Origin of the sequence: Collinsella sp. HCP3S3_D1, from assembly GCF_052064015.1 — a bacterium.
Taxonomy (GTDB): domain Bacteria; phylum Actinomycetota; class Coriobacteriia; order Coriobacteriales; family Coriobacteriaceae; genus Collinsella.
In genome coordinates, this window is the sequence record NZ_JBQHWK010000006.1 from 1 (window position 1) to 56,384 (window position 56,384).

53 protein-coding genes and 1 tRNA gene are annotated in these 56,384 nt (G+C 59.7%); 9 read left to right on the forward strand and 45 right to left on the reverse strand.

Annotated features, from left to right (window positions below):
- Positions 1-301: 301 nt before the first annotated feature.
- From ACTNDJ_RS02810 to ACTNDJ_RS02840, 7 genes are all read right to left on the reverse strand, one after another.
- On the reverse strand, positions 302-1,237 hold the full coding sequence (locus ACTNDJ_RS02810) for a hexose kinase (protein ID WP_441083271.1): 936 nt from the start codon (positions 1,235-1,237) through the stop codon (positions 302-304).
- A 56-nt stretch (positions 1,238-1,293) separates the two neighbouring features.
- Positions 1,294-2,175 (reverse strand): aldose 1-epimerase family protein, encoded by an 882-nt coding sequence (locus tag ACTNDJ_RS02815; protein WP_441083272.1) that lies wholly within the window; start codon positions 2,173-2,175, stop codon positions 1,294-1,296.
- Positions 2,176-2,553: 378 nt separating this feature from the next.
- Positions 2,554-3,078, reverse strand: a complete 525-nt coding sequence (lacB, locus tag ACTNDJ_RS02820; RefSeq protein WP_441083273.1) for a galactose-6-phosphate isomerase subunit LacB — start codon at positions 3,076-3,078, stop codon at positions 2,554-2,556.
- A 63-nt stretch (positions 3,079-3,141) separates the two neighbouring features.
- Positions 3,142-3,570 (reverse strand): galactose-6-phosphate isomerase subunit LacA, encoded by a 429-nt coding sequence (gene lacA, locus ACTNDJ_RS02825; RefSeq protein WP_006234830.1) that lies wholly within the window; start codon positions 3,568-3,570, stop codon positions 3,142-3,144.
- 310 nt (positions 3,571-3,880) lie between these two features.
- Complete coding sequence (locus ACTNDJ_RS02830; protein ID WP_427728581.1) at positions 3,881-4,891, reverse strand: hypothetical protein; 1,011 nt, start codon at positions 4,889-4,891, stop codon at positions 3,881-3,883.
- A gap of 416 nt (positions 4,892-5,307) precedes the next feature.
- Positions 5,308-5,646, reverse strand: coding sequence for a PTS lactose/cellobiose transporter subunit IIA (locus ACTNDJ_RS02835; RefSeq protein ID WP_055252615.1), 339 nt, complete (start codon positions 5,644-5,646; stop codon positions 5,308-5,310).
- Positions 5,647-5,860: 214 nt separating this feature from the next.
- Positions 5,861-6,865, reverse strand: a complete 1,005-nt coding sequence (locus tag ACTNDJ_RS02840) for a LacI family DNA-binding transcriptional regulator (protein WP_427718989.1) — start codon at positions 6,863-6,865, stop codon at positions 5,861-5,863.
- A 357-nt stretch (positions 6,866-7,222) separates the two neighbouring features.
- Here ACTNDJ_RS02840 and ACTNDJ_RS02845 point away from each other — a divergent pair, with 357 nt between their 5' ends.
- Together ACTNDJ_RS02845 and lacG (ACTNDJ_RS02850) are read left to right on the forward strand one after the other, a co-directional pair.
- Positions 7,223-8,998, forward strand: coding sequence for a PTS lactose transporter subunit IIBC (locus ACTNDJ_RS02845; protein WP_427718986.1), 1,776 nt, complete (start codon positions 7,223-7,225; stop codon positions 8,996-8,998).
- Positions 8,999-9,064: 66 nt separating this feature from the next.
- Positions 9,065-10,504, forward strand: coding sequence for a 6-phospho-beta-galactosidase (gene lacG / locus ACTNDJ_RS02850; protein WP_154514977.1), 1,440 nt, complete (start codon positions 9,065-9,067; stop codon positions 10,502-10,504).
- A 359-nt stretch (positions 10,505-10,863) separates the two neighbouring features.
- Here lacG (ACTNDJ_RS02850) and ACTNDJ_RS02855 read toward each other — a convergent pair whose 3' ends face one another.
- A complete protein-coding gene (locus tag ACTNDJ_RS02855; protein ID WP_441083274.1) occupies positions 10,864-11,865 on the reverse strand; it encodes a LacI family DNA-binding transcriptional regulator in 1,002 nt (333 codons plus the stop codon).
- Between the two features lie 285 nt (positions 11,866-12,150).
- Here ACTNDJ_RS02855 and ACTNDJ_RS02860 point away from each other — a divergent pair, with 285 nt between their 5' ends.
- Together ACTNDJ_RS02860 and lacG (ACTNDJ_RS02865) are read left to right on the forward strand one after the other, a co-directional pair.
- Positions 12,151-13,929: a PTS lactose transporter subunit IIBC gene (locus ACTNDJ_RS02860; RefSeq protein WP_441083275.1), complete on the forward strand. Its 1,779-nt coding sequence runs from the start codon at positions 12,151-12,153 to the stop codon at positions 13,927-13,929.
- Between the two features lie 75 nt (positions 13,930-14,004).
- Positions 14,005-15,426: a 6-phospho-beta-galactosidase gene (lacG, locus tag ACTNDJ_RS02865; RefSeq protein ID WP_349115184.1), complete on the forward strand. Its 1,422-nt coding sequence runs from the start codon at positions 14,005-14,007 to the stop codon at positions 15,424-15,426.
- 512 nt (positions 15,427-15,938) lie between these two features.
- Here lacG (ACTNDJ_RS02865) and ACTNDJ_RS02870 read toward each other — a convergent pair.
- Complete coding sequence (locus tag ACTNDJ_RS02870; protein ID WP_441083276.1) at positions 15,939-16,703, reverse strand: DeoR/GlpR family DNA-binding transcription regulator; 765 nt, start codon at positions 16,701-16,703, stop codon at positions 15,939-15,941.
- Positions 16,704-16,909: 206 nt separating this feature from the next.
- Here ACTNDJ_RS02870 and ACTNDJ_RS02875 point away from each other — a divergent pair, with 206 nt between their 5' ends.
- Positions 16,910-17,962, forward strand: a complete 1,053-nt coding sequence (locus tag ACTNDJ_RS02875; RefSeq protein WP_441083277.1) for an aldose epimerase family protein — start codon at positions 16,910-16,912, stop codon at positions 17,960-17,962.
- Positions 17,963-18,168: 206 nt separating this feature from the next.
- Positions 18,169-18,244, forward strand: a tRNA-Thr gene (locus ACTNDJ_RS02880).
- A 192-nt stretch (positions 18,245-18,436) separates the two neighbouring features.
- Here the strand turns inward: ACTNDJ_RS02880 and ACTNDJ_RS02885 are convergent.
- The 6 genes from ACTNDJ_RS02885 to ACTNDJ_RS02910 form a co-directional block, all read right to left on the reverse strand.
- The gene (locus ACTNDJ_RS02885) at positions 18,437-18,802 is read right to left on the reverse strand and encodes a hypothetical protein (RefSeq protein ID WP_441083278.1); all 366 of its coding nucleotides are present in this window, start codon (positions 18,800-18,802) and stop codon (positions 18,437-18,439) included.
- 44 nt (positions 18,803-18,846) lie between these two features.
- Positions 18,847-19,503: a hypothetical protein gene (locus ACTNDJ_RS02890; protein WP_441083279.1), complete on the reverse strand. Its 657-nt coding sequence runs from the start codon at positions 19,501-19,503 to the stop codon at positions 18,847-18,849.
- 167 nt (positions 19,504-19,670) lie between these two features.
- Positions 19,671-20,246 carry a DUF5067 domain-containing protein gene (locus ACTNDJ_RS02895; protein ID WP_441083280.1) on the reverse strand — a complete coding sequence of 192 codons (576 nt, stop codon included), beginning with the start codon at positions 20,244-20,246 and terminating at the stop codon, positions 19,671-19,673.
- Between the two features lie 247 nt (positions 20,247-20,493).
- Positions 20,494-20,967 (reverse strand): YhcH/YjgK/YiaL family protein, encoded by a 474-nt coding sequence (locus ACTNDJ_RS02900; RefSeq protein WP_117778978.1) that lies wholly within the window; start codon positions 20,965-20,967, stop codon positions 20,494-20,496.
- Positions 20,968-21,171: 204 nt separating this feature from the next.
- Positions 21,172-22,107 (reverse strand): hexose kinase, encoded by a 936-nt coding sequence (locus ACTNDJ_RS02905; protein ID WP_368131738.1) that lies wholly within the window; start codon positions 22,105-22,107, stop codon positions 21,172-21,174.
- A 57-nt stretch (positions 22,108-22,164) separates the two neighbouring features.
- The gene (locus ACTNDJ_RS02910; protein WP_441083281.1) at positions 22,165-23,046 is read right to left on the reverse strand and encodes an aldose 1-epimerase family protein; all 882 of its coding nucleotides are present in this window, start codon (positions 23,044-23,046) and stop codon (positions 22,165-22,167) included.
- A gap of 156 nt (positions 23,047-23,202) precedes the next feature.
- On the opposite strand from ACTNDJ_RS02910, the gene ACTNDJ_RS02915 reads away from it, so the two are divergent.
- Entirely contained in the window at positions 23,203-23,787 is a 585-nt protein-coding gene (locus ACTNDJ_RS02915) for a flavodoxin domain-containing protein (RefSeq protein ID WP_229770598.1), read from the forward strand.
- Positions 23,788-23,862: 75 nt separating this feature from the next.
- On the opposite strand, the gene nagA is transcribed toward ACTNDJ_RS02915, so the two are convergent.
- The 20 genes from nagA to tmk form a co-directional block, all read right to left on the reverse strand.
- The gene (gene nagA / locus ACTNDJ_RS02920) at positions 23,863-25,032 is read right to left on the reverse strand and encodes an N-acetylglucosamine-6-phosphate deacetylase (protein WP_154514990.1); all 1,170 of its coding nucleotides are present in this window, start codon (positions 25,030-25,032) and stop codon (positions 23,863-23,865) included.
- Positions 25,033-25,149: 117 nt separating this feature from the next.
- Positions 25,150-26,316, reverse strand: a complete 1,167-nt coding sequence (gene agaS, locus ACTNDJ_RS02925; RefSeq protein WP_441048695.1) for an SIS domain-containing protein — start codon at positions 26,314-26,316, stop codon at positions 25,150-25,152.
- 114 nt (positions 26,317-26,430) lie between these two features.
- Positions 26,431-27,162 carry a GntR family transcriptional regulator gene (locus tag ACTNDJ_RS02930; protein WP_154514994.1) on the reverse strand — a complete coding sequence of 244 codons (732 nt, stop codon included), beginning with the start codon at positions 27,160-27,162 and terminating at the stop codon, positions 26,431-26,433.
- A 184-nt stretch (positions 27,163-27,346) separates the two neighbouring features.
- Positions 27,347-28,429 carry a PTS system mannose/fructose/sorbose family transporter subunit IID gene (locus tag ACTNDJ_RS02935; RefSeq protein ID WP_138374505.1) on the reverse strand — a complete coding sequence of 361 codons (1,083 nt, stop codon included), beginning with the start codon at positions 28,427-28,429 and terminating at the stop codon, positions 27,347-27,349.
- Positions 28,419-29,219 (reverse strand): PTS mannose/fructose/sorbose/N-acetylgalactosamine transporter subunit IIC, encoded by an 801-nt coding sequence (locus tag ACTNDJ_RS02940; protein WP_154514996.1) that lies wholly within the window; start codon positions 29,217-29,219, stop codon positions 28,419-28,421. Before ACTNDJ_RS02940 ends, ACTNDJ_RS02935 begins: the two co-directional genes overlap by 11 nt.
- Before the next feature lie 90 nt (positions 29,220-29,309).
- Positions 29,310-29,792, reverse strand: coding sequence for a PTS N-acetylgalactosamine transporter subunit IIB (agaV, locus tag ACTNDJ_RS02945; RefSeq protein ID WP_154514998.1), 483 nt, complete (start codon positions 29,790-29,792; stop codon positions 29,310-29,312).
- A 36-nt stretch (positions 29,793-29,828) separates the two neighbouring features.
- On the reverse strand, positions 29,829-30,110 hold the full coding sequence (gene yajC, locus ACTNDJ_RS02950) for a preprotein translocase subunit YajC (protein WP_022094612.1): 282 nt from the start codon (positions 30,108-30,110) through the stop codon (positions 29,829-29,831).
- Positions 30,110-30,553: a PTS fructose transporter subunit IIA gene (locus tag ACTNDJ_RS02955; RefSeq protein WP_117743271.1), complete on the reverse strand. Its 444-nt coding sequence runs from the start codon at positions 30,551-30,553 to the stop codon at positions 30,110-30,112. Before ACTNDJ_RS02955 ends, yajC begins: the two co-directional genes overlap by 1 nt.
- Before the next feature lie 646 nt (positions 30,554-31,199).
- Positions 31,200-32,285, reverse strand: a complete 1,086-nt coding sequence (locus ACTNDJ_RS02960; protein ID WP_441083282.1) for a hypothetical protein — start codon at positions 32,283-32,285, stop codon at positions 31,200-31,202.
- Between the two features lie 126 nt (positions 32,286-32,411).
- A complete protein-coding gene (locus ACTNDJ_RS02965) occupies positions 32,412-33,497 on the reverse strand; it encodes an isocitrate/isopropylmalate dehydrogenase family protein (RefSeq protein WP_441048697.1) in 1,086 nt (361 codons plus the stop codon).
- Between the two features lie 6 nt (positions 33,498-33,503).
- Positions 33,504-34,202, reverse strand: coding sequence for a hypothetical protein (locus tag ACTNDJ_RS02970; protein WP_427718960.1), 699 nt, complete (start codon positions 34,200-34,202; stop codon positions 33,504-33,506).
- A gap of 15 nt (positions 34,203-34,217) precedes the next feature.
- Positions 34,218-34,646 (reverse strand): hypothetical protein, encoded by a 429-nt coding sequence (locus ACTNDJ_RS02975; protein ID WP_427728604.1) that lies wholly within the window; start codon positions 34,644-34,646, stop codon positions 34,218-34,220.
- A 5-nt stretch (positions 34,647-34,651) separates the two neighbouring features.
- Positions 34,652-35,731, reverse strand: coding sequence for an NAD(P)-binding domain-containing protein (locus tag ACTNDJ_RS02980; RefSeq protein ID WP_441083283.1), 1,080 nt, complete (start codon positions 35,729-35,731; stop codon positions 34,652-34,654).
- A 98-nt stretch (positions 35,732-35,829) separates the two neighbouring features.
- Positions 35,830-36,783 carry a DegV family protein gene (locus ACTNDJ_RS02985; protein ID WP_427718953.1) on the reverse strand — a complete coding sequence of 318 codons (954 nt, stop codon included), beginning with the start codon at positions 36,781-36,783 and terminating at the stop codon, positions 35,830-35,832.
- Between the two features lie 80 nt (positions 36,784-36,863).
- The gene (gene hpf, locus ACTNDJ_RS02990) at positions 36,864-37,448 is read right to left on the reverse strand and encodes a ribosome hibernation-promoting factor, HPF/YfiA family (protein WP_055285508.1); all 585 of its coding nucleotides are present in this window, start codon (positions 37,446-37,448) and stop codon (positions 36,864-36,866) included.
- Positions 37,449-37,765: 317 nt separating this feature from the next.
- Positions 37,766-38,758, reverse strand: coding sequence for a substrate-binding periplasmic protein (locus ACTNDJ_RS02995; RefSeq protein ID WP_441083320.1), 993 nt, complete (start codon positions 38,756-38,758; stop codon positions 37,766-37,768).
- A gap of 604 nt (positions 38,759-39,362) precedes the next feature.
- On the reverse strand, positions 39,363-40,121 hold the full coding sequence (locus ACTNDJ_RS03000) for a ComF family protein (protein WP_441083284.1): 759 nt from the start codon (positions 40,119-40,121) through the stop codon (positions 39,363-39,365).
- Positions 40,122-40,271: 150 nt separating this feature from the next.
- On the reverse strand, positions 40,272-41,966 hold the full coding sequence (locus ACTNDJ_RS03005) for a PSP1 domain-containing protein (RefSeq protein WP_441083285.1): 1,695 nt from the start codon (positions 41,964-41,966) through the stop codon (positions 40,272-40,274).
- A complete protein-coding gene (locus ACTNDJ_RS03010; protein WP_427794013.1) occupies positions 41,957-43,084 on the reverse strand; it encodes an ATP-binding protein in 1,128 nt (375 codons plus the stop codon). The genes ACTNDJ_RS03005 and ACTNDJ_RS03010 overlap by 10 nt, the downstream gene beginning before the upstream one ends.
- Position 43,085: 1 nt before the next feature.
- Positions 43,086-43,769 (reverse strand): dTMP kinase, encoded by a 684-nt coding sequence (gene tmk / locus ACTNDJ_RS03015; protein WP_441083286.1) that lies wholly within the window; start codon positions 43,767-43,769, stop codon positions 43,086-43,088.
- A gap of 296 nt (positions 43,770-44,065) precedes the next feature.
- On the opposite strand from tmk, the gene ACTNDJ_RS03020 reads away from it, so the two are divergent.
- The gene (locus ACTNDJ_RS03020; protein WP_427794015.1) at positions 44,066-45,052 is read left to right on the forward strand and encodes a zinc-ribbon domain-containing protein; all 987 of its coding nucleotides are present in this window, start codon (positions 44,066-44,068) and stop codon (positions 45,050-45,052) included.
- Between the two features lie 144 nt (positions 45,053-45,196).
- Here ACTNDJ_RS03020 and ACTNDJ_RS03025 read toward each other — a convergent pair whose 3' ends face one another.
- From ACTNDJ_RS03025 to ACTNDJ_RS03055, 7 genes are all read right to left on the reverse strand, one after another.
- The gene (locus ACTNDJ_RS03025; RefSeq protein ID WP_441083287.1) at positions 45,197-47,770 is read right to left on the reverse strand and encodes a DNA topoisomerase I; all 2,574 of its coding nucleotides are present in this window, start codon (positions 47,768-47,770) and stop codon (positions 45,197-45,199) included.
- Positions 47,771-47,824: 54 nt separating this feature from the next.
- Entirely contained in the window at positions 47,825-48,508 is a 684-nt protein-coding gene (gene hypB, locus ACTNDJ_RS03030) for a hydrogenase nickel incorporation protein HypB (protein WP_441083288.1), read from the reverse strand.
- Positions 48,509-48,562: 54 nt separating this feature from the next.
- Entirely contained in the window at positions 48,563-48,919 is a 357-nt protein-coding gene (hypA, locus tag ACTNDJ_RS03035; RefSeq protein WP_152068469.1) for a hydrogenase maturation nickel metallochaperone HypA, read from the reverse strand.
- A 6-nt stretch (positions 48,920-48,925) separates the two neighbouring features.
- Entirely contained in the window at positions 48,926-49,720 is a 795-nt protein-coding gene (gene tatC, locus ACTNDJ_RS03040) for a twin-arginine translocase subunit TatC (RefSeq protein ID WP_193221504.1), read from the reverse strand.
- Complete coding sequence (locus tag ACTNDJ_RS03045; protein WP_427718929.1) at positions 49,720-50,292, reverse strand: twin-arginine translocase TatA/TatE family subunit; 573 nt, start codon at positions 50,290-50,292, stop codon at positions 49,720-49,722. The genes tatC and ACTNDJ_RS03045 overlap by 1 nt, the downstream gene beginning before the upstream one ends.
- Before the next feature lie 153 nt (positions 50,293-50,445).
- The gene (locus tag ACTNDJ_RS03050) at positions 50,446-50,760 is read right to left on the reverse strand and encodes an STAS domain-containing protein (protein ID WP_152068467.1); all 315 of its coding nucleotides are present in this window, start codon (positions 50,758-50,760) and stop codon (positions 50,446-50,448) included.
- Positions 50,761-50,826: 66 nt separating this feature from the next.
- Positions 50,827-52,131 (reverse strand): aminotransferase class I/II-fold pyridoxal phosphate-dependent enzyme, encoded by a 1,305-nt coding sequence (locus tag ACTNDJ_RS03055; RefSeq protein ID WP_441083289.1) that lies wholly within the window; start codon positions 52,129-52,131, stop codon positions 50,827-50,829.
- 158 nt (positions 52,132-52,289) lie between these two features.
- Here ACTNDJ_RS03055 and ACTNDJ_RS03060 point away from each other — a divergent pair, with 158 nt between their 5' ends.
- Positions 52,290-52,544, forward strand: a complete 255-nt coding sequence (locus ACTNDJ_RS03060) for a hypothetical protein (RefSeq protein ID WP_154515036.1) — start codon at positions 52,290-52,292, stop codon at positions 52,542-52,544.
- Between the two features lie 100 nt (positions 52,545-52,644).
- Here ACTNDJ_RS03060 and nhaA read toward each other — a convergent pair whose 3' ends face one another.
- The 3 genes from nhaA to ACTNDJ_RS03075 all read right to left on the reverse strand — a co-directional run bounded on the left by nhaA (position 52,645) and on the right by ACTNDJ_RS03075 (position 56,310).
- Entirely contained in the window at positions 52,645-54,003 is a 1,359-nt protein-coding gene (gene nhaA / locus ACTNDJ_RS03065; protein ID WP_154515038.1) for a Na+/H+ antiporter NhaA, read from the reverse strand.
- A gap of 263 nt (positions 54,004-54,266) precedes the next feature.
- The gene (locus tag ACTNDJ_RS03070) at positions 54,267-55,190 is read right to left on the reverse strand and encodes a manganese-dependent inorganic pyrophosphatase (protein ID WP_441031330.1); all 924 of its coding nucleotides are present in this window, start codon (positions 55,188-55,190) and stop codon (positions 54,267-54,269) included.
- Positions 55,191-55,356: 166 nt separating this feature from the next.
- The gene (locus ACTNDJ_RS03075) at positions 55,357-56,310 is read right to left on the reverse strand and encodes an ROK family protein (protein ID WP_441083290.1); all 954 of its coding nucleotides are present in this window, start codon (positions 56,308-56,310) and stop codon (positions 55,357-55,359) included.
- Positions 56,311-56,384 lie beyond the last annotated feature (74 nt).

The following is a 56,384-nucleotide window of genomic DNA, read 5'->3' on the forward strand; positions in this document are numbered from 1 at the left end:
CCCCCCAGCCGGTTTTAATTGAGTGGTTTTATTCAGCGGTGGGGTCGGTCGTAAACCGTATATTTTGGTTTACAACCAACGGCCCCCCGCGGCAACCAGCGCGGGGGGGCGCCGTTTTTGGTGCAAGGGCAGCTAATTTGGGACGGGGCTATTTTGACTACTTTGCATCTAGAAGTAGTCAAAATAGCCCCGTCCCAAATTAGCTGCCTCTCATGAGAGTGGAAAATCTCCCACTCTAAGCCCGCTTGCGAGCCCAAAATGGGAGATTATCCACTCTCGTTTTGTTCGGTACGCCGTAACTCTAAAGTTCGGTTACCTCTACGCTGTTGTAGACCTCGTCCCAGCGGTCCATGACCAGGTGGCCGGTCTTGGGATCCATGGCGTTGAGCTTGCCGCAGGTATTGGCGGTCTTGAGCACCGTGACGTCGTCGGCACCAGCAGCAATGGCATGCGCAAAACCGGCGATGGTCGAGTCACCGGAACCCGTCGCGTTTACAGCCGCAATCGCGGGCGTCTTGGCGCGGAACGCGCGGCCCTCATGGAAGCCCACCGAACCGGCAGCGCCCATCGAAACGACGACCCAGGGGATACCGGCAAAACGGTCATCGGCGGCAAGCGCCTCGCGCAGGGCATCGACATCATCGGTCGTAAAGGACGTACCCAGCAGGCCGTTAATCTCGGTCAGGTTGGGCTTTACGAGCTCGGGCTTAGCGTCGGACTCCAGCGCGGCCTCCAGCGATGCACCCGAGGTGTCGAGTAGCACCTTGGCGCCCGCCTCTTCGGCGATCTTGACGAGCTCGGCATAGTAGCCGGCATCGATGCCGCGCGGCAGCGAGCCCGAAAGCGTCACAACGTCCGCCTTCGCTGCAAGCTCGGCGAACTTGGCCGTAAAGGCCTCGAGCTCGGCCGGGGCGATCTGCGGGCCGCTCTCCAAAAGCTCGGTCTGATTACCCTCGTGCAGAATATTCAGGCAAATGCGCGTCTCGCCGGCAATGGGTACAAAGTCGTTCTTGACACCGTCGGCATCCATAAGCTCGGCCATATAGGCACCCATGTGACCGCCAAGCAGGCCAGTCGCGAGCACGTCGTCGCCCAGCTGCAGCAGCACGCGGCTCACGTTGAGTCCCTTGCCGCCAGCGGTCTTTTCGGGCGTCACGCGGTTAACATCGTCGATGACCAGCTTATCGAGCTGATAGCGCGTATCAATCGACGGGTTCATGGTAACAGTCAGAATCATATTGAACTCCTGTTTCCGGGGCACGACACGCGCGACCCCAAACATACGATAGCTCGTTAAAGGATCTCGATCTCAAAGCCGCGGGTGACGGTCTCCCCCGGCTTGGCCACCAGGCAGCCGCGCTTGTGCTCCAGAATATCGTCCTCGTCGGAGCAGGTGGACAGGCCGCCCCACGGTTCCACGGCCACAAAGTCACCCTCGGGCTTGCTCCACACAATCAGGTACGGCATATCGGGGAACGTCAGGCGCACGCCCTTGTCCTCGGTCTTCTTGGTCAGCGTAACCACGCGGCTCTCGAGCACGTCAAAGATGGTCTCTGCGAAGTCAAAGAGTTCGTGGGTCAGCGGCAGGTCATGGCCAACCATCGGGTTCTTGCTGCGATGCTCAACATCAATCAGGCCCGTCGAGGGAACGGCAGTACAGAGCTCGGTGGCCTCGCGCTGCTCAAAACGGAGCTCGTAGTCGTCATAGGACTCGCCCTCGTCAAGCGGGCACTTAAAGCCAGGGTGACCGCCCACAAAGAACGGCATGTCCTCGGTGCCCTCATTGGTCACCTCGTACGACACGGCCACCTTCTCCGCATCGATCGTGTAACGAGCAACAATCTTAAACGGATACGGGTACTGCTCGAGCAACTCGGCATGGTCGGCAGAGCTTAGGCTCAGCGCGACCATGTTGTCGCCCTGCTCCTCGAGCTTCCACTCCTGTTTGCGAGCAAAGCCGTGACGGGCAAGCTTGACCTCGCGGCCGCCCATGGTCATTGCGCGACCGTCACGAAGGCCACCGCAGATCGGGAAGCAAATGGGGGCCTGGCCCGACCAGACTGCCGGATCACCCTGCCACAGGTACTCACGGCCGTTGGCCGCAATAGAAGTGAACGACCCGCCCGCCGTGCTCAGTGCCACGCGGATAGAACCGTTATCAAGAACAAACTCCATAGGAGCCTTCCCTTTCTTACGACAGCCCACCAAGTCAATAGGACTGATAGAAAACCGGCCCGCGCCCCCTCACAGAAACGCGAGCCGTCAATTGAAAAGCTGCAGAATGCCGGGTACCGCCAAGAGCGAAGCACTCAAGCCAAGCAAGCAAACGTGTTATCGGAGCAGCTTACTGAACCAGAAAGCTTCGCAACAACAGCGGTAACCCCACAGGTGCCCCCAACGTCAGCGAGCGGCGATCAGGTGCCCCAGGTCGCCGCGAAAGAGGAGCGACGCGTACTTCATGTACGCGAGCGACGGTTTGAGTGGCGAGATGGGGTGCCTGGGCGTCGCGCAGCGTCGACCCGTTACGCGGTTTGGCAAAACCGCGTAACCCCACTAGTCGTGGTATTCGCCGCGGTCCCACTTCTCAAGGAACTCATCAAAGAAGTGCGGGTTAGTCTGAGCCTCGGCGTCGGCCTTATTGCAAGCATCGATCTTGGCGATCAGGGCATCGTGCTCGGGGGTCTTCTCGTAGGGCTCCTCCAGGAAGGCAAGCATGATATCGGCCATCAGGAACTCACCGGTGATCTTGCCACCAAAGCCCACGATGTTGGCGTTGAGCTCGCGACGGGCATACAGGGCAGAGGTCATGTCGCGAACCAGGGCGCAGCGGGCGCCGGGAACCTTGTTGACGGCGTTGGTGATGCCGATGCCGGTGCCGCACAGGGCCACGCCAAAGTCGGCCTTGCCGCTGGCAACAGCCTCGCCCACGGCCTTGCCGTAGATGGGATAGTGCGTACGGGTGTGGCTGTAGGTGCCGCAGTCGAGCACCTTGTAGCCAGCCTGCTCCAGGCGGTCGGCCAGATAGATCTTCTCGTCCGTAACGATATGGTCGCAACCGATTGCGATGGTCTTCTTCATCAGAACGTCCTTTCGTCTGAATTCACAAGTTGAGGTAGAAGTTCGAGTTCTCGGTGGCTCTCGTTAGGCCATCTTGTTGAGCATGTCGACACGGATCTGGTGACGGCCGCCGGCGTACTGTGCACGCAGGAACTCGCGGGCGATCTTCTTGGCGACCTCGGTGCCCACAACGCCCGGGCCCATGGTGACCATGCGCGAGCCGTTGTGCTCGCGGGTCATGTAGGCGGAACGCTCGTCGGAAATGTTAGCGACGACCATGCCCTTGATCTTGACGGCGGCCATATAGGAGCCGACACCGTACTTATCGAATGCGAAGCCCTGGGAATCCTTGTGCTCCAGCAGGTCCTTGGCAACGGCGGTAGCGGAATCGACAAAGTCCGCGGCAGGGGTCTCGGAATAGTCGACGACCTCGTGACCATCGGCGATGAGCATCTCCTTGATGGACTCCTTCATCGACATGCCGTCGGCATCGGAAGCGATTACAACCCTCATGACATCCTCCTTGAGAGATACGCAGGTGCGTTGTTTCTGTTTGGAAGTGTTGAATCTCGTTCAGGTCCGGGCATCTGAATGTGCGATTCTTCACTGTTCATGTTTATTTGAACACATTCGAACAGTAACTGCAACAACTATTTGTTTATCTTTGTTCTTTTTTGAACAAATACCGTTCACGGATGATTGCTGACCGTTTGGACCGGGCGCGGGCGTAGCGACCATGTGTTCAACAAACAAAAGGGCGGCCGAGAACGTGTCTCGGCCGCCCTTCGGCGGTATTCCCCGGTATATACAGCTGTTTTAGCTACTAGGACTGCCCGCCCTTCTTGGCATGCTTGGACGGAGTGCCCAGAAAGCGGCCCGTCAAATAATTCGTCGGCCCGGAAATATCAATCCCCAGCAGTGTGTGCCCCAGCCACAAAAACGCCGCGAGCACCAGCAATGGGATAACGCACGAGGTCACTATCATCACAATGACGCCTTCGATCAGATCGGTCACCTGCTGCACAATCTCATCGGTCATCTGCTTGGCGCCGCTGGTCACCGTCGTGACGAGACCCGAGGCACCGTCGGCAAGCTGTTCAAGCACGTTCTTGGACTCTGCGGACTCAGTCTTTTTCTTGTTTGCTTTGGAGCTATCGCTATCTGCCGCACTCGCAGCGTCAGTCGCCTTTTGCTCGGCCGCCTCGATGCTCACTCGATACGTTTCATCGACCTTCTGCGACACCCATACGCTCGCGGGCACCAACACCATGCTAATGATGGCGACCACCAGCACACGCGTTGCCACGCGACGAATGACCGTGCTCGTGCTCCAGCGTCCGTGAATGCCAAGCGACGCTGCAAAGAGCACCAGCGCAAACGGGATCAGGATGCCCAGGCCAACCGACCACAAAATCGTGAGTAAATATTTCTCTAGGTATAGCACGGCAAGCACGATACCAAGATTACCCGAAAGCTGTGCGAGCTGCTCGGCAACCGGCGTTCCCGTATCGCCCGGCAGCGCAGTGATACCCGCAGATAGGGCGACGCACGAGGTCGTGAGCGCCAATACATTGCCCTTCTTTTGATCGATGACCTCGATGGTAGAGTCCCAAGTCTTGGTATCGGCAAAATGCGGACGAGCCACAAACCCCGACAGCAGCGCCAGTACCACGAGCGCAACGATGAGGCCAATCTGCAGTTTTTTGTTTGCGCACACGACATCGGATAGGCTGGGCTGCAGCTCGGTCACCGTTGTTTGCTCGGTTATCTGGACAGGACGCCCATGAGCCATCTCGCTCGCGTCTCTCTTTTGAATCGATCCGTTGTCCGGCATTTGGATACCTCCTCATTCCGGCCTGTATTGCGGATGGAAGTATACCCACCCAGCGAAAAACCGAACGGCAAGAGGCGCAACAGACTGCTGCATGACCTGCCCGCCATGAAATGGGCCCATCTACTACGTTTAACTGCCCATCCCCGACCATGCCCCGTGGCGTAAAAACAAAACCACAGGTAGAACGCCTGCAGTTTTTCATGAAACGCAGGTGTGTTCGGGGGTATCGGGTTAAACGTAGTAGATGGTCCAGTTTCGTGGCGAGTACTGCTAACTGATCCTCCGGGGACGGGAAAAGCGGGTCATTTTGGTCTATCGACCCCTTTTTCGCCGCAACCGAGATAGATGGGATACAGAAAAGCCCTGCCGCGGATAGCGGCAGGGCTTTTGGAAGGGGACTTGGTTGTGCGGGCTCGTTAGGCGAGCTTGGCCTCGAGCTCGGCAATGCGCTTGTAGGCATCGATGGTAAAGCGGGCCTGCTTCTCCAGGATCATAGTGGTCATGAGAGTGTCCTGAGCGTGAGCCATGATGAAGGTCATCTCCATCTCGCCGCCGCCGGCCTCCTGCGAAAGCAGCTTGGTCTGCGTGTCGTGGGCGCCGATAAGCGCATCGCTGGCATCCTTGTGCAGCTGTTCGGCCTTCTCAAAATCACCCTCGCGAGCAGCATCGAGCGCTGCAAGCAGATCAGTCTGGGCGTCACCCGCGTATGCGACAATCTCGAATCCAACCATCGAGATTTCTTCTTTGGTTGCCATATTGCGTTCCTTTCACATATGAACCAACGGAGAGCACCGCGTCCGGGCATACGCGCTGCGTTGTGTATGACAGAAACAATAACATTCAAACAAAAAAGAACAGCGCAAAACGTAATTTCAAGCTATGAACGGTCAATTTTTGCCCGTGAACGGTTTCCAAACCATTTCGAACAATATCAAACATGATTAACGGAAACCCAAACAGGACCGCGCCCTAACGCAAATCGTGCACCGTATCGCCCTCTACGAGCACGCCGGGGATCAGCATGTGCTCCACGCCAGACGCAACTCCCTCGGCGCCGGCGATCTTGTCGACTGCCCACATGCCGACACGCTTGTTGTCAAAGCGCACGGTGGTCAGGCGACGATCGGGCACGATGTCGCCCAGACTATCATCAACCCCCACCACGCTCACGTCCTCGGGCACACGCCTTCCGCGCGACTCGAGTCCGCGAATGCAGCCGTAGGCCATGGCGTCATTGGAGGCATAGATGGCAGTACAGGTCGGATCGTCCGCCAGAGCCTGGCCTGCGGCATATCCACTCCGCGCCGTCCAGTCGCCACGGATGAGTCGCGGCAGCTCAATACCATGCGCACGCAATGTCTCGCGCCAGCCCTCCTCGCGCTGCATGCCCGAAAGCGAGCGTTCGGGACACGAGATAAAGTGCACGGTCTTGTGCCCCTGCCCCAGCAAGTACTCGACAACCTGGCGCGAACAATCGAACTGATCGTTATCGACCGTCGAGCACAGCGGGTGCTCCAGCATGGTAACGAGCACCGTCTGCATACCAGGCAGCGGCTCAAAGGTGCCAAAGTCCGCCGGCATGCGATTCATGATCACAACCATGCCATCCACCGGCAGTGCGCTCATGCGCGACGATGCGCTCTCGAGAGTATAGGGATGTCCATCTACTTTAGTGAGGGTAATGGCGTAGCCGTGCTTATCGGCGGCGGCGGCAAAGCCCTCCATACGGTCGAGGTTGCCGGTACCGGTAATGTTGAACATGGCGACGCCGACGGTCTTAAACTTGCCGCGGCGCAGCGATCGACCGGCAAAATTGGGGCGATACCCCAGCTCGCGCATGGCGGCACGCACGCGCTCCTTGGTCTCGGGGCGCACGCTGGGTGAATCGTGGACGGTGCGCGAGACCGTCTGTTCTGAGACGCCCGCGAGGAGCGCCACATCCTTAACGGAAACCGATTTTTTAACAGCGGCCATAGGTCGATCTTTCTATGTCAACGATGCCATTGGTGGCACCCTACGCAGTCAAATGAAACATCTTCAAGTATATCTAACGCCTCCCCCACCATACGCTCACCACCCAAAACCTACCGTTCACCGACATTTTTGCTTCCCCGAACGGCTTTTATCGCCCAAATGTTAACGTTGCCATTGTGCAAACACAGAGCCACCGGGCGGCTCAAACGTTTACGCGCAAGAAATCGACGGTCCGCAGGCACAGGGGCCATCGGTTCGCATCTTATTTTGTGTCACAAAATGGCAACGTCAGCATTTTGGCAACCAAACGTCAAAAGCTACCATCGTTGCTAACCCACCGACTCTTAGGAGCTTTGCATGGAGCAACTCATCGCCACCATCGAAAAGGGCCAGCCCTTTTTCAACGCGATCGCCCGCAACAAGTACCTCAAGGCGATCCGCGACGGTTTTATCTCCGTCATCCCCATCATCATCTTCTCGTCCATCTTCTGCCTGGTAGCCTCGGTCCCCAACATCTGGGGTTTCTACTGGCCCGATGACATCAACAACGCCCTGTGGAAGTGCTACAACTACTCCATGGGCATCCTGGCCATCGCCTGCGCCGCTACCACGGCCAAGCATTTCGCCGACGCCCAGAACCGCGATCTGCCCAAGAATAACCAGATCAACTTTATCTCGTGCATGTGCGCGGCCATCATCGGCTTCTTGCTCCTTTCGAGCGACACCATCGCCACGGATGCCGCCAGTGGCTTCAACACCACCTACCTTGGTTCCAAGGGCCTACTGACCGCCTTCATCGCTGCGTTTGTGACCGGCATCATCTACAAGTTCTTTATCAAGCGCAACATCACCGTCAAGATGCCCGAGCAGGTTCCGCCCAACATCTCGCAGACCTTTAAGGACATCATCCCCTTCTCCGTCTGCATCACCGTCTTTTGGGTCTTTGACATCGTCTTCCGCGCTGCCTTTGGCTTCTGCTTTGCCCAGGGCGTCATCCAGGTGTTCCAGCCCCTGTTCACCGCTGCCGACGGCTACATCGGCCTTGCTGTGATTTACGGCGCCATGAGCCTGTTCTGGTTCGTGGGCGTCCACGGCCCCTCGATCGTCGAGCCCGCCATCGCCGCCGCCCTCGTTTCCAACATGACCGACAACCTGGCTGCGTTCCAGGCCGGCCAGCACGCTTCCGCTGTCCTGACCCAGGGTGCCCAGTACTTCGTCGTCTGCATGGGCGGCACCGGCGCCACGCTCGTCCTGGTCTTTATGTTCTGCTTCCTGGCCAAGTCCCAGGAGATGCGCGCTGTCGGTAAGGCCGCCATCGTCCCCGTGTGCTTTGCCGTCAACGAGCCGCTGCTGTTCGCCGCGCCTATCGTGCTCAACCCCGTCTTCTTTGTCCCGTTTGTCTTTGCCCCGATCGCCAACATCTGGATCCTCAAGATCTTTATCGACTTCTTGGGCATGAACGGCTTTATGTACACCCTGCCTTGGACCGTCCCCGGCCCCATCGGCACCATCATGGGCCTGGGCTTCCAGCCGCTCGCCTTTGTGATGCTCGCCCTTATCCTGGTCGTCGACTTCGTTCTGTACTATCCGTTCTTCCGTGCCTATGACGCCCAGAAGTGCGCCGAGGAGGCCGAGATTTCCCAGGAGGAGCTCGCCGCCAAGAACGCCGAGAAGGCCGCCAAGCTCAACGATGCCTTCCAGGGCAAGGCCGACGCCAAGAGCGTTGCCGCCGGCGCTGCTGCCGAGGCCGTGGAAGCCGGCGCTCCCGCCGCTTCCGCAGCACCCGCTGCCGAGGCAACGGCCACCAGCGACCTCAACGGCAAACGCGTGCTCGTGCTCTGCCAGGGTGGCGGTACCTCGGGCCTGCTCGCCAACGCGCTGGCCAAGGCCGCCAAGGAGCGCGGCATCAATCTTGAAACCGCTGCCGAGGCCTATGGCAACCACGTGGACATGCTCCCCGACTTCGATCTGGTCGTCCTGGCCCCGCAAGCCGCAAGCTACCTGGCCGACCTGCAGAAGGACTGCGAGCGCGTGGGCAACAAGTGCGTCGCCTGCCGCGGTAAGCAGTACATTGAGCTTTCCCAGAACGGCGATAAGTCTCTCGCCTTCGTAAGCGAGCAACTCTCGAAGTAAGTAACGCACAGGGCCAGCCGACCATCCAAGACCGGCTGGCCCTTCGATTTAGACGATTGGATCATCATGTCCGTTAACCCAGCTAGCGTCACCAACCCGCCTGCGCAGTTTCCCGAGGACTTTGTCTTTGGCGGCGCCACTGCTGCCTACCAGGTAGAGGGCGAGACCCGCACCCACGGTAAAGGCAAGGTTGCCTGGGACGACTTCCTGGAGGCCCAGGGGCGCTTTTCCCCCGATCCCGCTTCGGACTTCTACAACCAGTACCCCGTCGATCTGGAGCTGTGCGAGGAGTTCGGCATCAACGGCATTCGCCTCTCCATTGCCTGGAGCCGCATCTTCCCCAACGGCACCGGCGAGATCAACCCCGAGGGCGTGCAGTTCTACCACGATCTCTTCGCCGAGTGCCACAAGCACCACGTTGAGCCGTTTGTCACGCTGCATCACTTCGACACGCCGCTTGCCCTCTTTGAGAAGGGCGACTTCCTCAACCGCGAGACCATCGATGCCTTTGTGGACTTTGCCACCTTCTGCTTTAAGGAGTACGCCGACCAGGTGACCTACTGGTTCACCTTTAACGAGATTTGGGCCGATGCCTCCAACACCTACATCGAGGGCACCTTCCCCGGCGGCGTCAAGGCGCATCTGGCCGAGGCTTTCCAGTGCGAGCACAACATGATGCTCGCCCACGCCAAGGCCGTACTGGCCTTCCACAACGGCGGTTTTAAGGGCAAGATCGGCGTCATTCAGTCGTTGGAGTTTAAGTATCCGCTCAACGAGAACGACCCCGCCGACATCAAAGCCGCCAACAACGAGCACGTGTTGCAGAACCAGTTCTTGCTCGACGCCACCTTCCGAGGCGACTACGCGCCCGACACCCTCGAGTGCGCCAACCGTCTGGCTGCCGTCTCGGGCGGCACCATCGAGATTCTGGATGAGGACCTCGAGATTATGCGCGAGGCCGCGCTCTACAACGACTATCTGGGCGTCAACAACTACCAGTGCCGCTTCTTGAAGGCTTACGACGGCGAGAACGACCTGCACCACAACGGTACGGGCGAGAAGGGCACCGGCCGCTGGCGCGTTAAGGGTATTGGCGAGCACGTGAACAAGCCTGGCATCCCCACCACCGACTGGGACTGGATCATCTATCCCGAGGGCCTGTTCGATCTACTCGTCTACATTAAGCAGCGCTACCCCAACTACAAGCAGATCTTCATTACAGAAAACGGCATGGGCTACAAGGACCCCTACAAGGACGGTTTTGTGGACGATCAGCCGCGCATCGACTACATCGAGCAGCACTTGCGCTGGCTGCTCAAGGCCATGGAGGTGGGCGTCAACGTGGGCGGCTACTTCCTGTGGAGTCTGCAGGATCAGTTCTCCTGGACCAATGGTTACAACAAGCGCTATGGCTTCTTCTACGTTGACTTTGAAACCCAGAAGCGCACGCCCAAGGCAAGCGCCTACTGGTACAAGCACGTGGCGCAGACCCGTCGTCTGGACTAGCGGCTGGCGACCAGCGGAATTGCCCCGCTCACATAACCTGTCCCCATTTCTCAGCCGGGGGTGGCACGTCACACGGCGCGCCGCCCCCGGCCTTTTGTTTTTGTTCGGCTGGGGGGGGCCGTTTGTCTCGATCTGTAACATCTAGCCGAGTTTTTGGTCCCTAGCTGTTACAAATCAAGACAAACCGGGAAGACGGGGCCGAATTGTCTAAATCTGTAACACTAAAACCGGTTTTGGACGTCTGGTTGTTACAGATTGAGATAAACGCACAGGACAATCCTCTCAATCTCGATCTGTAACAACTAGCTGAGATTTTCGGCTCTACCTGTTACAGATTGAGATGAACGAGCCGAGCACGTCTACGCCCGCAGGTCTTTCACGCTGGAACGCTCGATCAGCACGCCCGAGACGAGCGTACGGCTTCTGGAGCTCGGAGCCTCAAGACCTGCGACGACCTCGTTAAGTGCACGGATGCCCAGCTCGCGGTGGCGAAACTTCACCGACGTCAGAATCGAGTTGGGAATCGTCTTGTAGAGCTCATCGTCGAAGCCGATCACGGACACGTCGTCGGGCACACTGAGCCCTTTGTCACGTAGAGCCATCATCACGCCGTTTGCCATGCAGTCGTTAGCAGCGAGGACCGCCGTGCAATCGGGTTTATCGGCAAGCACAAGGCCCGCGGCATAGCCACTATCCGCATTCCAATCACCTTGCAGAGGCTCGGGCGGCTCAATGCCACGCGTCTCGAGTGCTGCACGCCAACCTTTCATACGGCACTGGCTCGACAGCGACTCTTTTTTACCAGAAACGAAATACACGTTCTTGTGCCCGCGATTTAAGAAGTACTCGCACGCCATGCGCGCACTACCCTCTTGATCGTCACTGACGGTAGAGCAGGCAGGATGCTCCATCGGCGTGATAATCACCGTCTTGAGGTCCTTCGGCGCCTCAAAGGTATCAAAGTCATCGACCATCTGGCGCAGATTGAAGATCATGCCGTCGACGGGAAGCTGCGACATCCTGCGCGCCGCTTCGGCAAGGGTCATCTTCTCCCCCGCCCGCTTTTTGATCATCGTGAGAGCAAAGCCGCGTTCTTCGGCGGCATCTGCGATACCGTCAATCATGTCCACGGCGCCGCCCGACAAGTGGAACAGCACCACGCCGATGCACCCGTAACGGCCCAGCTTGAGCGAACGCGCGGCGAAGTTGGTTCGAAACCCGAGCGCCTCCATTGCGGAATGGACCTTATCGCGTGTCGACTCTCGTACGCTATCGGGCTCGTTGATCACGCGCGAAACCGTCTTGAGAGAAACGCCCGCGGCAATCGCCACATCGTTCATCGAGACATTCTTCTTGTCCATCGTTGCCACTTCTTCTCCACTCGGTTCTATATCGCTTGTTTTTTTGCGTTCTAGCATACACTACCTGCCCGACTGACAAATCAGCCGTTTATCGGACGATATCGACCGTTCACCTGTAAATCCTTGTTGCTCTTCCAAAAATGTCTTACGTTGTCATTAACGAAATGACAACGTTGTCATTTCGCAATGCCTTCCTTAAGAGGGAAGGTTTCCGGGCAGTCCTGACCATCCATCGACGACCAGTTCCATCCACATGCATCGCGCATCAAGTAACAAAGGAGCTTTATGGACGCCATCGTAAAGATGCTCGAAAAGCATCAACCATTCTTTGAGAAGATCTCGAGGAACATCTACCTCCAGGCCATCAAGGACGGATTCCTTGGGTGCATGCCCATTGTCCTCACCTCTTCGATCTTCCTGTTGATCGCCACCCTTCCTGGCGTAGTTGGCATCACGCTGCCCCAGCCGCTCATCGACTGGTGCAACAAGCTGTACAACTTCACCATGGGCGTTATGGGCATCATGGTTGCCGGCACCACCGCCAAGAACTTCACGGCTTCCATGAACCGTCGCATGCCCGCCGGCAAGGTGCTCAACGACGGCTCCACCATGGTAGCCGCCCAGTGCAGCATGCTGCTGCTCGCTGTTACGCAGTTCACCACCAAGTTCGACGGCTCCGAGCTTTCGGTCTTCGATTGCACCAGCATGGGTACGCGCGGTCTGTTCTCGGCCTATATCGCCGCGTTCATTACCGTGTGGGTCTATAAGTTCTGCGTCTCGCGCGATCTGACCATTAAGCTGCCCAAGGAGGTTCCGGGCGCCATCGCTCAGAACTTCCGCGACATCATCCCCTTTGGCGGCGCCGTCATCATCTGCGGCATCATCGATGTCGTCGTGCGCAACCTCATGGGCGTTCCGTTCTCCGAGCTGCTCATCAAACTGCTCTCCCCGCTCTTTACCGCTGCAGAAACCTATCCTGGCCTTATCCTTATCCAGGCAGCCACCGCGTTCTTCTGGTTCATCGGTGTCCATGGTCCTTCGATTGTCCAGCCGGGCATCGACCCCATCCGTCTTGCCAACCAGGCCGAGAACCTGCAGGTTCTGCTGGCCGGTGGTCACCCCGCCCATTCCCTCACCTTCAACATGTCGCTCGTGGGTGAGTTCGGCGGCACCGGCGCCACGTTCATCGTGCCGCTTCTGCTGATTCTCTTCATGAAGTCCAAGCAGCTCAAAGCCGTCGGTAAGGCTTCGATTGTTCCTGTTGCCTTCGCCGTCAACGAACCGCTGCTCTTTGGCGCGCCGATGATCCTTAACCCCTACATGCTCATCCCCTTTGTTGCCGCCGGCTGCGTCAACGTGAGTGTTGCCAAGTTCTTTATCGATAACGTGGGCATGAACGGCTTCTCCTTCGTGGTGCCTTGGGCTACCCCTGCCCCCATCGGCATTTTCATCACCACGAACTTCCAGCTTATCGCCCTGGTATTTGTCGCGATCATCATCTTGCTGGACGCCATCATCTACCTGCCGTTCTTGAAGGCATACGACAAGCTGCTCTGCGACCAGGAGGCCGAGCGCGCCGCCGAGCTGGGTCTTGAGTCCGACGGTGCTGCCACCATCGCCGCCAGCAACCCTGCGCCCGCTGTCGAGCAGGCCACCGCTTCCGTCGAGACGACCGTTGCCGCCGCCGACAGCAAGCCTGTCGCCGATCAGCCCGAGCCCGCCGCCGATGCATCCGCCAAGAAGGATGTCGATGGCCTGAAGGTCCTCGTCCTGTGCGCCGGCGCCGGCACCTCTGCCATGCTTGCCAACGCCATCAAGGAAGGTGCCGCGCAGACCGGAGAGAACATCGCTTCCTCCGCGGGCGCCTATGGTCAGCACACTGCCATCATGGATCAGTACGACGTTATCGTGCTTGCCCCGCAGGTTCGTAGCTACTACAACGACATGAAGGCCGACACCGATCGTCTGGGCATTAAGCTGCTCGCCCCGCGCGGTAAGGAATATATCGACCTTACCCGCGACCCCGCTGGCGCCATCAAGTGGCTCCGCGAGAACCTCGACTAGCTCCTCCCTCTGTTGGTGCCCGGATCCCCTGTTCGGGCACCTCTCCCTATTCGTATCCCACAGAAAGGATGCCTCATGACCAACCCCATGCAGTTCCCCGACGGCTTTGTGTTTGGCGGCGCCACCGCTGCTTACCAGGTTGAGGGCGAGACCCGCACGCACGGCAAGGGCAAAGTGCCCTGGGACGATTTCCTGGCCGCTCAGGGTCGCTTCTCCCCCGACCCCGCAAGCGATTTCTACAACAAGTACCCGGTCGATATCGACCTGTGCCAGCGCTTCGGCATCAACGGTATCCGCGTCTCCATCGCTTGGAGCCGTATCTTCCCCAACGGCACTGGCGAGATCAACCCCGAGGGCGTCGCTTTCTATCACGAGCTTTTCGCCACCTGCAATAAAGCCGGCGTTATCCCCTATGTCACGCTCGATCACTTCGATACGCCCGAGGCCTTTTACCAGAACGGCGGCGAAGGCTTCCTGACGCGCACGACGATCGACGCCTTTGTCGAGTACGCCAAGTTCTGCTTTGCCGAGTTCACCGAGGTCAAGCACTGGTTTACCTTTAACGAGATTCCCGCGACCGCCGAGGGCAGCTTTATCGTCGGCAACTGGCCGCACGGCGAGAAGTATCGCCTGGACAAGGCCTTCCAGCTTATGCACAACATGATGGTGGCCCACGCCAAGGCCGTCGTCGCCTTCCATGAGGGTGGCTTTGAGGGCGAGATCGGCATTGTCCAGAACCTAGAGCCCAAGTATCCCCTCGACCCCAACAACGCCGCCGACTGCGAGGCAGCTCGCATGGCCGACGTCATCAACAACCGCTGGGTACTCGATGCCACCTTCCGCGGCCACTATGCAGCCGACACCATGGAAGCCGCGACCAAGCTGGCCCATATCGCCGGCGGCGAGCTCGACGTTCGCGACGAGGACATCGCCGCGCTGACCGCCGCGCTCCCCTACAACGATTGCCTGGGCGTCAATACCTACAAGTGCCAGTTCCTGCGTGCCGCCGAGGGCGAAAACGACATCAACCACAATGGCACCGGCGACAAGGGCTCCTCGCGCTGGTTCCTCAAGGGCGTGGGCGAGGCATGCGTGCGCGAAGGCGTACCCACCACCGATTGGGACTGGATCATCTATCCCGAGGGCCTGTACGACCTGCTGCTCCGCATTAAGAACGATTACCCCAACTACAAGAAGATCTACATCACCGAGAACGGCATGGGCTATAAGGACGACTTCGAGGATGGCTTTATCGACGACGCCCCTCGTATCGACTACATGCGCCAGCATCTCGCGTGGATCCTCAAGGCGATCGACGGCGGCGTGAACGTCGACGGCTACTTTGTGTGGTCGCTGCAGGACCAGTTCTCCTGGACCAACGGCTACAACAAGCGCTACGGCCTGTTCTACATCGACTTTGAGACCCAGAAGCGCTATCCCAAGGCGAGCGCGTACTGGTACAAGAACGTCGCGGAGACCGGCCTGCTCATGGCCTAACTTTTGCCGCATACCCCCTGTCGGCCGCATACGAATCCCTCCACGGGTTCGTATGCGGCCTCTTTTGTTTTGGCGCGGCCCGAGCAGGTCGTTTGTCTCGATTTGTAACATCTAGCCGAATATTTCGGCCCTAGCTGTTACAAATCGAGACAAACAGAACGCCCGAGCAGAAATATCTCAATCTGTAACATCTAACTCGCTTTTAACCGTCTAACTGTTACAGATTAAGACAAAGGTGATGGCTGGATAGACAAAATCTCGATCTGTAACACCTAGTCGAGTTTTTAGGTCCTAGCTGTTACAGATTGAGACAAACGGAATAGGCCGGGCCAAAAATCTCAATCTGTAACATCTGGTTGGTGCCTTCACCCCTACCTGTTACAGGTTGAAACAATTTGATAGCGAAGTCCTCATTTGCGCGTCATATCGCATAGCGCTGACGCGCCGATTCCCCACAATGACAGGAGGTAAAAGTCCTCCCGCATCGCCTGTTGGCAATCCTGCAGCGCTAGCTAGCAGATGATCTGCGTATGCTCCTCGATGGCGGCGCGATCCTCGGCGGCGATACTCGGCTCGCACACCACGGCGTCCAATTTGTCCAGGCGGCAGAAGGTGTAGAAGTCGCGCTTGCCGATCTTGCTGGAATCGGCGATCAGATAGCGCGAGTCTGCCTTGCTAAAGGCGAGCTGCTGGATACGGCCCTCGTCCATGTTGGACGTAGATACGTCACCGTCCAAGATGCCGTTGGCGCCGATAAACGCCGCGTCGATACCCAGCGCACGCAGGGTATCCTCGGCCGTCGGTCCCACAAAAGCGGCGGTGCGACGGCGATACATGCCGCCCACGAGGCACAGGTCGCAGTCCTCGCGCGCCTCGAGCAGGTTAAACACCGAAAGCGAATTGGTCACAATGCGCAGGCGAAACGCCGGCAGCATCGAGGCCATCTGCTCAACCGTGGTGCCCGTACCCAAAAAGATGGTCGAACCTTCCTCGATAAGCTCCACGGCGCGGCGCGCAATCTGCAGCTTTTCCTCGGCATGCTTGGTGCGCTTTTCGCTGTGCGAGTACTCGTGGCGCAACATAGCGTGGGGACGACCCTGCGCACTGCGGGCGCCGCCGTGCACGCGCTCGATCTCGCCCAGGCTCGCAAGCTCCTCAAGATCACGGCGGATCGTCATATCCGAGACGCCCAGCACGTCCGAGATCTCCTTGACCGAGACCGTGCCCTGCTCCTCGAGCAGCTGACGAACCTTATCCTGTCGCTCCGCTTTAATCACGATGAATCCTCGCCGTTCTTTGCGCGCATATCATTCAAACAGTAACGAACAAATTGTATCAGACTCGTGCGCGTCAAAAATGAACGCCCGCACAGCTCCAATCATCACTTTTTTGAGAAAAATACCCCCTGCTTTAGTGGGATGTAGTGATAATCTCACCTGTTCGCGCTACAGTTTGTCGGAAATATCTCGATGTTAGGAACCAAATGATCACTTCTGAGCTTTTCGGCACCGCGCCGTGCGGTACCCCCGTTCATCGTTACACCCTCAACGGGCCCGAGATCTGCGTTCGCATTATGGACTATGGCGCCACCGTGCTGGGTATCGATGTGCCCGACATTCCCGGCAACGTGCACGATGTGGTGCTGGGCTTCGATAAGCTCGAGGGTTACTTTGACAACCCCGCCTGCTTTGGCGCGACCATTGGCCCCGTGGCAAACCGCACTGCGGGTGCAACGATCACCATCGACGGTACGGACTGGCATATGCCCGCCAACGAGGGCGCCAACAACCTGCACAGCGATCTTGAGCACGGCCTGCACAAGCGCGTGTGGGATGTTGAGCTCGACGAGGCCCACAACGCCGTGCGCATGACCACCTCACTTGAGGATGGCGAGTTGGGCCTGCCCGGCAACCGCACCTTTACGGCCGTGTTTACCGTGACGCACACCGGCCGCTTCCGTATCGAATATGGCTGCGAGAGCGACCGCGCCACGTACGTGTCCATGACCAACCACACGTACTTTAACCTTGCCGGCCATAACGCCGGCATGGACTGCGAGCACTTCTTTGTTGCTAACGCTGCCCACTACCTGCCCATCGACGACCAGAACATTCCTACTGGCGAGATTGCTCCGGTCGAGGGAACACCGTTTGATTTTCGCGAGTTACGCCCCGTCGCGCCTGGCATGGAGGCCGACCATCCGCAGATTAAGCAGGCACGCGGCTACGATCACTGCCTGTGCATTGGCGGCTATCAGTACGGCCGTAATCTGCGCCGCGCCCTGCACGTCGAGGAGATGTGGACCGGCCGTGAGCTGGACTACTACACCACCGCCCCGGGCGTGCAGCTCTACACCGGCAACTGGCTAGGCGACGAGCACGCCAAGGACGACGCCAACTACGGCTGGGGCGCCGGCTTTGCCCTCGAGGCCGAGATGTACCCCGACACGCCGCACCGCCCGCTGTTCCCCCAGGGCATTGTGGGCCCGGGTCACCCCTACAGCAATGTGATCGAATACCACTTTATGAGGCACTAAGCTCATAACGCAACATATCGCACAGCAGCGCCCGCCGGCACACCGCCGACGGGCGTTTTTCTACCTAGTTGTAGGCAACCAGGCACATCCCGGCTTGAATGATTAGTGCATTTAACGTGAGAAAAGCTGTCAGAGCACTTGCGCGGATTTGCGATGTCCCGTATCATAGACAGCCGTTGACGCCTCAGCTGCGTCATCACATGGTCGCCAGCGTAGCTCAGTTGGTAGAGCACCGCTCTCGTAAAGCGGGGGTCACCGGTTCGAGCCCGGTCGCTGGCTCCATTGCATTAGTGCAGCTCAGAAGCATAGTTGCTTCTGAGCTTTTTTGTTTTCGTGTCTCTTTCCTCCTTCTCCGAGGAGTGAAAAAGGGGTGAAAATCTTTTTTAACCGTTTTCCATAAATAGCTAGCATCATCCAACGTTCACATTAGATCGAACAACAATCCTGTTGCACATAGCCAAATTCCGCTGAGTATCAGAGAAGAACGTCCGGATTATATGCATCCAGCTTCGCTTCTCCAGTCGCCAGTGACTCCTCCAGCCGGTCAGCATATTCAACAATAGAGCCGTAGAACATGGGAGTAAATCCGAACTTTTCGATAAAGAGGGGTTCCGCTACGCCAACCCTCCTCTTGGCAACCGCGGTCTCATCTTTTTCATAGTACCCAGTGCCAGGAATCCGCTCGCTTGCCTGCGGCAAGCACTTAAGCTGCCTACGCAAGCGTGCCGATCCCTTTGAAAGACCCGTATAGGTGATAACACCAGAGATTACGCCACCGACACCCACAACAACCTTGCCAGCGGCATCCCCCACCGTCTGCTTTGTTATCTTGATACCCATGAAGCTCAAGAGCTTCTTGAGGATCGGATACCAACTGGTCTTGGTTAGAGACTGGCGAGCGACCTTTTTCGCGACCGCCTCTTGGGCGTTTTGGCGATTACGGTTAGCATCGAATTCGCGCTGCCTACACCCATCATCACACCGAGCAACACTGCCATTTCGTAGAGAGTCTCGTCATCAACGTCGTCACATTCTTCAAAAAAGGTCTGCCAGCCATACAGGTATGCCAGTTTCTGCATAATCCTGAATGCGTGCACGTAGTATTGCGTAATATCAGCAGGAATGGTGCCCGCCATCGCAACACCTCCGGGAAGACCTGCTGCAAAGGAAAGGGCAGTTGACTTCTTTGTCTCAAAATCAATTACTTCTCTAGCAATTCTATCGATCAGGCCCACGTCGATTCCGGCAGTGACGGGAGTCGTTTCCACGGCAAACTCGACGACATCTTTATGGATACCCTTCCTCCTCAGCTCCGAGCGGAGGAAATGGGGCCGATCAATTCTCACTCCCTTTAACCGCGCAACTTTCTTCATAAAGTCAATCAAAAATCTCTGGGCCTCTGCCAGCTGCTCATCGCTCTTGTCTTTTAGCTCTGCAAAAGCCGAATCAACGGGAACGGCGACCTCAAGACCCTCGCCCTCGTTTTTCTTTCCAAGCAGCCTGACGTCCATACAGCCTTCCAATCGATCGTCTGCCGGCATATTAACGGCTTCTTGCCGATTGAGTTCCCACAACGTCGTAACAGCTCAATCTTAGATCAACGACTAAACCGTACCTGCTCCCGTCCTAAATTTGGGCTCTTTGATTAGGGGGGGTCCCTTAACCCAAATCAAAGGTCTGGACAGCTTTTTAAACGTACGAGTAATGATTAAAGAGTACTCAGATCGATAATCTGCGGATTAGTCAGCCCATAGATGGCTTCATTATTATCGGAAGAAGCAATTTGGCCGCCAGCCTCACATTCAACTGGCGTTGTTTCGTCGATCAGCTCGTAACCAAGCCAACCCTCAAGAACTGTGCCAGGTTGTATCTGACGCGACTCAGGAAGATCAAGGCCTTCCACCAACATACTCGGATTAAGCCCCTTTCCGTCCTGAAAAGCCAATATCTCATTACCGGAAAACATAACAGTCTGAAGGTCTTCCGACACATTTTTTGCAGTCACATTCAAAATCAACAGTGGCTTACCGTCACTATAGCTTTCTACTCCGCGCTGCGCCCCCGTGATGGTGTACTCAATACCCGATACGGGGATATCGCCGTCCCCGCCGCTGCCATCCTTCTCTTTTCCGGCAGCGTCTGCCTGAGCAGCAGCATAGCCCGCAGCGTAGCCATCATCATAGCTCCCCTTCCCGGAGCATGCGGTGAGGCAAGCGGAAGCAGCTGTGAGCCCCAACGCCAAGAAAGCGCGCCTAGGAATTAAAGCGGTTGTGCTGAGTCCCATAAAGAGCTCCCATCCATTAGCTATTTCTCGTATCCACAGCTATTTTAATTATTCTTCAATCCATTTAGCGTCAATTGCGTCTCAATAACTGCGTCGTTCAGCCTAATTTGACCGCTCCAATGAACCCTGCTCAAATAACAAAAAGCCCCGCCAACCGCAATCCCCAAAGGAACCGCAATCAGCGGGGCCCAAGCGCGCTCCTCAATGGAATCACGCCATCAGACGAACAGCTCAGTCGGGCAGTTCGCTACTCCTCCCAGTAGGCGTCGGCAAGCAGCTTAAAGCAGATCTTCTTGACCGGCTGTGCGCCATCGCCCGGGAACTCGAGCGTGGGCATGTGCGGCTCGCCGGCAACAAACAGCGCAAACTTGTCGTCGGCAAGATCGCCGGCGATCGAGGCGTCGGAATCGACCAGGTCGTAGTCGTCCTTCTCGTCAAACTCCTGGACCAGCGTCAGGCTGCCCGTGGCGACCTTAAAGGCCTCGCGACCCTCGACGTCGATCTGCAGGTCGTGATAGCGCTGATGCGTCTCATAGTGAGCCTCGGCCTCGGGACGCGTCGTGGGAGCCATGACGTTCGCAAAGACCTTGTCGCCCAGAATCGGATGGCTGCCGACCTCGAGCTCCGCCGGGTCGTTCTCCTCGAGCCAGTCGATCAGCACGTCGAGGCCCTTAAGCATTCCGCGGTACTCCTCGATATCGCCCAATGCACCGTAAATCATCTAAATCCCCTCTCGGATCGTTTCTTTGGCGGCTACTCGGCAAACGCGTTACCAAAGCTGTTGCCACACGCATACGTCTCGACCAGGGTAAGGTCGGGAATGAACACGACAGTATCGGCGTCGCGCCCCGGCATAATGCTACCGCACTTGTCGTTGGCTCTAACCACAAGCAAACAACCGATGTCGGAGCCGACGCCCAAGTTCTTACAGCTCAGTCACGACAACGCCGTTGTAAACCTCGTCCCAACGGTCCATGACCAGATGACCGGTCATGGGATCCATGGCATTGAGCTTGCCGCATGTGTTGGCGGTACGCAGCACCGTCTCGTCATCCGCGCCGGCAGCGATGGCATGCGCGAAACCGGCGATAGTGGAGTCGCCGGAACCCGTAGCGTTAACGGCGGGGATATCGGGGGTCTTGGCACGGAACGCACGTCCGTTGTGGAAGCCCACGGAGCCGGCAGCGCCCATGGACACGACGACCCAGGGGATATCGGAGAAGCGGGCGTCAGAGGCGAGCGCAGCACGGAGCTCGTCCACATCGTCGGTGGTAAAGCTCGTGCCCAACAAGCCGTTGATCTCGGTTAGATTAGGCTTGACCAGCTCGGGCTTGACCTCGGACTTGAGGGCAGCCTCAAGCGAAGCGCCCGAGGTATCGAGCAGCACCTTGGCGCCGGCGTTCTCGGCAATGCCCGTAATCTTGGCATAGTAGTCCGCCTCGACGCCGCGGGGCAGCGAACCCGAAATAGTGACGACGTCGGCCTTGCTCGCAAGCTCGGTAAACTTGGCGGTAAAGGCATCCAGCTCCTCGGGGGCAATCGTCGGGCCGCTCTCGAGCAGCTCGGTCTGGTTGCCGGCGTGGAGGATGTTGAGGCAAATGCGAGTCTCTCCCTTGATGGGCACAAAGTCGTTGTTAATACCGTTGGCATCCATGAGCTCTGCCATATAGGCGCCCATATGGCCACCGAGCAGACCGGTTGCCACAACGTCGTCGCCCAGCTGGCCCAGCACACGGGCCACGTTGAGACCCTTGCCACCGGCGGTCTTTTCGGGCGTCACACGGTTGACGTCGTCGATAATGAGCTCATCGAGCTGATAGCGCGTATCGACGGACGGGTTCATCGTAACGGTGAGGATCATTTTAGCTCCTTATCTCGCGGGCTCCTTGTGCCTCGCGATACGAGTCGAAAAACGGAATTACAGAATCTCAATCGTGAACGAGCGAACGACGGTCTCCTTGGGCTTGGCGACAAGGCAGCCGCGCTTATGCTCAAGTACGTCGTCCTCATCGGAGCAGGTCGAGAGGCCGCCCCAGGGCTCAACTGCCACAAAATCGCCCTCGGGCTTACTCCACACGATGAGGTACGGGAAACCCTCAAAACTCAATCGAACGCCCTTGTCCTCGCCCTTCTTGGAAAGCGTGACCTGACGACTCTCGAGCACGTCAAAGATGGTCTCCGCAAAATCGAAGAGCTCATGCGACAGGGGCAGCGTCTTTCCCACCATGGGGTTCTTTGAACGGTTAGCTACATCAATCAAGCCAGTCGAGGGTACGGCGGTGCAAAGCTCCGCAGCCTCGTCTTTCTCGAAGCGCAACTCGTAGTCCGTATAGGCCTCGCCCTCGTCGAGCGGGCACCTAAAGCCGGGGTGTCCACCGATAAAGAACGGCATGTCCTCGGTGCCCTCGTTGGTCACCTCATAGGAAACGCGCACGGCAGCGTCCTCGAGCGTATAACGAGCGACAAGCTTAAACGGGTAGGGATAATCTCTCAGCAGCGCGGCGTTATCCTCCGAAGCCAGGCACATAGCCAGCTCGTTTGCGCTTTGGCTCAGCAGCTTCCACTCCTGCTTGCGCGCAAAGCCGTGGCGGGCGAGCTTCACATGATACCCGGAAAACGTCATGGCACTGCCATCGCGCAGGCCTCCGCAAATCGGGAAGCAAATCGGTGCCTGGCCAGACCACACGGCGGGATCGCCCTGCCACAGATACTCGCGACCTCCAGCCTCAATCGAGGTAAACGAACCACCAGCCGTGGACATCTTAACAGAAATCGAATCGTTGGAGAGAGCGTATTCCATTGCCCATCCTTTCGAACAACTGCTTTTTGCTCACAAGTACCCGTCTCGGCCCTGACTAAAGGACAAACCCGCACGCTCATCGATGTGTCCGGTATCCCAGCCATGCAACGGGGTACCATACAGACATTGATGCAATTACAGCTGGAAGGCCTTCTTATGCGAACCATCATCCTCTACGCCTCGCGCCATCACGGCAATACGAAAAAGCTCGTGGACGCCATCGTCGAGGCACACCCCGAGATCGATACCCTCGACGTCAAGGCGCTCGGCAAAAACGAGTATCCCAACCTGCACGAATATCATCTGATCGGTGTCGCCACGGGCATCTATTACTCCGAGATCGACAAGGACATGGCACGCGTGCTCACCAACGTGCTGCAGCCGCAGGACAAGGTGTTTGGCCTTATGACCTACGGCGGCAAAAACAAGTGGTATGGCAAGGATATCGACGGCATCTGCCGCATGAGGCAGGCCATCTTTATGGGTGTCTACGGCTGCCCCGGCTTTGACACGTGGGGGCCGTTCAAACTCACCGGCGGTGTCCAAAAGGGACACCCGACCGCTGAGGAAATTAAGGGCGCCGTCGACTTCTTCGACAAGATCGAAGACGAGTATGGCGACATCATCGTCGAAGAGTACGCCAAGCGCGAGAAGCGCCTCGCATACGAGAAGGAGCATCCTGCAGGAGGCCTGGTGGCCGGCGTTAAGCGCACGGTAAAGAAGATCGCTAACAAGCTGTAACTGTGAAGGTACTTTTGAGCGTTTAACCCATGCGGCGGGTCCGAGCAGATTCGGACCCGCCGTCTTTTTCTATCGTTACTCGGTAAAGGCGTTACCGACGCTCTGACCGCCAACATACGTCTCGACGAGGGTGAGCTCATGGTCGAACACGACAAAGTCGGCGTCGCGACCCGGCATGATGCTGCCGCACTTATCCTCGATGTGCACGGAGCGTGCCGGCACCTCGGTTGCCATGCGAATGGCGATATCGGCGCTGGCGATGCCCCAGTCGACGATGTTCTTGACGCCCTGGGCAAGCGTGAGCACCGAGCCGGCAATGCTCTTGCCGTCGGCGAGCCAACACAGGTTGTCCTTCATGATGACGTCCATGCCGCCACTGGTGTAGCTGCCCTCGGGCATGCCGCCGCAACCCAGGCAGTCGGTGATGAGCACCGTATGCTGCCAGCCCTTTGCCTGCAGCAGCGCCTTGATAGCGCCAGGGTTTACGTGCTTGCCGTCACAGATGATCTCGGCGTAGGTCTCGGGCGTGGACATGGCAGCACCCACAACACCGGGCTCACGGTGATGCAGTCCGCGCTGGCCGTTATAGGTATGCGTAAAGCAGCTGGCACCGGCGTTGATGGCAGCGATGCACTCATCGTAGGTGGCGTCGGAGTGACCGATGCTGGTCACCACACCCTTGGCGTTCAGAGCAGCCGCATAAGCAGCGGCACCGTCGTGCTCGGCCGCCATGGCGCTCTTAACGATGCGACCACCCGCAGCCTCCTGCCACTGATCGAAGACCTCCTCGGAGGGATCGATAAGATAAGCGGGGTTCTGCGCGCCCACGTGCTTCATGGTAAAGAAAGGACCCTCCAGGTAGATGCCCTGAATGCGAGCACCGCAGAAGTCGGGGCCACGGCCCTCGTCCGCCTGAGCGATGGCGGCGCAGGCGTCCTTGATCTGCTCGACGCCATCGGTGAACGTCGTGGGCAGCCAGCTGGTGGTACCGCGACGGGCGAGCTCGGTCGAGCTGATATCGATGCCCTCGGGATCGTTATCGGTAGTCGAATGGTTATAGAAGCCATGGATGTGGGTGTCGACCATGCCCGGCGCGATCCACGATCCCGTGTAGTCCTTGATCTCGCAGGAGGGCTCGTCGGCCTGCCAAGCGCCAAAGACGCCGTCCTCGACCATAAGATAGCCGCCCAGTTGCGGGCCTGCCGGCAAGAAGAACTTGTCAGCCTTAATTGCGTACGTGCTCATATGTACTCCTCACTTCTAGAGCAGTTGACTGTGGTGATGTTTATACCCAGCTCACGTAAAACAAAAAGCGCCCGCCCGCCGTTACGAGCGGACGGGCGCCCTTACAGGGGGACGCGATTAAGCGGTGAAGGGGTGAATCGTCACGCCCTTGACCACGCGGTTGACCGTGCCGGTGGGGCTCGGCGTGTCGGGCGTGTTGCCCACGCGCACGGAGTTAAGCAGGCTGATAGCCTGGGCAAACATCACGAACGGCAGAGCAAGGTAGCCCTCGGGAAGCGCCTCGTAGCCCTTAAAGGTGAAGGACTCACCCTCGTAGACAGTAGCGCCATCCTGCTGAACGGCAACGGTGTGCTGAGCAATATCGTCGCCACCGATCTCATTGAGGATGTCGATGTCGTACTGACGGGTGTAGGCGTCGTTGTTGACGAACACGAACACGAGGGTCTTGTCGTCGACGAAGGACTTGGGTCCGTGACGATAGCCCATGGAAGTGTCGTAAGAAGTGGCAACCAGGCCGTGAGCGAGCTCGAGGATCTTGAGCTGGCTCTCCTGGGCAAGGCCACCGAAGGAGCCAGAACCCAAGTAGGTCACGCGGTTGAAGTCTCCAGCGAGGTAATCGGCGATCTCGGGCTCACGGGAGATGACCTCCTCGCCCATCTTGGCGATGGTCTCGACCCACTCGGCCTTCTGCTCGTCAGAGGCAGTGTCGAAAATAAGGGTGGCGAGCAGGGTCATGCAGGAATAAGAACCGGTCATGGCGAAGCCCTTGTCGTTGGCGCGCGGAATGAGCAGCGTCAGCGCGTTGGGATCATCGGCAGACTCGACGGCGAGCTTGCCCTCGGGAGCGCAGGTGATGTTGAGGAATTTGACGTTGTGGACAAGCTCCTTGGCAACGGCAACGGCGGCAAGGCTCTCGGGGCTGTTGCCAGAGCGGGCAAAGGAAACCACGAGCGTGGGATCCTCGGCACGCAGGAAGTCGCGCGGGGCGCTCACGATGTCGGTCGTGGCAATGGGCTTAAAGTCGTAGAGATCAGTGTTGCCAGCGTGACGCAGGTACGGGGCGCAGGTATCGCCAACGTAGTCAGACGTACCGGCACCGGTGAAGACAACGGACAGACGGCCCTCGCCCATAGCGCGAGCCTCGGCCAGGAAGGCCTCGATGGCCTCCTTGTTCTCACGATAGATGTTGAGCGTATCACGCCAAAGCTCGGGCTGCTGAGCAATCTCGGCCGTGGTGATCTGGGCGCCGAGCTCGGTGAGCTCCTCGACACTCTTCTCGAACATTTCTAATACCTCTCTCTAGAAGTAATCCTCTGACGTGCAATTATACACTTCGGTTGGTTATCTGGTAGTAACCAGTTAAATGCAAGGAATCACCATATGGAAACGATGCGAACACTAGTTGCTACGCTGGTGGTAAACCTTGTATTTAAACTGATCGGCACGAGCAACCGAGAGCGTATACTCCACAACCTCGTTTGACTCGTTATACGTAGTCCTGACCAAATCGAGCACAGGCGACCCCTCGACAATTGCCAAAAGGTGGGCATCGGTGGGACGGGCTATGCTCGCATAGAACTCCTCTTCGGCCACGCGAATCTTTTGCTGAAAGTCCTGCTCAATCACATCGTAAAGCGGCTTACTCTCCAGCAGTGGTCGCTTTAGGGACAGAAATTGACGAACCGGCAGATAGCTGCGTTCGACCATCATGGGCATGTTGTCGGCAGAACGAAGGCGCTTGAGCTTAAAAACGCGATCACCGATATGCAATCCCATATGCTCGGCTAGATTCTTATCGGCCTCCATCTCGCAAAACTCGAGAATCGTGGTCTCGGGGTCGCGACCCATCGCGCGCATCTGTTCGGTAAAGCTGTAGGACTGCATAAGATTGGTTGCCTTTGCCGAACGGTCGGTCACAAAGGTACCGCGACCGTGCTGCCGAACCACCAGTCCTAAACGCTCCAGTTCCTGCAGAGCCAGGCGTACCGTGGTGCGCGAGAGACCATAGCGCTCCGAAAGTTCGCGCTCGGAAGGAATCATGTCACCGGCGCGATATTCATGGTCAATCTTTTCGGTCAGAATATCGACCAGCTGATCGTACAGCGGTTGCTTACGCGCCCCGATCGCCATCCTATCCTCCCATTTTCTCAAACTCGGCTACTACCTTGGGTGGTTAACATTATCTGTCTGCCACATCCGAATCATCAAGAAAACAAAAGCCGCGCGCTCTTTCGAGCACGCGGCTTTTAACATACACATGGCTTAAGGGGTCGGGGTGTGAGCCGCGTAGGGACACACCCCTCAAGCTAGAGCCTTACCAGATGCTCGGCCAGAGACCAAGCGGGCCAGCGCCCAGGATGCCCAGGACGAAGAGCAGCAGAATGCCCTTGGTCGGGGTCCAGCTGTGCTTAGCAAACATGTAGTAAAGCAGCAGCGTAAGCATAAGCGGGACGAGCTTCGGGACGATGGTGTTGAGGGTGTCGGCAACAGAGAAGTTGACCGGATCCTCGGTAACGGTGCCGTAGGTCACGGACTCCATGCCGTTGCCCAGATCGGTGACGCCGCACTCGACAGCGTTGCCGTCGGCATCGGAAGCGGTGAGGGCGTTGCCGTCCTTATCGGTCATGGCGATGGTACCGGCCTCAGCGGTCTCGGTATCGATGCCCTCCATACCGGTGAAGTTCTCGGCCTCCTTCTCGGAGACGATCACGGTAGTAGCGGAGAGGCCACGGGTGGTGCCGTTGGGAATCTGGAGGTTGATCTGGGTGCCACCCATGGTGACGACCAGGCAACCGACGACAAAGACGCCCATGATGGAAGCGGCGCGCGTGAAGGCCTGCATGTTGGCGGTCAGAGCGTCAATAGCGCTGGTGCCAAGCTTGTAGGACCAGTTCATGAGCCAGAAGCGCAGTGCGAACTGGACGGCGTTGAAGATCACCAGGAAGATGATCGGCGCCGCGGCGTTGCCGTTGATGGCCATGTTGGAGGTGATGCCAGCCGTGATAGGCACAAGCGTCAGCCAGAACAGGGCGTCACCGATACCACCGAGCGGGCCCATTGCGGCGACGCGGACGGCGCGAATCGTGGGGATGTCAACCTTGTTCTGCTCGAGCGAAAGCACGATGCCCATAACAAAGGTGACGAGGAACGGGTGAGTGTTGAAGAACTCCAGGTTGTGGCTCATGGAAGCCGCGAGGTCGTTCTTGTTGGTGTGGATCTTCTCCAGACCGGGGATGATGGAGTAGAGCCAGCCAGCGGCCTGCATACGCTCGTAGTTGAACGAGGCCTGCAGGAAGCAGGAGCGCCAAGCCATCTTGTTGAGGGTCTTCTGGTCGAGCTGCGGAGCAGGAGTGAGATCCTCGTAGTGCTCCGGGATCACATACTCATTAGATGCCATCTTCGAAGTCACCTCCGTCAGAAACAGCTGCACCCTTCAGCTCGGTCTGCTGCTGGAAGTCCCAGAAAGCGATGCCGAAGCCGATGAGAGCGAGGATGAGCAGGGCAGGAGTTGCCAGAGAATCGTTGGCAACGGTGATGATCGCGAGGCCAAAGCCCATGAGGAAGAAGCCCCACATATCGCGGTTCATCATAACCTTGAGCAGGACGGCGAAGCCGACGAAGCGCATCATGCCGCCTGCAGCGGAGAGACCGGTCTGCAGCCAAGCCGGGATGGCGGAAGCGATGGTCTGACCGATGGTAGCGCCAGCGATGAAGAACAGGGTGACGACGATAGCGAAGATCAGGCCGAGCAGAGCCATGGCGAAGTAGTTCAGACGCTCGATACCCTTGGTGTCAGCGTTGTGAGCCATGTTGTCCGCGGAGGACATGAGCGGCGACATGAGCGTGAAGACCAAGGTAACGCCGAGCTGACCAAGCAGAGCGAACGGAATGGCAAGGCCGACTGCCGCGTTGGGCTCGAGGCCCGTGGCGATTGCGAGAATGGCTGCCATGATGCCGCCGATGACGGCGTTAGGCGGCTGAGCGCCTCCGATCGGCATGTTGCCGATCGTCATGAGCTGATAGGTACCACCCACGAGAAGACCGGTGTTGAGGTCGCCAAGGATAAGACCGATGACGGCGCCGGTGACGATGGGCTGATAGAGAGACTCGAGGAAGTTGAACTGGTCGATTGCCGCGACGAACGTGACGATGAAGACCAGAGCGACCTGGATGATCGAGTATTCCATCTTGCTCCTCCTTTCAAAATGCATGTACGCACTTTTGATATCACGTACAGAACGTCAGGGTTTCACTCCTGACAATGTGGATCACGAGGATTACGAGAAGAGCTTGCTCGTGTCCTCAACAGGCGTGCTCGGAACGCGCCTGATCTCCAGCTCCACCCCCAATTCCTGCAGCTCTTTAAACGCAGCGACATCCTCGTCGTTAACTGCGACGGAGGTGGCGACTTGGCGCTTTCCTTCCGACATGTGCATGTTGCCGATGTTTACCTTCTTTATAGGCACACCGCCCTTGACGAGCGTAAGCACGTCTTCCGGTGTTTCGGCCACGATGAAGATCTTCTGGCGCGGGCTCGCCTTGCCGATGACGTCGATGGTCTTCTGCAGGGAGAAGAAACGCGTAGCGACGCCGGCGGGAGCGGCCATCTTCATGAGGTTCTGGCGCATGGTATTGGTTGACACGTCGTCGTTGGCGACGAGGATGAGGTTGGAGCCCAGAGTGGAGTTCCACTGGGTGGCAACCTGACCATGAATCAGTCGGTTATCGATGCGGGTAAGAAGAATGTTGGGTTCTGCCATGTTGATCAGCTTCCTTTCGCTATTTGCTGACGACAGTTACTTGATCTCCTGAATCGCGTAACGCGAAACATCTACGACGGCTCCGGATCGGACTTTGATCTGGACCTTCTCGCCTTCGATGCCCTTGACGGTTCCGTAGATACCGCCGGCGAAAAGAACCTCCTGACCCGGCTTGAGCTCGGTGTGCAGCTCCTTGAAGTACTTCTGCTTCTTCTTCATGTTGATTTGCGACCAGATGGTGTAAATCAAGCCCATGATGACAAGCAGGCCTAAAAGAGCGACCGAGGAGCTCAGGACGTTGGCTCCGAAATCGGCCATTAGATGCCGTCCTCGTCGCCGAAGATATCCTCTTCGTCGGAGCCGGCAACGGATGCGACCGTCTGGGCGGTGATGCCCGTCTGGCCAACGGTCACTGCCTGCTCGCCAAGCTCGGCGAGCGTGGCATTGCCGCGGAGGAACAGAAGCTCAATAACCATGGGGAGGTTGGTGCCAGTCAGAACCTCGACGTTGTCGACATCCTGGGCAATCATCATCGACTGGTTAAACGGGGTGCCGCCAAGCAGGTCGGTAAAGACGAGCACGCCATCGCACTCCTCGCGCATGGCGGTAATAGCGGCGCGGAGATCCTCACCGTAGGAAGCAGCCTGGTCGCCCTCAAAAGGAACGACGGTAAAAGCAGGCTGGTCGCCGGCAACCATAGCGATAGCGCTTGCAAGGCCGGGTGCGAACTGTCCATGACCGGTAAGAATAAAGCCAACCATTCAAATTTCCCTTCCGAAGGTGTGTACGATCTGAGTCCGATGATTTTCGGAAGCCAGCGGGCGCTTGCCCTTAAAGCTTCTTGGTAAGCGTTCCTTGAAGACCAGTGGTCTATCAACTGGTAGTAACCACGTGACGTGTTGTTGTCACTATATCACCCCAGAAGAGGTCTCTTTCGTTGATTCATACAGTAAAACGTTTTTGCACCGCTCACGGTGATATTTCGACCGTTTACCGGTCGTTAACACTTCTACCTGCGGTTTTGAAACCGTTTCGAAATGCTTCGGCAAAAGATCGGATCTTTTTCCGTGTCTAAACAACGCAGGGCGGCTAAAAATGGCGTGTAGAAAAATTGCAGGTCATTGTGAAGATATGTGAATTGGTCTTTTTAACTTAATACCAGTCTGAACCAGTTTTGAGATTATCGGCGAACGGTCGTTTTCGACCGTTCGCCGGTTACTTGCAATCGTTTGCAGTTGTTTTCCCAGATGAATTAGGGAGACCCGATGAAGCACGTGCGCGATCATTCAATCTGCCCTTTCCGTCTCAATAGATAGCCCTCCAACGCAAAAAGCCCCCTAGAACGATTTCCGTTCTAGGGGGCTTCATCAGATATTTCGGCTTCGTACTCGAAGGCTCAGGCAATCTTTACGCAAACAGGCCGTAGATGCTGATATTGGCCTTGGCGTAGAGGCCGTTGGCGTACTCGGTCCACTTGGAGCTGGCGCTCGAAGCCTGCGAAGAGTACTGCTGGTAGGCGGTGTAATAGGCGGTCATGGCCTGCTTATAGGTAGCGCTATCGGCCGTAAAGGCATCGTCGGCAAAGGCCTTAGCGTAGGTGCTGTCCTTGTCCTTCCAGGTACCCTTCTCGCTATCCCACTCGTCACCGGCAAGGTTGATGATGTAGTCGGCGTAGTCCTTGCTCGCGGTGTCCTCGTTGCCGTCAGAAGGCTCGGTCGGAGCGATCGGCATGCTTGCGGAGCTATCGCCCACCTTCTTCTTGTAGAGCTTCTGCAGCGTTGCGGACTGGCGGACGATCTGCTTGGCCTGGTCCTTGGACACGCCATACTGCGTGGCCATGGTCTTGTAGTCCGAAGTGCCAATAGAATCCTCGGCGTACTTCTTCATCTCCTTAGAAGAGACGGTGATGCCCTCGTCCTCGGCGGCGTCGAGCAGGATCTTGTTGCGCACGTAGGACAGGATAACGTCGGCAGAGGGAGCGGTGTAGTTGCCATCGCTATCCTTGACGGTATCAAGGCTGTACTGGCTCTCGATGGCCTCGCGCGCGGTGATGTCGCTCTTCTTGCCGTTATAGCTGTAGCTTGCCACGGTCGAATCGAGCTGGTCCTCGGTGAGGGTCGCCGAGCCGACGCCCTTGCCGCCAAAACCACCGTTGCCGATAAAGAAGCCGACCACAGTAGCGATCACGATGGCGACCACAAAGGCGGCAATCATCGTCTTCTTGTGCTTGGATGCGCTGTCGTCCACGTCGGAGTCATCGTCCTCGTCCTGCTCCTCAGGCATGAGGTTCTCGTCGGCGGCATCCGCGGCAATCTGAGCCTCCAGGCGGGCGTCCTCCTCCTCGGCGGTCGTGCCGGCAGCAATGTGCTCGGCAGACGTACCGGCGACCAGGTCGATCTTCTCGTCCTCGTCACCGTCGGGGCCTTCGCCGCGCTCGATGATCTGGATGCCGTCGATCTCGTCCTTTTCGTCCTTCTTTTGAATCAGACCCATATCAGTTACTCCTTGTTAAGAAACATAGTCCTCAATAGAATACGCCCGACAGAGCGCCGGGCGTATTCATTCTCAGGTTATCCGCAAACGTATAAGTACCGTTTAGGCGTTTGAAGCCGTATCCCCTTAGGCAAGATGCGCGATAACGGCATCGGCAAAGGCCTGCGTGCCCACGGCGCCCTCAATGGAGCCGGTCTGGGCACGACGCACGTCACCGGTAACCTGCTCGCCCTCATCGAGCGTGGCAGATACGGCGGCGCGAATACGATTGGCAGCGTCGTTCTCGCCCAGGTGATCGAGCATCATAGCCGCAGACAGAATCTCGGCCGTGGGATTAGCGATATCCTGACCAGCGATATCGGGCGCGGAGCCATGCGTGGCCTCAAAGATGGCACAGTCGGCTCCGATATTGGAGCCGGGGGCCATGCCAAGGCCGCCTACAAGACCGGCGCACAAGTCGCTGACAATGTCGCCATACAAATTGGGCAGGACCAGAACATCGAAGTCGTTGGGGTTCTGAACCAGACCCATGCAGGTGGCGTCGACGATCTTGTCGTTGAACTCGATGTCGGGATAGTTGGCAGCCACCTCGCGAGCCACGCGCAGGAACAGGCCGTCAGTCGCCTTCATGATGTTGGCCTTATGCACGGCCGTCACCTTTTTGCGGCCGCAGCGGCGAGCATACTCAAAGGCGTACTCCACAATACGGCGGCTCTTGGCGATGGAGATGGGCTTGATCGAGATGGCGGAATCCGCGGCGAAGGTTTTCTGACCCGAGCGCTCGACAAGCTGTGAGAGCTCCTCGACCTCGGCAGCGCCCTCGTCGAACTCAATACCAGCGTAGAGGTCCTCGGTGTTCTCGCGCACGATAACCAGGTCGACACCGCGGAAGCGCGAGCCATCGCCCGGTTGCGACAGGCAGGGGCGCACGCAGGCGTACAGGTCGAAGTACTTACGCAGGGCAACGTTGACGCTGCGGAACCCCGTACCGACCGGCGTGGTGATGGGGCCCTTGATGGCAACTTTGGTCTGGGCGACGGCATCGAGCACATGCTGGGGCAGCGGCGTGCCAAACTCGTCCATGACGCCGGCACCGGCCTCCTGGACGTTCCAATTGATCTGGACACCGGCGGCCTCGACCACGCGGCGCATGGCCTGCGTAATCTCGGGACCGATACCGTCACCGGGAATCAGGACTACATCGTGCGCCATAATCTGTTACTCCTCGTCTTCGGCGTCGTCAGATTTTTTAACGCTAGCACGCTTCTTCTTTTTGGAGAGATCCAGGCCAAAACGTTTAACAAGCATTTCGCAAATCTCGCTCGAACGGGCCTTGAGATAGCTGCCCTTGCCGTTCTCGGCATCGAACTTAAGGCGCAGCGCAAGCTTCTCGGCGATCTCGGCATCGATCTCGCCTTTGCCAAACTCGTACAGGCAGCCGAGCATATCGCGATACTCGAGGTCACCGTGGTAGCACTGGATGGCCTCGTCCAGGATGGGCCAAGCCTCGCGCGAACGCTCGACGCTCGTGGCACCCCACACGCACAGCAGGCGGAAGGCGGCATAGCGCAGCGTGGAGGAAATCTCGTCAAACAGTGCGGTCTCGGCGCCCTCAAAGGCATCACCCAGCTGGTCGGGGCAGGTGGTGGCGAGCGCCGCCAGGGCATCGAGGGCCTCCCAGCGAGTCTGAGCCTCGGGCCGGTCGAGCGCCTCGATCAGCGCGGGCACGCAGGGCACGACGCGCTGCGGGTCGCGCTCGGCAAGCAGGTGCAGCACGCGGGCGGCAAACTGGCGGATACGGCGCGTGGGGCAGCCGAGCTCCTGGACCAAGCGGTCGACGGTGTTCTCGTTCTCCTCTGCCAGCTGAAGCTGTGCCAGCTCCTCGTCGGTGAGCTGTTCGTCTTTGTTTTCTGCCATAGTTACCTCTTCTTACTATTTCTTAGTGTGCCTGCCAGCACCCTTGCTGTCATCGGTGACCGAGATGAGCTGTCGGTCAGCCGCGCCATTGCGACGCGCGCGGCGGCGCTCCTCGGCGTCTCCTGCGTCGGCGGCGGCGCGATGAGCCTGGTTGACGTTAAAGACCTCATCGTGCTTGCGCCACGGACCAACGGACTCGCCAAAGCTCATCTTAAGGCCGGCGATAAAGCCGCCAAGCCAGCCGATCGGCGCAAACTGCACCAGCGGGAACAGCGAGAACACCCAGGTCAGCAGGACGACTGCCGCCGCTCCTGCAAAGTTGGCAATCCAGTAGTCGCGCTTGGTGACGACGCGCTTTTCGCACGCCCACTGGCCGCACAAAAAGCCAATGTAGATCGCAAAGAGAAAGAGCACTAGTGCAAGCACCACGAACGTCCAGCTCATGGGCGCTACTCCTCGTGATGGTGGCCGCAGCAGCACTCGTGGCCGTCGTCATGGCCGTGGCCGCCGCAGCACTCGTGGTCCTCGCCATGGTGGTGGCCACAACCGCACTCGTGGTCGTCGCCATGCTCGCCGCAACCACAGCCTTCCTCGTGAGCACCATGCTCCTCGGGACGATACTGCGACCAGTCCAGACCGGCGGCAATGGCGTCGGCCTCCTCCTTATAGAGGACATTGATGGCCTGGGTACCCAGTTTGGCACCACCGATGGCGTCGAGCATGTCATAGAGCGTAAAGGCCACGTCGGCGCCGGGCAGCGCAAGCTCGCGATCGTCGGCATAGGCGAGCGCCAAGCGCAGGTCCTTGATGAAGTGCTCCACCATAAAACCGGGCTTGTAGTCGCCGTCGAGCGCCTTGGGCGCCAGGCTCTCCATGGCACCGGACTTGCCGGTGCCGCCCAGGATCATCTGACGGGTCTTCTCCATATCAAGGCCGCTCAGCTCGGCAAACGCCAGCGCATCGGCCATGCCGACCATGCAGGCGCCCAGCGACACCTGGTTGGCAAGCTTGGCAGCCTGGCCCTTGCCGGCGCCGTCGAAGCAGCAGATGGTTGCCGCAAAGGCGGAAAGGATATCGCGGACCGGGGCAATGTCGTTCTCGGTAGCGCCCACGATAGCCGTAAGCGTGCCGGCGATAGCACCCGACTCGCCGCCGGTGACGGGGCAGTCAAACGCCATGCGGCCGGAAACCTGGGCGGCCTCGGCAATGTCGCGCGCCAGCTCGGGCGAGCTCGTGGTGAGGTCGATCAGGACCGCACCGGGCTTAGTGCACGCGAGCAGACCGTCGCCCGCCAGGTAGAGCTCCTCGACCTCGGAGGGATAGCCCACCATGGTAAAGACGACGTCGGCGTTCGCCGCGGCATCTGCCGGCGTATCGGCCCAGACGGCACCGCGCTCAACAAGCGCTGCAGCCTTGGACTTGGTGCGGTTGTTGACCGTGACGGGATAGCCAGCGTCCAGAATGTGGCCGGCGATAGGGGCACCCATGATTCCGGTGCCGATAAATGCGACAGAGAGCTTGTTTGCCATGAAACCTTTCCTTTTGGGTTGGGTGTTATTACCAGGTTGAATACTCGTTGCCAGCGTTTGGGCTGTGAGTCGAGGGCGATTACGGACGCAGCGCTTGTCTACTGGCCGCGCACGCGGCGGGCGATGCGGTCGGAAAGCGACGCCTTGTCGGTGCGGTTCTTGCCCCAAAACGCGCAGGCCACCATGCCGGGGCCCACGTGCGAGCCGATGGTGGGGCCCACGGAGCTGCGAATGATCGTGACGTCGGCGCAGCCCTCCTCCTTGCGGATGGCGGCTTCGAGCCAGTCGCCGTCCTTTTCGGCATCGGCCGTCATGATGGCGATGGGCATGGTGCGATCGGGCACGTAGTTCTCGCGGAACGACTTGAGGATGGACTTGAGCGCCTTCTTGCGGCCGCGGTTGACGCCGATCAGCGACAGCGAGCCGGCAAGGTCGTAGGAGAGCTCGGGCTTGACGTCGAGCTTTGCCGTGAGCTGCGCCGCCGCGGGCGGAATGCGGCCGCCGGCAGCCAGCGCATCGAAGCTCTCGAGCGTAAAGTAGCCGTGCACGTAGGTCTTGGCCTCGTTTGCCCAATCGACCAGCTGCTTGGCAGTCAGTCCCGCCGAACGCTGGCGCACGGCCTCAAGCGCCAGGAGCTCGCCGGTCGCGCAGGGCAGGGCGTTGTCGACCACGTAGAGCTCAAAGTTGGGATACTCGGCGCGCACGGCATCTGCCGCCTGGCACGCGGAGTTGTAGCTCGACGACAGCGCCGAGGTAAAGCACAGGTAAACCGTGGGCGTGCCCTCTTTGGCGCACTCGGTAAAGAACTCGATATAGCGACCGAGCGACACAGCCGAGGTGGACACGCGGGCACCGGCGCGCATGCGGTCGTAGAACTCCTTAGGGCTCATGCTCGACCAGATGTCGTCCGTGCGCTCCTCGCCATCGATAATGAAAGGGAAGCCCAAGATATCGACATCGAGGTTCGCGGCGACCTCGGGGTTAAAGTCGCAGCAAGTATCGACGACGATACGGCAACGGTCCGAATGACCGGCGGATGCGGCCTTGTCCATCAAAGCGACTCCTTACGTAAAAAAGGCGGCCACCCGCATGGGATGGCCGCCAACCGTTAACTCATGCAAGTTAACGTATTTTACTCGTCAAGTGTTTCGATGCGGGGCTTGATGATGCCATATCCACCATTCTTACGGTGATACACCACATTGATGAGGCCAGTCGTCGCGTTCTCGAACACGTAGAAGTCGTGGCCGAGCAGATCGGTCTGCACCAGCGCCTGCTCCTCAGTCATCGGGGTGACATCGATGACCTTCTCGCGGACGAGCAGGTCGTCGTCCTCCTCGGGCAGCAGCAGGTCGGCCAGATCCTCGACGCGCTCGACCGGTGCGACATCAGCGGCGCTGGCACCGCCCTGGCGGTTGTCCACAACCTTGGTCTTGAACTTGCGCAGCTGGCGGGTGACCTTATCGGCGGAGAGATCGATGGCGGCATACATATCTGCGCCGTGCTCGGCGACGCGAATCACAGAGCCGCGGGCACGAACCGTGACTTCGACGATTGCCGGGTTGGGATTCGAGGGGTTCTTCTCATAACGAAGCACGACGTCGACTGTCATGGGCTCGATATCGAAAACCTTGAGCGCCTCGCCGATCTTCTCGTCCACATGCGCACGCAGAGCATCGGTTACCGTCGTCTTGCGTCCAGAAACCTTGATATCCATACGTGGCTCCAATCTGCCTCGGGGACTTACTGTACTGGCTATGTACCCATTGCCGTGCATTTAATCACCCGAATTCCCAAAGGCCCGAATAACGACTGCTTGATACCGCATACCGAAGTCTCGCACTTTTCCGCGGCAAAGTGCGCTATATGAGGGCGTCGGCGGAGTTGGTTTTTCTCCTGGAAATTGCCCTTGAGCTGCTGGTTTTATCAAAATTGAAAAGCCGGGCTCCCCTATGGGGGAGACCCGGCCATACGTGTTGAAACCGTGAAGAAGCGCCTTGTTCAATGTATGGCAGGCGCCACCCCTACCAATAACTAGCTATTGAGCTTATTGATGTCATCGTCGGTGATGGCGCCCTCCTGACTAGACGACGGGCTGTCGCCGTTGTTATCGGAGGTGTCGCCATCGGAGGACTCGGTCTCGTTGGACGTGGATTCGGATGCCTGCACATTGGCCCCCGAAACAGTCTTGGCGGTAAGGTCATAGGGCATTTGGCCGTACCAGACGCAGTGGACCGCCTCGAGCGTGCCGTCGACCGTGATGTCGTCGAGGGCATCGCCCACGGCACGGCACAGCTCATCGTTAGAGCTAAGGCCTGCGACGCCAAGCGTGGAGGGCGTCTCGAGCGTGCCGACACAGGAGATTTGGCTCATCAGGCGCGCGAGGTAACCACCGGCCGTGGAATCACAGATCACGTAATCGACCTCGCCCGACTCGAGTGCCTCGAAGCACTCGTTGATGTTGGAGAAGGTCTTTTGGTTGGCCGTGATGCCCTGCTTGGCGAGCGCTTCCTGCGAGGCCGAGAAGGTCTGAACGCCCAGGGTAGCGGTGTTAAGCATTTCGGTGGAAACGCTCGGCGACTCGCCGTCACTGCTCTTGCCGAATACGGCGGGGGCGTCGTACAGACAGGTGCCAAGCGAGCTGATATCGCCGTCCGTAGAGCTGACGTCGCCAATGAAGATATCGGCCTTTTTATCGCTGAGCGCGGAATCGGCCGAGGACGCATCGACAAAAGCGACCTTGAGACCCATGCGGCATGCGAGGGCACGAGCGGCATCGACCGCATAGCCCGTGAGGTTTCCGTCGGCATCCTGCATGGCTTGCGGGGCATCGGAAGTATCGAGAGCGACCGTCAGGGTTCCCGGCGTGACCAGGGCATCGTCCGATACCGTGGGGGTAACGGTCTCGCGCTCGATCTGGTCGATCGTGGGCGTCGTGAACGTGGACAGTGGATTGAACGCGCACCCACTCAGGCCCAAAACGGCAATGACCGCCGCGGTCCCAGCACCCAACCGAGCTGCATGCATCAAGCTGCCCCTCACCATGTCCGCTACCCTACCTTCTGTGTCGTATACGATCCGTGCCCTGCACGGAATATCGGGTTGTTCCCACCAGCTGACCTGGTATTTGACCCCACACTTGCGCACCGGGGCGTTTGCTCGGGAGGCCGCAGCCACCTTCACGACTGGCCCGCTCGCCCGCGAGGCGGTATTGCCCCAAAGAAAGTAGAACGGACGGTGCGGCTTACATCTAGGACGCGCCATGATCGCGCCGCGCGCACGCGGTCGCTTACGTGGATCCCTTTGACCGCGTCTGTCTTGGACTTGGATGGGCGCATTGCCCGTCCGCAACCACAGCCTGGCGGGAACGTAGCGCATTATAGCTAAGTTCAAGCTAAAGTTTAAGGTTAGGTCGTCATTCGCACCGCGAGTACAGATTTCGCAGGTCGAGGCGGGCAGCACACGGCGCTCTTCATCGGGATGGAAGTCCCTCCAACTGATGTGACCCATATGCCGGCGCTCGGCGCGCATCATGCGTAGCGCCGAGGCGCCGGTAAGGATCACAGAGGCTGCCAGTTGCTCGCCTGCCGGCTCGACGCGCCGCGCAATCTTCACTGCCACAAAACCACCCCTACCAAACGCGTGCGATAGCGAGGCCATCGACGGCTTTGGCGCCGGCGCGCTTAAGCTCCGCCGAGGCCGCTGCCATTGTCGCGCCCGTGGTAATGACATCGTCGATGAGCAGCAGACGACAGCCACGTACATCCTCGACCGTCTCGTACATGTCCCGGGCATGTTCCCGGCGCTCGGCGCGACCGAGTTCGCGCTGGTCGCCATGACCGTATTTGACCAAGGCGTCCAGCAATGGCACGCCCGAAAGATCGCAAAACGAGCGCGCGATTGCTTCCATGTGATCAAATCCACGCCGCCGAAACGCCGCCGCAGTTGCGGGCACAAATACCACCGCGTCGGCACCGGACAGCACGCCGCCGTAACGGTCGGGGGCTGCTACCTGGGCATGCAGGGCGGTGTCGTAGAGCAGCTCTGCCAGATACGGTGCCAGACGGCGCTCGCCCGCATCCTTGTATGCCTTGATGATGCGCGGCAACGGATGTGCATAGACGGCGCACGCCAGGCAGCGATCGAGGGCCTTAGCCACCGTCGAAGACGCACCCTCGACCGAGCACTCGGTACACAGCAGGCCTCCAAACGGAGCGCCGCACCTCGTGCAGCTGTGGCGCGGATCGACAAGCGTGAGCGACGCCAGGCACTCCCGACAAATAAGCGCACCGGCACGCTCGCAACCGGCGCATCGCGTGGGCGAAAGAACCTCGAGTGCCTCATGCGCCGCGCGCTCGGCAAACGGTAGCAATTCATCCGCAAACGGCAAGATGCCGGCACTCCGTAAGCGGCTCAAACCATTCAGACAGTTATTTATGACAAAACCCTCCCTACGCTTGGGCGAAGGGAGGGTTGTCGATTCAGTGCCATGATACCCCGTTGCACTTGGGGTCAGACAAGTCGAATCCGCTTGAGGGCGCTATTCGCCGGCAGGCGGTTGCGGTGCGGACGAGGTGTGGGTCGAGCCTTCGCCACCATCCTGGCGCGGCTTGCGGGAACGGCGACGGCGGCGGCGCTTCTGACTCTGGTCGGCCGAACCCTCGCCACTGCGATCCTCACGCGGCTCGCGCTCGTCGCGAGCACCGCCGCGCGAAGCCTTGGCGGCAGCTCCTCCGCCATCGCCGGGGCGACGGCGCGTGACCTTGACTTCACCATCCGAAACCTGATCGGCCACAGAAGGAACCGAGGGTTTCTGCTGCGTGCCCGAGGAATGGCGACGGCGCGGACGCGGCGCGCGCTCCTCCTCGCCACGTGGCCTGCCAGCCTTGTCGGCAGGCGCGTCGGAGGCCGAGGCGCCCTTGGGAGCGGCACCGGCCTCGCGAGCGGCTGCGGCGCGGAAGGCGTCCTCGCGCTCCTCGCTCGACAGGTGGCGGCGGCGACGGCGCGTGGGGTTCATGCCGCCGCCGCGGTTTTGCTGCTGGGGCTGCTGAGCCTCGCGCTCGCGAGAGGCGTTCTTGCCCGCGGTCTCGCCGCTGTCGACGGACGCCGCGCGCTTGCGGCGACGACGGCCGCCGGCCGCCTCCTCGGCCTCGGAAGCCTCGGCCTTGCCGCGGCCCTTTCCGCGGCCACGACCCTCGCCCTGGCCCTGACCGGCACAAGCATCGGATTCGGCATCGCGACGACGGCGCTTGGGCATCGACGTGCCGGCCAGACGGTCGGCACTCGACAGGCCATCGCCCACGTCGACGCCGTTCTCGCGATCGAGCTCCATGAGCGCCAGGCGCATCTCGGGCGACTCGATGCGCTCGAGCACATCTCGCGTCACGCAGTCGGGACGGCAGCTGCAGCCCTGCTCGGCGGCCTTCTTTTTGCAGCCCTCCGAGCACGTCATATCGGCCAGGTTGACCTTAAAGACTTTACCGTTCTCCAGGCGCAGCACCAGCTGCTCACGCGGCGTGTCATATTCCTGGATACGCGCCTTGCCGAGCGGCGTATCGATGAGCGTCTTCTTTTTGGGCGCACGGCTCTTAAAGTCCTTGTACGCCTCGAACTCATAGCGCAGGCAGCACATCAGGCGGCCGCACACGCCGCTGATCTTAGACGAATTGAGCGGCAGGTCCTGCTCTTTTGCCATGCGAATCGAGACGGGCTCAAACTGTCCGCCAAAGCGCGTGCAGCAGAGCTCCTGTCCGCATTGGGCATAGCCGCCCACCAAGCGGGTCTCGTCGCGCACGCCAATCTGGCGCATGTCAACGCGAATGTGCAGCGTCGAGGACAGGTCCTTGACGAGCTGACGAAAATCGACGCGCTCCTCGGCCGCAAAGTAGAATACGGCTTTCTCGCCGCCAAACAGGTATTCGACACCCACCGGCTTCATCTCGAGGTCGAGATCTTTGACCAGACGGCGGAAATCGACCATGGCCTCATCGCCCTGGATGGCCAGGTCGTCGGCAAGCTGCAGGTCGATATCGCTCGCCACACGTAGCACGGGCTTGAGCGGCTGACCGATCTCGTCTTGCGGCACCTCGAAGGGATCGGCCGTGACCAGGCCGATCTCGGTTCCGCGCTCGGTGGAGCAAATGGCATAATCGGCCTCGAGGATATCCAGATCCTGCGGGTCAAACCACAGGTCGCGCGAGGCGTAGGTAAACTTAACGGGTACGACTAACGGCATTTCAGTGCCTTCCTGATATCGAACAGCATGACCTCGATGGCCAGCTGGGGAGTAACGTTTCTGGCAATGTTGCGCTCGGCGGTCGCGACCGCCTCGAGCGCCCGGGTGGCACCCGCAACATTCGTCGCGGCGGCAAGCCGCCCGATCGTGTCGCGCACATCCTCGTTCACAATGTCTGCCGCCTCATCCTGAAGCGTCAGCAGCACGTCGCGCATGAGCGTCCGCGCGCTCGCCAGCGCTTCCATGATACCCGAACGCTCGCGCGCATTGAGTTCGCGCTTGTTGCGGTCCTCAAGCTGCTTCAATGCTCCACGCGACAGATAATCGGCGTTTTGCTCGAGCACCTTTTCCTGCGTGGACTTGACCTCGGCAAGCGGAGCCTTAACGGCGACGATGAGCGACTTGGCGCGGCTGAGTACATCGGCCTCGTCGGCGGCGATGAGCGAATCGATGGCGCGGATCATCTGGCGGCGAGCATCCTGGCGCTCGGCGCTCTTGAGGAACTCGATGCCGCGCGTGGGGCTCCCCGCCACGGCGACCGCCATTCGACAGCGTGCGAGATCCTGGCCCGTCGCGCGGCTCACGGCCTTCGTGGCCACGGCGGGCGACACCAGCCGAAACGGCACGCACTGGCAGCGGCTCACGATGGTGGGCAACATCACGTCTGCCGAGGTGCCCAGCAAGATAAACATAACGCCCTCGGGCGGCTCCTCGAGCGTCTTGAGCAGTGCGTTGGCGGTGTTGGCGCGCAGCTGCTCGGCACGGTCGATGATGTAGACCTTGGCCTTGGCACGGATGGGCGCCAGCGGCACGTCGTCGAGCAGCTCGCGGGTCTGGGCGATGAGGTAGCCCGTGGCGCTCTCGGGCGTGTAATAGTGCACGTCGGGGTGCGTATGGCGGGCGACACGCACACAGCTATCGCATGAGCCGCAGCCGTCCTGCTCGCACAGGAAGGCTTGGGCGAGCGCCCAGGCGGCATCGAGCTTGCCGGCACCGGGAGCGCCCAAAAACAGGTAGGCGTGCGATGCGCGGCCGCTGGCGACGGCGTTGGTCAAAAAATCGCGTACGCGCTCTTGGGTGTCGAGCTTGGCCAGCAGGCTTGCCTGAGCGGGGGCCATGTTACTCGGCCTCCTGGGCAAGCGTGGCGGTGACGGCGTCCTGGGAAACGTCGAGACCGTACGCACGAACCTGCTCGACCGTCTGCGCGAAGACGTCCTCGATGGAAGCGGTGGCGTCGATGAGCTTCACGCGATCTGGTTCCTCGGCGGCAATGGCACTAAATCCCTGGTAAACGCGCTCCTGGAACGCCATGCCCTTGGCCTCCATGCGGTCGACCGCACCACGGGCGGACATGCGCAGCGCCGCCTGCTCGGGCGTGATGTGATAGACGAGCGTGAGCGCCGGGTGCGTCCCCGCGACAGCAAGGTTGTTGGCGTCGCGTACCATCTGGCGATCGAGGCCGTCGGCAAACGCCTGGTAGCAGGTCGTGGAATCATAGAAGCGGTCACACAGGACCACCTTGCCGGCCGCAAGGGCGGGAGCTATGACCTCGTGCACCAGCTGGGCGCGTGCGGCCTCGTAGAGCAGCAGCTCGCAGGTATCCCCCATCGCCGTATTGGCGGGGTCGAGCAGCAGGGCACGGATCTTTTCACTAATGGCGGTACCACCCGGCTCACGCAGGGTCACGACCTGGTAGCCAGCGAGCTCGAGCGCACGGGCCAGCAGGCGCGCCTGCGTGGACTTACCGGCACCATCGACGCCCTCGAGCGTGATAAAGCTATGTTGAGCGGGCTCAAAAGCCATGGGCGCAGTCCCTTCCTACAAGGCGCGTAAATGCAGATATATCAACCAAATCATGATACCCCAGGGGCAGGCGCACCCCAAATCCAACCTAGTCATTGGGGACGTTCTTAATTGACTGGTCGTTTAAGAACGTCCCCAATGACTAAAGGCGCCTTTCCAAAGTTGCGGTGAAATAGGGACTGATTGAAGCTCTAAGACCGCCAAACAGTCCCTATTTCACCGCAACTTATGATGGGGAATTTTGGATGCTTGGTATAATCGTCGTATGGCATTGAAATGTGGCGAAAGGAGTGGCAATGTCTCGGTATTGCGCCTCGTGCGGCAAGCTTCTTGCAGATAATGCCAAGTTCTGCACCTCGTGCGGTGCACCCGTTGAGCAAACAGCCGCGAGCGATAGCCAGCCCGCTTTTGAGCAGACCGGGCCCCTTGATACGCCGCAAGCCAAGGCGGACGATCCCCTCGCTTATCGCCCCGACCCCGCCGCAAGCCCCGCGGCCGTCGAGACCACGCAGTGCATACCCGTCGCGAGCGGCTCGCCCCAACAGCAGCCGGCTCCCGCATACGCGCCTGCTTCGCCACAGACCCCCGCTCCCAAAAAGAGCGGCACCGGGGCGCTTGTCGCCGTTATCGTTGCGCTGGTGGCAATCATCATCGCCCTGGTCATCTTCTTTGTGATCAAACCGTTCGACAACTCCGCCACGCAGACGACTGCCGAGGTTACCAAGCTGCACCACGATGTTGACGATGATGACCTCAAGCCCCTCGGCGACCCCAATAGCCTTTACGACGATGACGATGACGACGAGGACGAGGCTGGCGGCGAAGCAACCCTCTCCGAGCAGAACCTCTACCGTCGCCTGAGCGAATACTACGACCTGCTCGAGGACCTCGATAGCCAGGTCCGCGCCTGCGCGCAGGCCTTCAATGGTAGCTATCTGGAAGAAGATCGCACCACCCGCCAAAATCTCGCCGACGTCGCCGAGCGCACGGAGGAGACCATCGAGCAGTATTACGATATCGTCGAGGACCTGGACGTCCCCATGAGCTCCAAGAACTACCACTCCTGGAAAGACATCATTGCCCTGTATGACGACCTTGATCACCGCATCGACGCGATCTGCGATGCCTGGGAGATCAGCCTAAAGTACGCTAAGCCCTCGGACCATAAGGACGAAATCGTAGCGCCGCTGGCACGCGACAACGAGCCGGGAACCAGCAGCAACAAGTATCGCTTGGACTTTGAGGACCGCTATCCCAGCGCTAAACCCGTCGAGGTGAACTAGCGTTTTGTCGTTCCCGAGCTGGCAGTTAGGGACGTTCCTAAACTGCCGGTAGAAAAGGAACGTCCCTAACTGCCGAACAAAAAACGAGCGAGGATCATGGGACCCTCGCTCGTTTTTGTTTTGGGCAATGTTTCGGCTGCGCCGCTACTTGCTGGCGGCCGCCTTCTTTGTGGTCGTCTTTTTCGCGGCAGCCTTCTTGGCAGTCGTCTTTTTCGCCGTGGTCTTCTTCGCCGTACTCGCCTTGGTCGTCGTCTTGCGGCCGCGGGCGGGCTTCTTCTCCTTGGTCGGGCAGTCCATGTTGACGCAGATGCGCCACGGACCGCGCGCCGTGCTGACCACCACGATGGGAGCGCCGCACTCGGGACAGGTCTCGCCCGTCGCCTCGAGTTTGCCACGCGCCGGCAGCGGATAGCTCACGCCGCAATCGTCATAGTTGGTGCAGCGGATAAAGCGCTTGCCGCTCTTCTCGCTCTTGTGCGCAATCAGATCGCCATGGCGTCCGGCCTCGGCGCACACCTTGCACTCGCCCACCTTAAGGTCGGGCTCGTAATTGGTGGGACACGTGGGGTTCACGCAGATCTCGAAAGCCTTCTGGCGGAACGGCTGGCACTTAATGCGCGGTGCGCCGCATTCGGGACACACGGCAGCCTCGCCCTCGAGCGGGCTCACCTTGACGCCGCTCGGCACCGGATAGGTCACGTCGCAGTCGGGCCAGCCCATGCAGCCGATAAAGCTGCCGCGGGTCTTGGCGCTCGTCTTCATGACCAGATCCTTGCCGCACTTGGGGCAGGCGCCCACGCGCGCATCGGCCGTGACGGCATCGCTGATGGCGTCGCCCAGCTCCTGCGTATGCTTGAGCAGCTCATCGAGCACGCCGGCCAGCAGCGCGCGCGAGTGCGTCACGACATGCTCTTCGGTATCTTCGCCGCGCTCCACGCGGGTCATGTCGCCGTCGAGCTCGCTGGTCATATCGGGGCTCGTGATGCGCGGGGCAAACTGCGACAGTGCATCGATGATGGCGATACCCAGCTGACTCGGCTCCACGGGATCGTTTTTGAGGTAGCGCACGGCGTACAGGCGCTCGATGATGCTCGCGCGCGTGGACTTGGTGCCCAGGCCGCGCTTTTCCATCTCCTGCACGAGCTTGCCCTGGCTGTAGCGCGCGGGCGGCTCGGTCTGTTTGGCCTCGAGCTTAATGTCGAATACGTCGACCATGTCGCCCTGCTCCAGCGGCGGCATCTGCTCGTCGCGCTTGAGTCCGTACGGGTATGCCTCGCGGAAACCCGGGGTCACGAGCACATCGCCCGAAGCCACGAACGGCTCGCCGTTCACGTCGAGCTCGAGCTTGGTGTTCTCGATGGTGGCGGGGCCCATAAGCGTCGCCAGGAAGCGGCGAGCGATGAGGTCGTAGAGCTTGCGCTGGCCACCGTCGAGCATGGACGGATCGCCCTCGCCCGTGGGGTAGATAGGCGGGTGGTCGGTGGTCTCGACCTTGCCGCGCGTGGGCTTCATGGGACCGGCGAGCACCTTTTTGCATACGGGCGCCAGCGCCGGGTTGATCTTTGCCAGGTCACTCACCACGGCGCCCAGATCGAGCGTCGCGGGGTACACGGTGTTATCGACGCGCGGATAGCTGATAAGACCCGCCATGTAGAGGGACTCGGCGATGCGCATGGTGCGTGCGGGCGAGATGCCCTCGGCCGCAGCGGCAGCCTGCAGCGAGGTGGTCGCAAACGGCGTGGGCGGCTGCTGCTTGCGCGAGCGCTTGGTCACCGCGGCAACGGTTGCCGTCTTGGCACCGTCAACGTGACCATACGCCATCTCGGCAGCATCCTTGTCGGTAAAACGCGCCGTCTTGTGCGCGATCTTAAAGCGGTCCTCCTCGGCAGCAGCCTGCGCGGCAGCCATGCCGCGAATCTGCCAGTAGTCCTCGGGCACAAACGCCATGCGCTCGCGCTCGCGCTCGACCACCAAGGCGAGCGTCGGGGTCTGCACGCGGCCGGCAGAACGCACGTTGCCAAAGCCGCCAAACTTGGCGAGCGTCAGGTAGCGCGTGAGCACCGCACCCCAAATGAGGTCGATGTGCTGACGGCTCTCGCCGGCATCGGCCAGGTTCTGGTCGAGCGAGACGAGGTTATCAAAGGCCTGCGTGATCTCGGCCTTGGTAAACGAAGAATACTGGGCGCGGGCAACCGGCAAGTCGGGCGCAACCTCGCGCACCTTGTTGAGGGCGTCCGAACCAATCAGCTCGCCCTCGCGATCGAAGTCCGTAGCGATGATGACGCTGTCGGACTTCTTGGCAAGGTTCTTGAGCGAGCGAATGAGTTCTTTCTCGGCCGGCAGCTTGATAACGGGCGCCCAGGTAAGGTAGGGCAGGCTCTCGAGCTTCCAGCCTTTGATGGAGATACCGTCGGCAAGGAACGGTTTGCGCTTGGTGTCATAGGGCGGACGCGCCAGGCCATCGGGTATGTCGGCCGGCAGCATCTCGCCGTCCTCGGTGACCGAATACCAACCCAGCTTTTTATCGAACAGCACGCTGTCGCAAAAATCGGGCGCAAGGATGTGACCGGCAAGGCCGATTGTCACGCACTCCTCGCCCTTCCACTCAAAACGGTAGATGGCGGTGTTGTACACCTTGTCCTTTTTGGGCTTGCCCGTGGAAAGACGCTCGGCAATCTGACGCGCGGCGTCGTTTTTCTCGGCGATGATGAGCTTCAAAAGAGGCTCCTATCTCGTGTGTCTGCGGCTGCGCCCGCACGTACGACGGCCGACTTACGCCCTTGTTTGTTCGATCTGCCCGATGAGCCAATCGCACCAGGCATCCATGCCCTCGCCCTTGCGTGCGCTCACGGCAAACCGCGGCGCCTGCGGATTGAGGTCATCGAGTGTCTTAGTATACCTATCCATGTCAAAATCGAAAGCCGGGGCCACATCGACCTTGTTGAGCAGCTGTGCGCTAGCGTGCTGGAAGATGCCCGGGTACTTAATGGGCTTGTCGTCGCCCTCGGGCACCGAGAGAATCATGATGGACAGGTTCTCGCCCAGGTCAAAGTCGACCGGACAGACCAGATTGCCCACGTTTTCGATAAAGATAACATCGATGTTTTGAAGGCCCACTGCCTGGTCGAACGCGTCAACGGCCTTCATGATCATGTTGCCCTCGAGGTGGCACAGACCGCCCGTGTTGATCTGAATGGCGGGCATGCCGGCTTCCTTCATGGTGATGGCGTCGACATCCGAGGCGATATCGCCCTCGATGACGGCACAGCGCAGGCCGGCTTTGTCGCGCAGGCGCTCGTTGGTGCCCAGAATCGTGGTGGTCTTACCAGAGCCGGGACTCGACAGCACATTGATCACATAGGTGCCTGTCTCTTTGAATCGCTGGCGCAGCTGATCTGCCAGGCGCTCATTGCGCGACAGAATTGGCGATGCGATATCAATAGTTTTCTCGGCCATACTCGGCACTCCTTACTTCTACCATTTATACCCCGTCCCCAAATGGCAGGCTGGTTAATTGTCGGGGGTTTCAATCTCGATGCTGGCGATGTCGAGCTCGCGGCCGTGCAGCAGGCGCACGTTGGTGCCGCCACACTGAGGGCAGCGGCAATGGAAGCGGTCGTGCTCAAAGACCTCGCGGCAGTCCAGGCACTCGCTTTGTGGATGGACTTCCTCCACGGCAAGCTCGCAGCCGCGCGTGAGCATGTCCTCGTCGCGAAACGTCTCCCACGCAAAGTCGAGCGCCTCACGCACAACTTCGGTCATATCCCCAATGCGCAGCGTTACCAAAACAGCGCGCGAGGCCCCCGCCCCACGCGCCGCGCGAATCACTGTATCGAGTATGCCGTTGACAATGCCAACCTCGTGCATACGGATTTACTCCTCGTCGTCCTCGTCGTCGTTCGAGAACAGATCCAGACGGCTCACAAACAAGCCTTCCTTGCCATCGCGCGCGGTAATGACCACGCGGGCGATGGCGAGCGAAATCTCGTAGAGCGAGAGCAGGGCGCCATACATGAGACCCAGCGTAACGGGCGAGCCGTCGGGCGTAATCACAGCCGAGCCCGCAAGCAGGCCAACGTATACGTAACGCCAGGCACCGCGGAAGGCCGCATAGGACACGATATGGAAGACAGAAAGGTAGAAGATGATGAGCGGCAGCTCAAACGCCACACCAAAGCCGATCATAAAGAGCAGCTCCATGTTGACGTAGTTCTCCAGATCGGGCAGCGCCGTAGCGACGGCCGAGGTTTCGCCGATGAGCCACTCAAAGCCCGCAGGGATGATGATGAAGTAGCAAAAGATTGCGCCCAGGAAGAACAGCACCGTCGAGGCGAGCACCGTGGGCACAACCCACTTGCGCTCGTTGGGGCGAAGCGCCGGCAGGAAAAACGCCAGAATCTGCCAAATGATCATAGGCGTGCACATGACAACGGCCATCTTGAGGGCCAGCGAAAAGCGCAGACCAAAGCCGCCGAGCGTGGTGGTGATGTAGAACTTACCGTCCGGCACAAAGGAGCGGATGGGGTCTTCCAGGATGTCGAGCACCACGGGCGTGGCGAAATACAGCACGATGGCGGCGGCAAAGACTGACACGACCACGATGGTCAGGCGGCGACGGAGCTCACCCAGATGATCGAAGAGCGGCATGCGCGCAGGTCCGATAGGCATTACTCATCGCCTCCCTTCGGGGCATGGGCGGCAGCGGCGTCGTCCTCGGCCTCGAGCTCGCGAGCGAGCTGGTCGACGACGGCCTTGCGCTTGCGGGGACGACGGGCGTAGAGGTCAGCCGTCGTGGGCTCTGCCGGCTCGGGCTCGGGCTCCGGCTCTGCAGCAGGCTCGGGCTCGACGGCGGCAGCGGCAGACTCGGGGCCCTCAGCCTCACCAGCAGCACCTTCGTCCTCGGCAGCACCCTCACTCGCGGCCTTCTCGGCGGCAAGGCGGGCACGGCGCTCGGCAAAGGTCTCCTTCTTTGCGGGCGCGGCCGTCTCGACGGCATCCTCGTCCGCATCGGAATCGTCATCGACGGCAGCCTTCTTGGGCTTGACCGGAGCCGAAGCGGCCTCGCTTACCGGATCGATAATCTCGGACTGAACAACAGCCGTCATCTTTTCCTGCGTCTCGCGGAACTGACGGATGGCACGGCCGATCGTGCGGCCCATCTGCGGGAGCTTATCCGGGCCAAACAGCAAAAAGCCGAAGACCACGATGATCGCGAGCTCACCCTCTCCAATACCAAACACACATACCTCCAAGGCTCGATGTGAGTCGAGCCCGCACCGCGCCATTCGGCCGGAACTCGTCTATTCATTCGGTCAAGTATAGCGCCCGGACGTCAAAACATCCGAGCGCATCACAAACATATACCAAACGGCACGCCCTTTTTGGGGCAGGGCTTATGCCGCCGTAATTGAAATCTCCTGGTCGACACCCAGCAACTGAACCACGCGCATCACCGGGGGCTGCACGTTGACGCAGCCAAACCGCTTGCCGTGATCGGCTGCGTGGTGCGCGGCGCCCACAAGTACGCCAATACCTGTCGAGTCGATATAGCTCACCTGGGCAAAGTCGAGCTCAACGGCCTCGGTGGGCTGCTCGAGCGCCAAGTCGATGGCGTTACGCAAGCTGTCGGCGTTAGAGATATCAATCTCACCGGTCACCCTGATGGTGTAGAGCTCCGGCGTGGGGTTGGTGGAAATTCCCAAATCCATGTATACGCTCCTTTGCGTATCGAGAGTGCGGATGGTACTGGACGCGGATTTGCGGGGCCCTACGCGTTAGGCGCGCTCGGCACGAGCAAGCTCGGCAGCGACGAGCTTGACGGCCAGCACCAGCACGTCGAGTGCGGCCTCCAGGTCCTCGACCGTGGGATAACTCGGCGCGATGCGGATGTTGGTGTCGCGCGGATCCTTGCCATAAGGCCAGGTGGCACCTGCCGGCGTGAGCTTGACACCCAGGTCGGCGCAAAGCGCGGCGACCTTTTGGGCCGAGCCCTCGGGGCCATCAAAGCTCACAAAGTAGCCGCCGCGGGGATGCGTCCAAGTAGCGCAACCCGTATCGCCCAGGCCCTCAGTGAGCTTGCGCTCGACGGCCTCAAAGCGCGGACGCAAGAACTCGGCATGCTTTTTCATGTGCTCCTTGACCGCCTCGATGGTGGGAAGGAAGCGCACGTGGCGTAGCTGGTTGAGCTTGTCGGCGCTGATAAGACCGGCCTTCAGGCGCTTGGAGAACTCCGCGATGACCGCGGGACTCGCACCGATAAAGCCGATGCCCGCGCCCGGGAAGGTAATCTTGGACGTCGAGGCGAATGCCACCACGCGGTCCTCGGTACCCGCCGCGCGGGCAAGATCGAAGATGTTGGCGAGCTCGTCGGTCTCGTCGTACAGGTCGTGCACGCAGTAGGCGTTGTCCCAAAAGATGCGAAAATCGGGCGCGGCCGTGGGCATCTCGACCAAGCGGCGCACGGTGTCCTCGCTAAAGGTGATGCCCGTGGGGTTGGAATACTTGGGCACGCACCAGATGCCCTTGATGGAGTCGTCGGTGGCAACCAGGCGCTCTACCTCGTCCATGTCGGGGCCGTTGCCGGTCATCGCGACGGGGACGTTCTCGATACCCAGGTCGGCGGTGATGCCAAAATGACGGTCGTAGCCGGGAACCGGGCACAGGAACTTGACCTTCTTACCGTCGTGCGCGGCCTCATAAGCCTCCCAAGGCTCGCTGCCGCACGAGCCGCAGCGCCAGAACATACCGGCGATATCGTGCTCGATCAAAAGGCTCGACGAACCCAGTACGAGCGTCTGATCGGCGGGGCAACCCAGGAACTCCCCCGCCAGCTTGCGTGCCGAGGGGATGCCCTCAAAGCAGCCGTAGTTGGAGCAGTCGACGTTACCGTCGTGCAGATCGGCGTCGGCATTGAGGATATCGAGCATGGGGCGCGAGATGTCCACCTGGGAGGGCGACGGCTTGCCGCGCGCCATGTCGAGCGTCAGGCCCTTGGCCTTGACCTCGGCAACCTCGGCTTTGAGCGCCTCGATGGCGGCATCGAGTTCGGTGGTTTCCATCTTCTGGTAGATCGTCTGCATGGGTGCGACCTTTCGCAAAGCGGGACGTTGCAGTTTGTCTAAGTATAGACCGCTACCGCCGCAACGGTATGAAGCCGTGATAGATTAAGTCCATCGCAATGAATTACGATATCCACCGTATGACCCGTATAGCCGCATGGCACATCCAAGGAGGCAGTATGGAATACGGCTCTTTTCAAGCCGAGGAGTTCGGAGACCTGCAGCGTCTGGTCGACGGCTTGTTTTATGACCGTAAGGCCATTGACCGCCTGGATCTAATCGTTCAGGCGGAGATCTTGGACCTGGCGCCCGATCTCATGGAAATCGTGAATCTTTTGCCGCCCGGCCACTACGACCGCCAATCGCTTTGCGACCAGCTTAACTCGGCCCTTGCCGCCCACGGCTGGGGCGCCGTCTACGGCACCGTGGAATAAAAATGGCAAATAAATGAAACGCCGTTTGTGACAGTGCTCACAAACGGCGTTTTTTCACACGAGGGCATCCGGGGCATGTCCGGCCCCGGTTTTCGCGCTCCTACTCGTCCTTGGGCGAAGGGTGCTTGCAGACCACGCTCATGTAGATCATGCCCAGCACGGCCGCGGTAACAGAACCGGCAAGAATGGCGGCCTTGGCGGCCAGAACCTCGAACTGGGCCGTCGGGAAGGCGAGGCCGCTGATGAGGATCGACATGGTAAAGCCGATGCCACCCAAAATGCCCACGCCGGCGATCATATGCCAGTTAACGTTATGAGGCAGCTCGCAAGCCTTAAGCTTGACCAGGGCAAACGTCACGCCAAAGATACCGATCGGCTTACCCAGCAGCATGCCAAAGTACACGCCGAGGGTCACCGGGTCGGTAAGCAGCACGCTCATGTCCACGCCCACAAGGCGAACCTGCGCGTTGACAAACGCAAAGATCGGCAGGATCACAAAGTTGACCGGCGTGGAGATCAGGCGCTCCATGCGGATGAGCGGCGGGGTCACACGGTGCATGACACGCTCGACCTTGGTGGTCGAAAGGGTAAAGTCGTGCTGGCCCAGGATGTGCGCCTCGTCGTCGTAACGGTCGTCGAGCAACGGCAGGTACTCGCCTAGCCAATCGGTAAGGCTATCGAGCTTAACACCGCACTTGGCCGGGATGGTGAAGGCCAGGATGACACCGGCAAGCGTGGCGTGCACGCCGCTCTTAAACATGCAAAACCACAGCAGCAGACCAAGCACCGAGTACGGGGCAAGGCGATAATGCTGAGTTTTGTTGAGCCACACAAGTGCGCAGGTCACAACTGCAGCGGCACCCAGCCAAAACGGACTGGGGCTCTGGCCGTAGAAAATGGCGATGGCGGCGATGGAGATGAGGTCGTCGGCGATGGCAAGCGTCGAGAAGAACACGCGCACGCCGTTGGGCACGCGATTGCCCAAAAGCGACAGCACGCCCAGCGCAAAGGCAATATCGGTTGCCATGGGGATGGCCCAACCGTTGCGGGCGCCGGCATGGTTAAAGATCAGGTAGATGCAGGCGGGAACGACGACGCCGCCCACGGCTGCCAGCATGGGAAGCATGGCCTGACGCGGATTCTTGAGCTCGCCGACCGTCATCTCGTACTTAAGCTCAATGCCCACCAACAAAAAGAAGATCGCCATGAGAAAGTCGTTGACGAAAAGCTCGACGGTGAGGCCAGCCGTAAGGTTGCCCAGACCCACATACAGCGGGGTCTCCAAAAAGTGATGGATAGCCTCGTAGACATCGGTGTTGGCGCAGATAACGGCGGCGATGGCGGCGATGACCATGACGGCGGCGGAAATCGTGCCGTTCTCGGCGATGCGCTCCCAGATGTCATGACGTTCAAAGCGCTTGCGCTCACGAACGTTGAACAGCTGCTCAGTTGCTGCCATGGGCGGCTCCTTTCACGGGAAAGCTCCCGTCTTAAAAAAGCACGGCCCGCCCAAGTGGCGGCACCGCGCTCCAACGTATTACGCTTGCATCTAGCCTACCCTGCACGACAAGCACGCAGGCGTGGCCGAAAAGCGGAACCACAGGTTGAACATTATTTGCCCAACGGTACGGGCGCCCCTGTCCAATAGAGGACGCGGTCCCGCGCACAAAAAACGACCGGAGCGCGGGGCGTCCGCGGTCCGGTCGTAGCAGGTTACAAAACCTAGCAGGCGGCCATGATGGGGGCAGCGACCTGCTTCTTACGGGAGAGGACGCCCGGCATCCAGACGCCGTCGTGCTCGTCGGCAATGCCCAGGCCCTTCTGAGCGGCCTCGGTCTCGCCCTCGAGCAGGACCTGCGAGCCCTCCTCCATGATGTCGGTGATGCACAGGACGATGCCGTCGGCACCCTTCTCGGCGGCGTAGGCGCGCATGGCCTCGCGGATCTCGTCGATCATGCCGAGCGCACGGCTCTTGTCGACGGTCTCGTACTGGCCGATGAGCAGCTTCTTGCCGGCGGGCTCGAACATCTTGATGTCGTTGCCGACCATCTCGGCTGCGGTGAAGGAGCCGGACGGACGGGTGAGGAAGACCTCCATGCCAAACTTGACCGGGTCGACGCCCACCTGCTCGCCGAGCTTGGCGGCGACGGCGCGGTCGACATCGGTGGTGGTGGGGCTCTTGAGCATGAGCGTGTCGGTCATCATGGCCGAGAGCAGCAGCTTGGCCTGAACGTCGGAAAGCTCAACGCCGAGCACGCCGGCGAGCTTAGTGACGATGGTGCAGCTGGAACCCCAGGGCAGGCAGATGTAGTGCAGCGGGCCGGCGCTCTCAAAGTCGCCGATGCGGTGATGGTCAACGACGCCAAAGACCGTGGCGTCCTTAAGGCCGGCGACGGACTGGGCGGACTCGTTATGGTCGGTGAGAACGACAAGCTGGCCGGCCTCGACGGACTCAATCACGCGGGGCTCGGCAATGCCGGCGTCTGCGAGCAGCTTGGCGGACTCTGCCGGAAGCTGACCAAGAGTGCAGACCTCATAGGTGTTGCCGGCATACTCAACCTGGTTGAGCAGCTGAGACAGAACGACGGCGCTCATGATGGCGTCGTTATCGGGGTTCTGGTGACCAAAGACAAGAACGTTTGCCATGGGTATCCTCCACTTGGTATGTGTACTTAGACGTAGCTATGGTAGCACGCTGGCAGCTGGCCTTTGGGGACGGAAGGGCCACGGCATATTTTGTGGCAGGTATGGGGGCCAAGGCTGTCCCTTTTGCACCATGTTGGTGCAAAGTAACCTGGCCCCCTTGCACCAGCTATTTACCGGCAGCGCGCAGGGCTACGTAGGCAGAACCGATGATGCCGGCGTCGTTTCCGAGCGAGGCAACCTTAATGGGCGTCTCGCGCGAGGCGGAAAGCGCGTAGCGCTGGAAGTACTCGCGAACCTTATCGAGGTAGACATCGGCCGAGGCGGAGGCGCCGCCGCCGATCAGGAACATCTCGGGATCGACCACGTTGGCAATAAGCGCCAGGGCGCGGCCGAGATAGTCGGCCATGGTATCGGCCGCGGCCAGCGCGAGCTTATCACCCTCGCGGCAGGCTTGGAACACGTCCTTGGAATCGGAGGGGCCGGTGAGCTCGATGGGCTCGACGCCCGCCTTCTTGCACTCGGCAAGGTAGTTGCTCACCACGCCGGTGGCGCTGGAATACTGCTCCAGGTGGCCATGACCGCCGCAGCCGCAAGTGCGCTCCTCAGCCGGATTCAGGCACATATGGCCAATCTCGCCGCCGGCGCCCACAACACCCGACACCACATCGCCGTTGACGATAACGCCGCCGCCCACGCCGGTACCGATGGTGACCATCACCACATTCTGCACGTCCTTGGCAGAACCGAGCCAAGCCTCGCCCATGGCAGCGGCGTTGGCATCGTTCTCGTACTTAACGACCGCATCGGGGCAGTGCTCCTGAATGGCGATCTTCAACTCGGGCAGGTTAATGGCAATGTTGGCCTTGACCTTGGCATCGCCCGCTGCCGGAATGGGGCACGGAACAGCAAGGCCAATGCCCGCCACAAAGGCGCGCGGAATCTGTGCCTTGGCGACCACCTGGTCGATAGCCTCGGTCACCGCGGCAAAGCCCGCAGCGTCAACGATGGGAGGCGTGGGCACGCTGACCTTCGCAAGCAGGTTGCCATCCCCGTCGAACAGGCCCTCCTTAACCGAAGTGCCGCCGACGTCGATGCCGATGTAGTACTGCCTAGGTTCCATAGGGGCCCGCCTTTCTCGTTTAAACATTGTCTGTATGGTACCGCTCCCAAGGCAAAACCTACCAAAAAGGGACA

What these genes read in the sequence shown, in the direction of transcription:
- ACTNDJ_RS02810 (WP_441083271.1), bottom strand. Translation starts at nt 1,237, where the DNA reads ATGATTCTGACTGTTACCATGAACCCGTCGATTGATACGCGCTATCAG.
- ACTNDJ_RS02815 (WP_441083272.1), bottom strand. Translation starts at nt 2,175, where the DNA reads ATGGAGTTTGTTCTTGATAACGGTTCTATCCGCGTGGCACTGAGCACG.
- lacB (WP_441083273.1), bottom strand. Translation starts at nt 3,078, where the DNA reads ATGAAGAAGACCATCGCAATCGGTTGCGACCATATCGTTACGGACGAG.
- lacA (WP_006234830.1), bottom strand. Translation starts at nt 3,570, where the DNA reads ATGAGGGTTGTAATCGCTTCCGATGCCGACGGCATGTCGATGAAGGAG.
- ACTNDJ_RS02830 (WP_427728581.1), bottom strand. Translation starts at nt 4,891, where the DNA reads ATGCCGGACAACGGATCGATTCAAAAGAGAGACGCGAGCGAGATGGCT.
- ACTNDJ_RS02835 (WP_055252615.1), bottom strand. Translation starts at nt 5,646, where the DNA reads ATGGCAACCAAAGAAGAAATCTCGATGGTTGGATTCGAGATTGTCGCA.
- ACTNDJ_RS02840 (WP_427718989.1), bottom strand. Translation starts at nt 6,865, where the DNA reads ATGGCCGCTGTTAAAAAATCGGTTTCCGTTAAGGATGTGGCGCTCCTC.
- ACTNDJ_RS02845 (WP_427718986.1), top strand. Translation starts at nt 7,223, where the DNA reads ATGGAGCAACTCATCGCCACCATCGAAAAGGGCCAGCCCTTTTTCAAC.
- lacG (WP_154514977.1), top strand. Translation starts at nt 9,065, where the DNA reads ATGTCCGTTAACCCAGCTAGCGTCACCAACCCGCCTGCGCAGTTTCCC.
- ACTNDJ_RS02855 (WP_441083274.1), bottom strand. Translation starts at nt 11,865, where the DNA reads ATGGACAAGAAGAATGTCTCGATGAACGATGTGGCGATTGCCGCGGGC.
- ACTNDJ_RS02860 (WP_441083275.1), top strand. Translation starts at nt 12,151, where the DNA reads ATGGACGCCATCGTAAAGATGCTCGAAAAGCATCAACCATTCTTTGAG.
- lacG (WP_349115184.1), top strand. Translation starts at nt 14,005, where the DNA reads ATGACCAACCCCATGCAGTTCCCCGACGGCTTTGTGTTTGGCGGCGCC.
- ACTNDJ_RS02875 (WP_441083277.1), top strand. Translation starts at nt 16,910, where the DNA reads ATGATCACTTCTGAGCTTTTCGGCACCGCGCCGTGCGGTACCCCCGTT.
- ACTNDJ_RS02885 (WP_441083278.1), bottom strand. Translation starts at nt 18,802, where the DNA reads ATGGGTATCAAGATAACAAAGCAGACGGTGGGGGATGCCGCTGGCAAG.
- ACTNDJ_RS02890 (WP_441083279.1), bottom strand. Translation starts at nt 19,503, where the DNA reads ATGCCGGCAGACGATCGATTGGAAGGCTGTATGGACGTCAGGCTGCTT.
- ACTNDJ_RS02895 (WP_441083280.1), bottom strand. Translation starts at nt 20,246, where the DNA reads ATGGGACTCAGCACAACCGCTTTAATTCCTAGGCGCGCTTTCTTGGCG.
- ACTNDJ_RS02900 (WP_117778978.1), bottom strand. Translation starts at nt 20,967, where the DNA reads ATGATTTACGGTGCATTGGGCGATATCGAGGAGTACCGCGGAATGCTT.
- ACTNDJ_RS02905 (WP_368131738.1), bottom strand. Translation starts at nt 22,107, where the DNA reads ATGATCCTCACCGTTACGATGAACCCGTCCGTCGATACGCGCTATCAG.
- ACTNDJ_RS02910 (WP_441083281.1), bottom strand. Translation starts at nt 23,046, where the DNA reads ATGGAATACGCTCTCTCCAACGATTCGATTTCTGTTAAGATGTCCACG.
- ACTNDJ_RS02915 (WP_229770598.1), top strand. Translation starts at nt 23,203, where the DNA reads ATGCGAACCATCATCCTCTACGCCTCGCGCCATCACGGCAATACGAAA.
- nagA (WP_154514990.1), bottom strand. Translation starts at nt 25,032, where the DNA reads ATGAGCACGTACGCAATTAAGGCTGACAAGTTCTTCTTGCCGGCAGGC.
- agaS (WP_441048695.1), bottom strand. Translation starts at nt 26,316, where the DNA reads ATGTTCGAGAAGAGTGTCGAGGAGCTCACCGAGCTCGGCGCCCAGATC.
- ACTNDJ_RS02930 (WP_154514994.1), bottom strand. Translation starts at nt 27,162, where the DNA reads ATGGCGATCGGGGCGCGTAAGCAACCGCTGTACGATCAGCTGGTCGAT.
- ACTNDJ_RS02935 (WP_138374505.1), bottom strand. Translation starts at nt 28,429, where the DNA reads ATGGCATCTAATGAGTATGTGATCCCGGAGCACTACGAGGATCTCACT.
- ACTNDJ_RS02940 (WP_154514996.1), bottom strand. Translation starts at nt 29,219, where the DNA reads ATGGAATACTCGATCATCCAGGTCGCTCTGGTCTTCATCGTCACGTTC.
- agaV (WP_154514998.1), bottom strand. Translation starts at nt 29,792, where the DNA reads ATGGCAGAACCCAACATTCTTCTTACCCGCATCGATAACCGACTGATT.
- yajC (WP_022094612.1), bottom strand. Translation starts at nt 30,110, where the DNA reads ATGGCCGATTTCGGAGCCAACGTCCTGAGCTCCTCGGTCGCTCTTTTA.
- ACTNDJ_RS02955 (WP_117743271.1), bottom strand. Translation starts at nt 30,553, where the DNA reads ATGGTTGGCTTTATTCTTACCGGTCATGGACAGTTCGCACCCGGCCTT.
- ACTNDJ_RS02960 (WP_441083282.1), bottom strand. Translation starts at nt 32,285, where the DNA reads ATGGGTCTGATTCAAAAGAAGGACGAAAAGGACGAGATCGACGGCATC.
- ACTNDJ_RS02965 (WP_441048697.1), bottom strand. Translation starts at nt 33,497, where the DNA reads ATGGCGCACGATGTAGTCCTGATTCCCGGTGACGGTATCGGTCCCGAG.
- ACTNDJ_RS02970 (WP_427718960.1), bottom strand. Translation starts at nt 34,202, where the DNA reads ATGGCAGAAAACAAAGACGAACAGCTCACCGACGAGGAGCTGGCACAG.
- ACTNDJ_RS02975 (WP_427728604.1), bottom strand. Translation starts at nt 34,646, where the DNA reads ATGAGCTGGACGTTCGTGGTGCTTGCACTAGTGCTCTTTCTCTTTGCG.
- ACTNDJ_RS02980 (WP_441083283.1), bottom strand. Translation starts at nt 35,731, where the DNA reads ATGGCAAACAAGCTCTCTGTCGCATTTATCGGCACCGGAATCATGGGT.
- ACTNDJ_RS02985 (WP_427718953.1), bottom strand. Translation starts at nt 36,783, where the DNA reads ATGGACAAGGCCGCATCCGCCGGTCATTCGGACCGTTGCCGTATCGTC.
- hpf (WP_055285508.1), bottom strand. Translation starts at nt 37,448, where the DNA reads ATGGATATCAAGGTTTCTGGACGCAAGACGACGGTAACCGATGCTCTG.
- ACTNDJ_RS02995 (WP_441083320.1), bottom strand. Translation starts at nt 38,758, where the DNA reads ATGCATGCAGCTCGGTTGGGTGCTGGGACCGCGGCGGTCATTGCCGTT.
- ACTNDJ_RS03005 (WP_441083285.1), bottom strand. Translation starts at nt 41,966, where the DNA reads ATGCCGTTAGTCGTACCCGTTAAGTTTACCTACGCCTCGCGCGACCTG.
- ACTNDJ_RS03010 (WP_427794013.1), bottom strand. Translation starts at nt 43,084, where the DNA reads ATGGCCCCCGCTCAGGCAAGCCTGCTGGCCAAGCTCGACACCCAAGAG.
- tmk (WP_441083286.1), bottom strand. Translation starts at nt 43,769, where the DNA reads ATGGCTTTTGAGCCCGCTCAACATAGCTTTATCACGCTCGAGGGCGTC.
- ACTNDJ_RS03020 (WP_427794015.1), top strand. Translation starts at nt 44,066, where the DNA reads ATGTCTCGGTATTGCGCCTCGTGCGGCAAGCTTCTTGCAGATAATGCC.
- hypB (WP_441083288.1), bottom strand. Translation starts at nt 48,508, where the DNA reads ATGGCCGAGAAAACTATTGATATCGCATCGCCAATTCTGTCGCGCAAT.
- hypA (WP_152068469.1), bottom strand. Translation starts at nt 48,919, where the DNA reads ATGCACGAGGTTGGCATTGTCAACGGCATACTCGATACAGTGATTCGC.
- tatC (WP_193221504.1), bottom strand. Translation starts at nt 49,720, where the DNA reads ATGCCTATCGGACCTGCGCGCATGCCGCTCTTCGATCATCTGGGTGAG.
- ACTNDJ_RS03050 (WP_152068467.1), bottom strand. Translation starts at nt 50,760, where the DNA reads ATGGATTTGGGAATTTCCACCAACCCCACGCCGGAGCTCTACACCATC.
- ACTNDJ_RS03055 (WP_441083289.1), bottom strand. Translation starts at nt 52,131, where the DNA reads ATGCAGACGATCTACCAGAAGATGGAAACCACCGAACTCGATGCCGCC.
- ACTNDJ_RS03060 (WP_154515036.1), top strand. Translation starts at nt 52,290, where the DNA reads ATGGAATACGGCTCTTTTCAAGCCGAGGAGTTCGGAGACCTGCAGCGT.
- nhaA (WP_154515038.1), bottom strand. Translation starts at nt 54,003, where the DNA reads ATGGCAGCAACTGAGCAGCTGTTCAACGTTCGTGAGCGCAAGCGCTTT.
- ACTNDJ_RS03070 (WP_441031330.1), bottom strand. Translation starts at nt 55,190, where the DNA reads ATGGCAAACGTTCTTGTCTTTGGTCACCAGAACCCCGATAACGACGCC.
- ACTNDJ_RS03075 (WP_441083290.1), bottom strand. Translation starts at nt 56,310, where the DNA reads ATGGAACCTAGGCAGTACTACATCGGCATCGACGTCGGCGGCACTTCG.